The sequence below is a fragment of the Acinetobacter sp. 1125_18A genome (assembly GCF_052824985.1).
Genome location: NZ_VTDG01000002.1, coordinates 519,043 through 560,044, shown reverse-complemented (window position 1 = coordinate 560,044; position 41,002 = coordinate 519,043). Strand labels below are relative to the sequence as shown.

The 41,002-nt window shown below is 37.2% G+C and carries 33 protein-coding genes and 3 pseudogenes (1 of these 36 cut by a window edge); 21 read left to right on the top strand and 15 right to left on the bottom strand.

What is annotated here, in order from left to right:
- Nucleotides 1-109 precede the first annotated feature (109 nt).
- Genes FY049_RS05510 through FY049_RS05500 form a run of 3 tightly spaced genes read left to right on the top strand, consistent with a single transcriptional unit; the run spans nt 110 to nt 6,264 of the window.
- A complete protein-coding gene (locus FY049_RS05510; RefSeq protein ID WP_446083318.1) occupies nt 110-4,981 on the top strand; it encodes a DUF637 domain-containing protein in 4,872 nt (1,623 codons plus the stop codon).
- A 14-nt stretch (nt 4,982-4,995) separates the two neighbouring features.
- Entirely contained in the window at nt 4,996-5,757 is a 762-nt protein-coding gene (locus FY049_RS05505; RefSeq protein WP_446083317.1) for a hypothetical protein, read from the top strand.
- A 48-nt stretch (nt 5,758-5,805) separates the two neighbouring features.
- The gene (locus FY049_RS05500) at nt 5,806-6,264 is read left to right on the top strand and encodes a DUF2846 domain-containing protein (protein WP_446083316.1); all 459 of its coding nucleotides are present in this window, start codon (nt 5,806-5,808) and stop codon (nt 6,262-6,264) included.
- Nucleotides 6,265-6,416: 152 nt separating this feature from the next.
- Here FY049_RS05500 and FY049_RS05495 read toward each other — a convergent pair whose 3' ends face one another.
- On the bottom strand, nt 6,417-6,986 hold the full coding sequence (locus FY049_RS05495; RefSeq protein ID WP_446083315.1) for a hypothetical protein: 570 nt from the start codon (nt 6,984-6,986) through the stop codon (nt 6,417-6,419).
- Nucleotides 6,987-6,997: 11 nt separating this feature from the next.
- A complete protein-coding gene (locus FY049_RS05490) occupies nt 6,998-7,507 on the bottom strand; it encodes a hypothetical protein (protein ID WP_446083314.1) in 510 nt (169 codons plus the stop codon).
- Between the two features lie 109 nt (nt 7,508-7,616).
- Here FY049_RS05490 and FY049_RS05485 point away from each other — a divergent pair.
- Nucleotides 7,617-8,072 (top strand): annotated as a pseudogene (locus FY049_RS05485) (YqaJ viral recombinase family protein); the annotation flags it as partial.
- A 197-nt stretch (nt 8,073-8,269) separates the two neighbouring features.
- Nucleotides 8,270-9,275: pseudogene (locus tag FY049_RS05480) on the top strand (recombination directionality factor).
- 46 nt (nt 9,276-9,321) lie between these two features.
- On the opposite strand, the gene FY049_RS05475 reads toward FY049_RS05480, so the two are convergent.
- Entirely contained in the window at nt 9,322-9,783 is a 462-nt protein-coding gene (locus FY049_RS05475; protein ID WP_446083313.1) for a hypothetical protein, read from the bottom strand.
- A gap of 551 nt (nt 9,784-10,334) precedes the next feature.
- On the opposite strand from FY049_RS05475, the gene FY049_RS05470 reads away from it, so the two are divergent.
- The 5 genes from FY049_RS05470 (at nt 10,335) to FY049_RS05450 (ending at nt 18,501) form a co-directional block, all read left to right on the top strand.
- A complete protein-coding gene (locus FY049_RS05470) occupies nt 10,335-11,264 on the top strand; it encodes a hypothetical protein (RefSeq protein ID WP_446083312.1) in 930 nt (309 codons plus the stop codon).
- Nucleotides 11,265-11,360: 96 nt separating this feature from the next.
- Entirely contained in the window at nt 11,361-14,438 is a 3,078-nt protein-coding gene (locus FY049_RS05465) for a type VI secretion system Vgr family protein (protein WP_446083311.1), read from the top strand.
- On the top strand, nt 14,435-15,949 hold the full coding sequence (locus tag FY049_RS05460; RefSeq protein WP_446083310.1) for a hypothetical protein: 1,515 nt from the start codon (nt 14,435-14,437) through the stop codon (nt 15,947-15,949). The genes FY049_RS05465 and FY049_RS05460 overlap by 4 nt, the downstream gene beginning before the upstream one ends.
- A 5-nt stretch (nt 15,950-15,954) precedes the next feature.
- Nucleotides 15,955-17,022 carry a PoNe immunity protein domain-containing protein gene (locus FY049_RS05455; protein ID WP_446083309.1) on the top strand — a complete coding sequence of 356 codons (1,068 nt, stop codon included), beginning with the start codon at nt 15,955-15,957 and terminating at the stop codon, nt 17,020-17,022.
- 672 nt (nt 17,023-17,694) lie between these two features.
- Nucleotides 17,695-18,501: a TIR domain-containing protein gene (locus FY049_RS05450; RefSeq protein ID WP_446083308.1), complete on the top strand. Its 807-nt coding sequence runs from the start codon at nt 17,695-17,697 to the stop codon at nt 18,499-18,501.
- Between the two features lie 179 nt (nt 18,502-18,680).
- On the opposite strand, the pseudogene FY049_RS05445 reads toward FY049_RS05450, so the two are convergent.
- The 3 genes and pseudogenes from FY049_RS05445 to FY049_RS05435 all read right to left on the bottom strand — a co-directional run.
- Nucleotides 18,681-18,983: pseudogene (locus tag FY049_RS05445) on the bottom strand (transposase domain-containing protein); the annotation flags it as partial.
- A gap of 575 nt (nt 18,984-19,558) precedes the next feature.
- Nucleotides 19,559-19,873, bottom strand: coding sequence for an AzlD family protein (locus tag FY049_RS05440; protein WP_004723188.1), 315 nt, complete (start codon nt 19,871-19,873; stop codon nt 19,559-19,561).
- Nucleotides 19,870-20,580 carry an AzlC family ABC transporter permease gene (locus FY049_RS05435; RefSeq protein WP_056515030.1) on the bottom strand — a complete coding sequence of 237 codons (711 nt, stop codon included), beginning with the start codon at nt 20,578-20,580 and terminating at the stop codon, nt 19,870-19,872. The genes FY049_RS05440 and FY049_RS05435 overlap by 4 nt, the downstream gene beginning before the upstream one ends.
- Nucleotides 20,581-20,754: 174 nt before the next feature.
- Here FY049_RS05435 and FY049_RS05430 point away from each other — a divergent pair, with 174 nt between their 5' ends.
- Entirely contained in the window at nt 20,755-21,624 is an 870-nt protein-coding gene (locus FY049_RS05430; RefSeq protein ID WP_224964734.1) for a LysR family transcriptional regulator, read from the top strand.
- Nucleotides 21,625-21,799: 175 nt separating this feature from the next.
- On the opposite strand, the gene FY049_RS05425 is transcribed toward FY049_RS05430, so the two are convergent.
- Complete coding sequence (locus FY049_RS05425) at nt 21,800-22,522, bottom strand: FadR/GntR family transcriptional regulator (protein ID WP_056515023.1); 723 nt, start codon at nt 22,520-22,522, stop codon at nt 21,800-21,802.
- A gap of 128 nt (nt 22,523-22,650) precedes the next feature.
- Here FY049_RS05425 and FY049_RS05420 point away from each other — a divergent pair, with 128 nt between their 5' ends.
- The 8 genes from FY049_RS05420 to FY049_RS05385 all read left to right on the top strand — a co-directional run bounded on the left by FY049_RS05420 (nt 22,651) and on the right by FY049_RS05385 (nt 30,577).
- Nucleotides 22,651-23,403 (top strand): SDR family oxidoreductase, encoded by a 753-nt coding sequence (locus FY049_RS05420; RefSeq protein WP_056515021.1) that lies wholly within the window; start codon nt 22,651-22,653, stop codon nt 23,401-23,403.
- Nucleotides 23,404-23,429: 26 nt separating this feature from the next.
- Nucleotides 23,430-24,272: a fumarylacetoacetate hydrolase family protein gene (locus FY049_RS05415; RefSeq protein WP_446083307.1), complete on the top strand. Its 843-nt coding sequence runs from the start codon at nt 23,430-23,432 to the stop codon at nt 24,270-24,272.
- Between the two features lie 113 nt (nt 24,273-24,385).
- Nucleotides 24,386-25,663 (top strand): L-fuconate dehydratase, encoded by a 1,278-nt coding sequence (locus tag FY049_RS05410; RefSeq protein WP_056515014.1) that lies wholly within the window; start codon nt 24,386-24,388, stop codon nt 25,661-25,663.
- Nucleotides 25,664-25,906: 243 nt separating this feature from the next.
- Nucleotides 25,907-26,731, top strand: a complete 825-nt coding sequence (locus FY049_RS05405) for an amidohydrolase family protein (protein WP_224964736.1) — start codon at nt 25,907-25,909, stop codon at nt 26,729-26,731.
- 35 nt (nt 26,732-26,766) lie between these two features.
- A complete protein-coding gene (locus tag FY049_RS05400; RefSeq protein ID WP_004818994.1) occupies nt 26,767-27,549 on the top strand; it encodes an SDR family oxidoreductase in 783 nt (260 codons plus the stop codon).
- Nucleotides 27,550-27,578: 29 nt separating this feature from the next.
- On the top strand, nt 27,579-27,914 hold the full coding sequence (locus FY049_RS05395) for an L-rhamnose mutarotase (RefSeq protein WP_056515008.1): 336 nt from the start codon (nt 27,579-27,581) through the stop codon (nt 27,912-27,914).
- A 25-nt stretch (nt 27,915-27,939) separates the two neighbouring features.
- A complete protein-coding gene (gene fucP / locus FY049_RS05390; protein ID WP_004818999.1) occupies nt 27,940-29,169 on the top strand; it encodes an L-fucose:H+ symporter permease in 1,230 nt (409 codons plus the stop codon).
- A gap of 91 nt (nt 29,170-29,260) precedes the next feature.
- On the top strand, nt 29,261-30,577 hold the full coding sequence (locus FY049_RS05385; RefSeq protein WP_446083306.1) for a carbohydrate porin: 1,317 nt from the start codon (nt 29,261-29,263) through the stop codon (nt 30,575-30,577).
- A gap of 166 nt (nt 30,578-30,743) precedes the next feature.
- Here the strand turns inward: FY049_RS05385 and FY049_RS05380 are convergent, their stop codons facing one another.
- Complete coding sequence (locus FY049_RS05380; RefSeq protein ID WP_446083305.1) at nt 30,744-31,316, bottom strand: HD domain-containing protein; 573 nt, start codon at nt 31,314-31,316, stop codon at nt 30,744-30,746.
- Nucleotides 31,317-31,793: 477 nt separating this feature from the next.
- On the opposite strand from FY049_RS05380, the gene FY049_RS05375 reads away from it, so the two are divergent.
- On the top strand, nt 31,794-32,477 hold the full coding sequence (locus tag FY049_RS05375) for a Crp/Fnr family transcriptional regulator (RefSeq protein ID WP_446083304.1): 684 nt from the start codon (nt 31,794-31,796) through the stop codon (nt 32,475-32,477).
- A 166-nt stretch (nt 32,478-32,643) separates the two neighbouring features.
- On the opposite strand, the gene FY049_RS05370 is transcribed toward FY049_RS05375, so the two are convergent.
- From FY049_RS05370 to FY049_RS05340, 7 genes are all read right to left on the bottom strand, one after another.
- Nucleotides 32,644-33,906, bottom strand: coding sequence for a mechanosensitive ion channel family protein (locus tag FY049_RS05370; protein WP_446083303.1), 1,263 nt, complete (start codon nt 33,904-33,906; stop codon nt 32,644-32,646).
- A 257-nt stretch (nt 33,907-34,163) separates the two neighbouring features.
- Nucleotides 34,164-34,511, bottom strand: coding sequence for a hypothetical protein (locus tag FY049_RS05365; protein ID WP_252715973.1), 348 nt, complete (start codon nt 34,509-34,511; stop codon nt 34,164-34,166).
- A 140-nt stretch (nt 34,512-34,651) separates the two neighbouring features.
- Nucleotides 34,652-35,068, bottom strand: coding sequence for a lysozyme inhibitor LprI family protein (locus tag FY049_RS05360; protein WP_105713345.1), 417 nt, complete (start codon nt 35,066-35,068; stop codon nt 34,652-34,654).
- Between the two features lie 501 nt (nt 35,069-35,569).
- Complete coding sequence (locus FY049_RS05355) at nt 35,570-36,760, bottom strand: MFS transporter (protein ID WP_004723176.1); 1,191 nt, start codon at nt 36,758-36,760, stop codon at nt 35,570-35,572.
- A gap of 22 nt (nt 36,761-36,782) precedes the next feature.
- A complete protein-coding gene (locus FY049_RS05350) occupies nt 36,783-37,214 on the bottom strand; it encodes a RidA family protein (RefSeq protein ID WP_004723174.1) in 432 nt (143 codons plus the stop codon).
- A 371-nt stretch (nt 37,215-37,585) separates the two neighbouring features.
- Nucleotides 37,586-38,458, bottom strand: coding sequence for a S66 peptidase family protein (locus FY049_RS05345; RefSeq protein ID WP_224964743.1), 873 nt, complete (start codon nt 38,456-38,458; stop codon nt 37,586-37,588).
- 24 nt (nt 38,459-38,482) lie between these two features.
- Nucleotides 38,483-39,409, bottom strand: a complete 927-nt coding sequence (locus FY049_RS05340; RefSeq protein ID WP_224964744.1) for a DMT family transporter — start codon at nt 39,407-39,409, stop codon at nt 38,483-38,485.
- A 930-nt stretch (nt 39,410-40,339) separates the two neighbouring features.
- On the opposite strand from FY049_RS05340, the gene FY049_RS05335 reads away from it, so the two are divergent.
- On the top strand, nt 40,340-41,002 hold the 5' portion of the coding sequence (locus tag FY049_RS05335; protein ID WP_004723168.1) for a Re/Si-specific NAD(P)(+) transhydrogenase subunit alpha. The gene runs 465 nt beyond the window's last position; only the first 663 of its 1,128 coding nucleotides appear in the window; it begins with the start codon at nt 40,340-40,342; the stop codon falls past the right edge of the window.

The window sequence follows — 41,002 nt, the reverse complement described above, 5'->3', positions numbered from 1 at the left end:
AGATATAAACATAAAAAATAATTTAATTGCAGCACAAAATGCTGGATTGGTTGTTAGTTACGACTTAAATATTGCAGCTGGGAATAAGCAAGAGCTGAAGGGTAGTCTATTGCAGGCAACAGTAGGCACAATCAACTTAAAAGCGGGTTCAAATAATAGCAAAGGATTAATTAATATTCAGGATGGCACAGTCTGGGCAGGTGAAAATCTGAATTTAAACAGTTCAGGCGATATTGCGATAAAGAATATGGGGCTGGTTGCAGATAATGCAGTTAGTAAAGTCAAAAATATTAATGCCTATAGTGATCAAAATTTAACATGGGAACATACTGGCACAGCCTTATCCACATTAGCTGGAAAATTAGATTTACGCTCAACTGGAAAATTAGATATTTCAGGAACTCAATTTATTGCAAATGAAGGAATCAACTTATTCGGTAAAGAGTTGATGGTGAATAGTCAACTCAAAACAAATAAAGATATTAACCTGACAGCATCTGAAAACAATTTAAATTTAAACCAAGGAACAAATCTATCAGCTGGAACGGATATCAATGTCTCGGCTTTGAAAGGAAATATCAATACCAAGAATTTAAAAGCAGTTTCAGAGGCAGGGAAAGGTTCATTTATTGCATATGGTAATACCAATTTACAATCTGATTCAAATAGTATCTCCACCCAAGTTAAAGCAAAAAAAGGGATTACAATTGCCTCAATAGGTATAGGGGATGTCAATATAAAATTAGCCGAGCTTAGTTCTAGTGACGGTGGCGTAAAAGTCCAAAGTGACAAAAAAGTTGATATAAACAATACAAATATTAATGCAAAAGGAAATGTGGAAATATTTGCAAATCATAATTTGGTATTTAGTGGCGTAAATTCGAACTCTAATTCGCATACTGCAATCAATGGGAGTCGAATATTTTTTAATAGTTCCCCTGATGGTCTTGGTGTATCCCCTTTATTTTTAGATAATAGTACAAGTCAATTTAAGTCAGATGGACTTTTATCCGTAACCAGTAAAGATGGGTCTATTTTTGCACAAAACTTGAAACTTATAGGTGGTGCTACACTTATTGAATCTGGCTACTTCGTTGATAAAAAATCAGTTGAACTGAATGCGATTGGAAGTCAATTGCTTAGATCAGATGCAAAATTAAATAGCCTAGATGGTGATTTATCCTTACAGATCGATAATGGACTGAGAATAGATCCCAAAAGCATTAAATTAAATGCAACAGGTGATATTGATCTCATCTCTAAGAATGGGGCCACAACATTAGTGGGATATGGTGGGGCAAATGGTCGGGGTTCTGAGGAAGTCGTGAATCTAACTACAGCGAATGGCGGAATTACTTTAGAAGGCGAGTTTGTAATTTTAGAAGGCGCAAAATTAAACGCAAAAAAAGATATAAAAATCGTTGCAAATAGAGACCAAATCACAATAAACGGAATAAAAAACAAAGTCAGTAATTATGTAAGTACTAAACACATCAATGATGCAAATGCTGAAAAAGCTTTATTACAAGAGTCTATCAAGGCTATTCAGGCTGATTCTGATTATAAGTATGTGCTCAGTAAAAGAGATGTTGTGCTCTTTGTAAAAGATGCTAAAAAATTATTAGAATCACTTAATGATACTAAAGCAAATCTGGAGAAAAAATATCCTATCAAACTTGATATTAAATTAGAGTGGTCTACAGTAAGAACAAGTAAGATAAAAGTACAAGTTAATAATCAATTAGAGCAAAGAGTTGCAGATTTAGATAAGTTAGAGACCTTTTTAAATTCAGGCATCTATGGCGATGAGCATGTCGCAGCAGTTCTGAGCAGTGAAAACGGAAATATCAACTTGACTTCAGCCAGAGGAGTATCGATTAGTGGATCAGAATTGATAGCAAAAACAGGCCTCATCGATATAGAAGCTCAAGGTTTGCTATATGATCCTTATAAAATAACGACACAACAACCTAATGGTAAGTCTCAGCAAATTAACGCAAGTATTGTGATCGATGGTACTGTTGATTTATTTGAAAAAGGCAATCCAAATGATGGAAGATACACCTATGCGTCTAAAGTCAATCCTACAATACTAAATGCCTCAAAAGGGGTGAATATAAGAACTACAGGTAAAGCTAATGGGAACAACTTGGTTTTACAAGGGACGGGTATCACATCACAAAATGGAGATGTTAAGATTGAGTCATTTAAAAATATTTTATTCGATGCTGCACTTGAGCAAAGTTATGACAAATCAGGTTCACAGCAAATAAAAAGATCTTGGTTAGGACTTAAGAAAAAGTATATCAATACAAAAACTGTAAGTGAAAATCTAGCTGCTGCATCCGTTGATATTCAGGCTAAAAATATTTCGATTGAAAGTAAAGAAATTAATAATCCCAACAATAGTATTGATATTTACTCAGGAAAACTTGATGCTACAGGAAAAATTTCAATACGCTCAGGTGGAAATATAAATTTTTATACGGTTAATAGTTCATCCTCAACAATTAGCGATATCACAAAAGAGTCTTCGTTTGCGGGTATCAAATATAACGATTCTAAAACCAACTCAAGTCGTTCACAAATTTCGCAAATACCGGTGACATTAACCGCTGATTATATTGGGGTGAAGTCAGGCTTTGATACACGCTTAGTAGGTACAGAATTTAACTACCTCAGTGGAGCCCAAATAGAATCTGGTGGAAAAACTTTTATAGATCCAGCAATAACAAAAATTGAAGATATTGTTCAAAAGCAAAAGAAATCTATAGTTTGGCAATCAATGCAAGATAAAGGATCAGTTACTGAAACTGGAACATTACCCAGCTTTAATGGACCTACTCCACCTGTTTTTAAAGCAGATGGAGGGATAACTGTACAAATACCCGTAGGTGAGCGTGATCAGAATAAAGTACAAATTAGAGATGAAATATTAAGATTAGCAAACCAACCCGGTAATCAATACCTCAAAGACTTTGTGAACCGCAACGATGTTGATTGGAATAAAATTATTCTTGCTCAAAAGGGATGGGACTATAAGTCTCAAGGTTTAACCGGAGCAGCTGCTGCAATCATTGTGATTATTGTTGCAATTGTTACCTATGGGGCAGGTACTGCAGCCGCAGCAGGAACAGCGGCGGGTGGGACAGCAGCAGGAGGTACAACAGTTGGTTTGGGTGCCAGTATGATAGGTACAGCAGGTATCACAACAACAACAACAGCTGGCGTAACAACTATTGGTGTTTCGACATTAGGAACTATGGCAAATGCTGCTGTGGCTTCGATTGCAACACAAACGAGCATCAGCTTGATTAATAATGGTGGGGATGTCGCTGCAACATTTAAAGAGTTAGGTAGTAAGGAATATATAAAGAGTTTAGCGACTTCTGTTGTTACTGCTGGCGTAATTGATAAGCTTGGTGGCACAAACTTGATGTCTCAGTTAAAAGGTACAGGAATAACTGATCGGGTTGCTACAAATTTAATTAATTCAACAGCATCTGCATTAGTTAATTCGGGAATAAATGGGGGGAGTCTTTCAGATAATCTACAAACAGCCTTATTGACTGGTTTTGCAGATGCAATCCAAGGTTTTACAGCTGAAAATATTTCAGGTCTACAGAAGGGAACAAATTTAGATCTAGACTATGTTGTTCATAAAGTAGCTCATGCAGCAGCTGGTTGCGTGGCAGGAGCTATACAAAAAGACTGTGAGGCTGGAGCATTAGGAGCTTCACTTGGTGAGATTTTTGCACAAGCAATTACAGGAGATAAGTTTACTTATACTGATCAAGAGCTGATTAAAATAAAAAATATTAGTAAAGTTTTTGCTGCATCGGTTGCAGCTGCAGGTGGATATGATGTAAATATTGCTGCAAACTCTGCAGAAAATGCATTAACTAATAATTGGCTCGGAACACAGCAAAAATTTCAAAAAGATTTAGAATATGCTAAGGCTAATAGTTTAGGTGATGTGGCTGTATATGTTAAATATGGCAGTTTAGATAGTGTGCAAGATAAATTAACTAAGGCAGGATTTGCAGCAGGGGTAGTCTATTCTGCTGGTTCTGATGCAAAAGGTGTTGTAGAGGCAATACTCAGTCCAGTTGATACCTTTAATGGATTAAAATCTATAATCACTGATCCAGAAGTTAGGGCTCAGTTAAGTGACTCAGCCTTTGCTAGCTTAAATACAAAAATGCAAAGGATAGATAATAATTTAAAAACTGGCGGTTTATCACAAGCGAGTCAAGTAGGCTATGATTTAGGGACATTAACTTGGGAGGCTGCGGGATTACTTGTACTCGTCAAAGGGACTGCAACTGCAACTGCAAAATTAGGCACTGCTGGTATAAAAATTACACAAACTACAGCAACTGCAGCTAAAAATGCAGCGACTTATAATATGCCAGTCCTGACAGGAATGTCAGCCGTTCAATCACAAAAAATCATTAAAGCCATTCAAGTTCCTATTCTATTTAGAAAGTTCAATGATGTTGTATTAGACCCTAAACTACCAGATCCTGTGGCTGGGTATGATTATAAACCTCCAGTTTTAACTAACGGAACATCAAAAAATCAATATTCTCAAGTAAATGGTTATAAAACAGAATTATACTTAGCAAATGATGTTGCAAACCTACCAAACCAAGTGGTTTTAAAATATGGTGCAAAAGGGCATGGCTCAGACATTATCTCTGTTGATGTTAGTAATGGTAGCGTATACCTTTGGGATGCGAAATATCGAAGTGGAAAAGTAAACTTGAAGGAGGCATCAACTACTTTTACAAGTCCATCAGCTTTTGCTAACGTTAAGAAAGAAGCATTGGACTATATCCAAAAGTCTAACTTATCATCAGATGTAAAAATATTGGCTTTAAATAACATTAATTCAGGGACTTTCACAACTTACACTGTTGCGGCTGGGAACGTTAAAAACTCAGTAATTTATAGGTGTGTAAAAGGTGTGTGTAATTAATTCGGAGATTTTAAATGTTTGATCCAAAAAGAAATAAAGTGGTCTTTTTTGAGTTTACTTTAGGTTACATGCATCATATGACGACAAGTTCTGAGCCATTTCCTCTAGGAAATTCAGCTATTTATTTACTAGATCAAGTTATATCAGGGTACTTAGTTGATATAAAAAAAGATGTTGATATTTATCTACCTACAATACATAGATGGCTTGATATAGCAATTGAAAAAAAAGAGATTTTTGGTCAAGGTGATAGTCTAACATTTTATCACTCTCAATTAATTAAGAACAAAGCATTAGCACTATGGTTATCTAATACAGTTAATGCTGAGGAAGAGTGGGAAAAGTCTTTTCAATTTTGGTCAAAATTTGATGATCCAAATATTAATATTTATCCGAAAAGATCCCTTAAAACAGATTTTTTAGATGATTTTATGCAATTGTGTGTGCAATGTGAGCAATATCAAGCAGGTATAGATCGTTTTGAGCAATATCATGGAAAAAAAGAAATCTCTATTAAGCGTAAATTAACACCTCGAGAGTATGGATATTTATTATGTCTAAATCATTTAGAACCGAAATATACTCCTTTAGAACTTGCTGAGTGTGGTGTAAAAATGCTCAGTCGATATATGGAGGAGCCATGGCTGCGTATGGGACTTTATAGTTATGCTGCTACTTGGCTCAAAATAGTCTATTGGGATCATAAAGTTACGACGAATGCATTTGATACAATTAAAAAAGCCTATGAATGTATGCCAAATACAGAACCACTTTAATTAAATAAGCATTCAAATTATGATTTTTTAACTAAGTAGAGTACAAAAATGAATAAAACGTTATTCACTATATTTGCAACAACATTTCTTTTTACAGGATGTGCGTCTGTACCTGTTGCTAATCAGGAATTAACAGCATCAGCTAAACAATTTAAGCAACCTGACCAAGGAAAATCTGGGTTATATATTTACCGTACTGGTGGATTAGGTGCAGCACTTAAGAAAAATATCAAAATCAACGGTAACTGCATTGGTGAAACGGCGCCAAATGTTTTCTTTCATGAGGAAGTTCCAGGCGATCAGGAGTATACCATTTCAACTGAATCTGAATTTTCACCTAATGACCTTAATATTCAAGCTAAGAGTGGAGAGAATTATTTTATTAAACAGTATATGAGACCTGGTCTGGTGGTCGCTGGAGCAGGGCTAAAATTGGTTGATAATGTTGAAGGTCAGAAAGCTATAAAAAAATTAAATCTAGCCGAAAAGGGAACATGTAGCAAGTAGATTTTTCTCGTGGTGTTAAGTGGTTGATGGAAATTTGTTTACTAGTAACAATTAGATCTCATAGCAGATGTGCTTTTTGGTACTAGGCAGAAAAACTGATTGATTGTAGGTTGAATGCTTAGTATCTATTTAAGGAAAACCAGTAGAAATTTTTAATTATGACCCATTTTATTAATTACACGGATTGGGACAGTATAGCCTTGTCTGACTATTGGACGAGGTTCAATAAAGTTTTTTAATGGTCTAAGTTTTTTTGGATTAGCATACTCACCTGCTTCAATACCTGTGATTAATTCAGTAATAGGTTTTTTTGTTGTTAAATCAGTTATCCAAAATACACAACCCTCTTGTTTATTTGGATTCATTTCATAGCCAATTTGATATGCTTTGTTTGCTTCAAAATTCGCTTTGATTAAATTTGTATACTTAAAGCCACCTCGTCCACACCAAATCTGTATGTCATGTTGACCTGCAGATATTGTAAGTGGATTACTAAGGTTTTCACGCCCGTTCTCCACTTTTTTTTGATCTATAGCAAAAACATAAGCGATTGTGTCTGCAATATATTTACGCTCAAACATATCACCGATTATTGTTGCTGTCTGTTCTGAGGTAGTTGGTTGAGTATAGTATTCTATTGGCGTTGTATTTATAGGTGTGCTTATACAACCGGTAAAGAGTAGAGGGAACGAGAGCAGAAATACTTTTAATGATAAGCGCATATAAAACTCATTTATTTGTTAATGATGACTGGAACATAATTTTGTTGAGGTTCATTTGCTATTGTATGAGCAAATTGCTTTTCTGTTATCACCTCACCCGTTGTTAAATTTTCAATCCAAAACTGAATGCCTTGTTTATGGCTGTTTTTATCCGCTTGATTGGTTTTGATTTGATATTTTTGCCCTGTTTGAGCAGTAAAATTCAGCTCACCTGAAGAAAATAATTGCTGAGCATCAGAGGAGAAGTGAACAGTTGTCTGTGTAGGTAGAATGGAATAGATTTTATTCCAGTCTTTTGATTGGTTTAATGTGGCTTTGCCATTGATTTGATTAATATAAATACGAGCTTTTATGAACTTTAAAGGGGTGCTCGTTTCTTGAAAACCTTCAATTGTTGCGAGTTGTGTTGAATCAATATTTTTAGGCAACTGATAAAGTAATTCTTTAGGAATCTCTGCAAAAGTGAATTGTGTAAAGCATAAAGTGACAATCAATATTGTTTTAAAGAATTTATTATTCATACAAAATTAAGCCTATAACGTTAGAAGCTATCTTTAGAACTTTACTATAAGTATTCATTAGTGAGTATATAACAAATGACATTGGTCCAGCAGACTACATTTATATACTTTTAAAGTAACTTATTCTGAATTGCTAATACAGTATATAATTCATGCAGAATGACATTTTTTGACGTGTATGGAAAAGAGATTCATCTGATGCGAATGCAGCTGAATTCACAACCAAAACTTAGTAAGTGATTTATGCTGAACATATTCCACTGACGACCACAGATTTAACCGAAGATGATCAGGCCAATCAACAATTTGAACAATTGATTCAAGCAAATCATCAAATTGAAAAACATCAGGAGCAATTTGATTTACTTAAACATCAACTGCAGGCCAAGATGCAACGAGCTGAACGGGCGACCTTTAAAATAGGCTCAGTGACGTGTAAAAAGTCTAAAGACTCAATCAGCTTGGACACTAAGGCATTACTCAAACAGCATCCTGAATACCTCATCAATTTCCACATAACAAACAAGGCTCACGGCGTTTCAACATCTATACAGATGATGATTAAAGCCGATTCAAAGCCAACATCAATTTAGGGCATATCTGCAAAAAATCGCAAAAAACACCCCCGTTCTCTGTAAGCACCGAAGTACTTACAGAGAACCAAAATAGGTGAATTTGCGCTGAAAAATAGGCATTTGAAAAATGATTGATTTCTACATATCAACCGAACATCGATAAAAAATAACTGAAAAGGATAACCCTATGATTAAAGGTTTAGCAATTACACCGCCCATACTCGGCAGAATCAGTATCGGTAAGATCGTGGTAAAGAACGGAAAACGCCTACCTGAAAAAGATGATAAATTTGTGTGACGTTAAGTCGTTTGAGTCATTGTTCCAGCGAGGAAACTCAGTAATGAGCCATGCCTACCCGACACCATTACCAGCCAAATCCAAGGAAAAGACGGCTGGATAAAACATCAACTTGATGAGCAACTCCGAGCCAAAGCACCGGATCAAAATCAAAAACTCAGAACAATTCCAGTACGGATGATTTTTAATGATCCTGGACTAAATTTACGTGCTGAGTACACGTTATTTGACCGTCAAACAGGACGGCCTGTTTGTGTGGGGGATCGGCAGACTTGCCAAAGAATCACCAGCCAAGGAATTGAACAACATCCATGTCCATCACCTGATCTATGCCCATTGGCGCAAGGTGGGTTATGTAAGCTTTATGGTCATCTCTATGTGAATCTTGATGAGTCTGATGAGTTTGGTACTTTTTGTTTTTAGAACCACCGGCTTTAACAGTATTCGTACTTTGTCTGCAAGACTGAGTTATTACCATGCAGCATCGAATGGCTTGCTGTCCTGTCTACCATTGCAATTGACCTTGCGGGGAAAGAGCACCACGCAAAGCTATCGAACGCCAGTGTATTATGTCGATTTAACTTTAAGAGATGGTGTCAATTTACAACAAGCAATTCAAATGGCAAAAGAAATTGATCTACAAAGTAAAGCAACTGGATTTAATCAAAGTGCTTTAGATCAAATGGCATGTCAGGGTTATGGCAATGCAAGGTTTGAGGTGAATAGCGAGGAGGGATTGGATTTGGTGGAGGAGTTTTATATGGGTGAGGATAGCGAAATAGAACAAACACAGCCTGAGCCGAAATTTAAGGTTAAAACTAAATCCAATTTGGGTGATTGTTTAGTGCAGGATATACAAAAAGGACTGCAGGGCAGTGTGAGGGCGGTGAATTAGAAAATTGCCTTATATTTAATCGTATAAGGCATTGTAAAAATTGGATTTAAAATCCAAATAATTTGGCTTGTTGTTCTAAATTTCCAATCACTCCAAAAACATAAATTAATACAAAAGAAAATCCAATAAAGAGGATGATGATTGCTTGAAAATAATAAATGACTTTATTTAGCCAATTATTTTTGACCAAGGCTTTTATAATTTGGCTGGTAGATTTCAACTGTTTATCATCTAAGTTGTGTTGAGCATTATTTTTGTCTAAGCAGCGCAGTAAATAGTTCCGATAATCATGATAAAGAACTGTAACGTTACATACAGCCAGATAGAGTGACCAAATAAACATGATAATACCTGAAGAAAATAGCATTAAATATTGATGAGTTTCTAAGCCTACTTTTGTCTCAGCACGATAGGCAATTACAAGCGCGATCCCGCCTATAAATAATAAAGCAGCAATATTGCGCGCAAAAGCCAGTAAACGTTCACACATTTCATTATCAAAAAACATAATTATCATCCTAAAATTTTTGTTTTTATAGAATAGCTTTTTAAGGTTTTTGATAAAATAAGTGGTTATTAAATGTGCGACATTTGTTGTCGTTTTAGTGCGGATATTGGGTGTGGTGAAAATTGCAATTGCGTTAGGTCTTTATTAATTGCAAAGCCAATTGTTCAGCAAACTTTTGACCGATTGTATTTGCTACAAAATACAGATACCCAAGCATTATTTTTTTTTGTGTATTTGATGGTTTTTCCAGTGTAAGAGTCAGTAAATACAAATGTGTCCACATTGGCGGGATGAGCTAGTCCAAACAAAACACCCTCAATACATGTAATTGTACTTTTATCCATAAGAGAAACTACTTTTCATCCATCAAATTGAGCTAAGCAAGCTCGGCTAATTCTATAGGGTTTGCAGTATTGAATATTATTAACATTGTTTAAATACATTCAAAATTATTCAAAAAGCCAATAAATATTTTATTAAAATCACTTCAAATTTTAAGCTGAACTTGATAAAAGAAGAGTTATTGATCAACACAATAAATTTCAGTTGTTATGGCAAAAAAATATAAACTTTACCCGATAAAAACCATCAAAGATTGGGAGGGTGAAGACTGGGATGTTTATGAGGAAATACGTTTGCCGAATGGGTTAATGTTACTAAAAGGTCGAGGTTATGAGCGACTTCATGGGCATTGTGCCGAAATTATCCTGACGCATGAACTGGCTGAATTTATTAAACAAAATCACTCAGTGGAATTGTTCATTTTAGCTGAACAGCTTGGATTCTCTAAAGATGTGTTACTTCGTTTTAGAAAACGTCTTAATATAAGAAGGAAACTAACTGATTATGCATGGGTCATTGCACATCAGGACGAAATACTCTACGAGCGTTGTGATGTGTTATTTGAAAAATATCAATTAAATCAGGGTGACATTGGTCGCTTTGTTCGTTATCTAGTCCATAAAGTTGGCGTTATAAGGACTCGAAAACGAGCAAGAAAAGTTGAAGACGAAATTCAAGCAAAAGTTTTAGCACATAAAGACATTATTATTTCATGTAATAAAATTATTGATTTGGTTGAGGCGATGGATATTGCTGTCTCTACTGCAACAAGAGTTCATAAACAAATGTGTATGGAGCAAAATTTACCGACAACAGCCGAAAAATTAAAACAAAAAAGTACTGAGAGAAAACAATGGTTATTGGACAATCAACACGCTTTATTAAGTCATGATTTGACTATTAAGGAGATTGCTCAAAATTTTAATCTCACACAAGCACAAATCAAATGGGCAAGGATAGATTTAAAAAAGTTACTCAATATCCCCAAAAAACAATTAGCTATTGTTTGGGTTAGAGCGCATCAAGCAGACTTGGAACAGCTAAGCTATGTCGAGTTACAAAACAAATATCAAATGACTCAAGGACAAGTAAGGCATGCTTTAAGAGTGCTCAAAAAGCTGAAACAAAATGAGACATAAATTGTCGTATTAAAAATGATCATAGACAACTCTGTATAGACAGATTATTAAGTTTTTGAGTAAAATAGATCACAATCTAAAATCAAATAATAAACTATGTCTAACAATATTTATGCCGCTTTGGAGCAATTAGGTCTTACTGCAAAAAAGCGTGCGATACATTTACAGTTCAGCAATAGCTCACTGAATAATCAGGTTTTCCTTCAACGTATTGATGGAACACATGAACTTAATGTAGGTCTGAGTTTACAACTCATTTGCCTTTCAACCAGCTCTCAAATTCCATTAAAGCAGTTTATTGGTTCTCAAATCGCAATTGATATCGTCAACGATAAATCAGAACTCAATCGAATTTCAGGTATTGTTACAAAGGCTGATTCTGGCGCAAGCGATGGTTCTCTTACAATTTATCGTCTCACGGTAGAAGACCCGACAGCACTGTGGAAATATCGTAGAAACAGTCGTGTGTTTATGGCAAAGTCTGTCGTGCAAATCGTGGATTTGATCTTTCAGGAGTGGAGAGAAAAAAGCCCGTTGTTTGCTTCAAGTCTAACTTTGGATAAAAGTGGCTTAACCAAAGACTATGATGTAAGACCATTCATTATGCAGAATAATGAATTGGATAGCGAATTCATTCAAAGATTGCTAGCCTCGGAAGGCATTAATACCTTAATTGATGAAGCACAACTTAAAGTTTCCAGTTCAAGCCAACTAATCCAACCTCAAAAGCTACGATTAATTGACAGCAATGATCAATACCAAGCACTGGATCGACGTAACATTCGTTTTCATCGTAGCTCTGCTGTAGAAAAGCAAGATAGCATCACGACATTTACAGGATTACGTTCCATTCAACCCACCGCAGTGCATATCCAACGTTGGCAAGCAGATGCACTCGAAACAGAAGAAGGTGCTGGCTCAGTTCAAAGCAAACATCAACATAGTGAAAATTATGACAATGCCAATTTGGGTTTAGAACAAGCATGGCACTTTAGCCCTGCATGGATACAAGACTTAAATGGTGAAGATGGTGCAACCAAATCAGGCAACAGCCAGATTGAAAAGTTTAACCAAAACCTCAGTAACTACTATGATTCACAAGCCAAACAATTTACAGCTACCTCAACTGTACGAGATGCACATGTTGGGTATTTTTTTGAGCTGAATGAACACCCGACAATCGATCTAAAAGATTCTTCAGATAAGCAGTTCTTGATCATATCTAAGACCTTCTATAACCAGAATAATTTACCAAAAGACCTGACCAACCAAGTTGAAACTTTACTTAAGCAAAGCAATTGGCAAACGACCAATATCACAACAAACAATAGTGATGAACGCCAAGCCAACGAGTTAGTCCTACAGCGACGTAATGTTGCGGTTGCTCCAGAGTACAATCCATTAAAACATCGACCAGTTGCTTCACCACAGCGTGCCAGAGTCGTTGGGCCAAGCGGAGAAGAAATTCATGTCGATGAATGGGGGCGTATAAAAGTCCGTTTCCTATTCACCCGTAATGAAGACAACATCCATGATGGTGGTGCTGGTTCTAATGACAATGATACCGACTCGGCTTGGGTTGATGTTCTAACCCCGTGGGCAGGTGAAGGCTATGGTGCGCGATTCTTACCCCGTATTGGTGAGATTGTCGTAATTGACTTCTTTGATGGCAACCTTGACAGACCATTTGTCGTAGGACGTATTCATGAAGCACAAAGAAGCCCGACCAAGTTTGATGATAAAGGCAAACTGCCTGATACCAAAAAACTTGCAGGAATCAAAAGTAAGGAATATCAAGGCCGTGGCTATAATCAGCTCAGATTTGATGATACGACCAACCAGATCAGCAGTCAGTTACACAGTAGTCATGGGGCCAGCCAACTTAATCTAGGTAATTTAAGTCATCCTAAAGAAACTGATACTAGTGAAGGACGAGGTGAAGGCTTTGAATTGCGTACAGATCAATGGGGAGCACTTAGAGCTAAACAGGGCTTATTGCTTTCCACCTACCAGCAAGATTCAGCAAGCGGTCATCATCTTGATGCCTCTGAAACAAAATCACAATTTGAATCTAGTTTAAATAATTCAAAAGCTTTAAGTGAAGTTGCCAAGAATCAACAGACTGACCCTTTAGAAATGCTAGATGGTCTAAAACAGTTTATTGAGCAAATCGAACAAGAAAGTGAAGCTAAGGCAAAAGCATTTAAACAAGCTTTGATGATTTTGACTTCACCAAATTCTATTGCACTGAGTACGAATGAGGATGTTCACCTTTCAGCAGATGGACAAATCAGCCATAGCGCAGGCGATAGTATTAACCTAAGTACGCAAAAGAACTTGGTAGCTCATGCGCAAAGTAAAATCAGTTTATTTGCAGCACAAGAAGGTGCGAGGTTATTTGCAGGAAAAGGCAAAGTTGAGATACAGGCGCAGGGAGATGGTGCGGATTTAATCGCACGTAAGGGCATTCAAATCATTTCAACTGAAGATACAATCTATATTACGAGTCCTAAAGAGATTAGATTAGTTGCAGATACCTCAGAATTAAAGATCAATGGTTCAGGCGTGTTTGCAACGACTGGTGGTTTGTTTGAGAGTAAGGCGGGACAACATGTGTTCCAAAACGGAGCGAGTATTTCTCCAGATATGCCAGCATTGCCTATGCTTAATTTATTACCAAAAGAACTTGAACTGAAATATGTTTATGAGGATTTAAAGCCTGTTATGCAGGCCCCTTATAAACTCATCTTTGCTGATGGTACTTCTCAAGAGGGGGTTCTGAATACAGATGGATATGCTAAGGTGACTATTCCTGGGGATAAGATCCAACCGAAAGTTTATTACGGTTTTAGTAGTGTAGAGGCTAAACCTGATAAAGAGAAAGTAGATAATCCATTTAAAGATAAAAAAGTGATGAGCGTTACTGAAGCGCAACAATTAATAGAACAATATAACCAACAAGAGTTAGAAGTATTGCTGGATGAATATTTTCCTGATGAAATTGAAGAAATGATAAACGGTACTGACATTGAATATGATGACCATGTTGATGATTATGAAGAGCAATTAATTCCGCAGCAAAATAATGCTGATGACACAATAATTGATGACGTAGAAGAAATATTACTCAGTAATGACTCATCTTCTAAATTGAATGATGGTGGTGAGAAATGAATACAGCAGTAGCAAAAGCAACCACCCCGACTGTAAGAGTGACACAAAAGGCAGAACAATCAGCCGCTCAATGGATCAAAGGGGTGTTGGATGGAAGTGGTTCAAGTCCTGCACAGATTATTGTTGCAGTTGTGATCGGTTGTATCCCTTTTGTTGGTCAAGGTGTAGATGTCGGAAATGTAATTGTTTCGGTGATAAAAATTGCAGAGAAACCGGAAGATAAAGACAATTGGTTTGATTTAGTATTTAACCTTGTAGCTTTTGTTCCTGTAGCGGGCGATGGATTAAAAATTGTTTTTAAGCAACTACGTTCAGGTAAGGCTATGGGTGCTATTTTGGATGCAATTCCAAGTAAAACCATGCGAGGGAATGTTGACAAGTGGTTTAGAAACTTGAACTGGAATGCCTATACTAAGGAGTTACAAAACACCAGTAATAAAATGATTGATGGCTTAATAGATGTTTTTGATAGCTGGATGACACGAGCTGTATTGGGTAATGCAAGATTGAAGGCTTTAGTTATTCAATTAAAGCAAATGAAAAGAGTTGTTAATCAAAAAATTGAGATGGTGATGAAGGAGATGCAAGCGGCACATAAAAAAGCATTAGCAACGCCTTATCCAAATACAACTGCAAAAGCACCAATTGTTACAAAAACGCCTCCATCAATAGTAAAGACTAAAACTCCATCCACTCCTCCATCAAAACCTACAGGAAAGGCAACAACACCAAACGAAAAACCTGCGCCTAAAACTCCTCAAAATGGTAATGTGGCGAAAAATACAGGTGGTAATCGTGTAAGCCCTGGTAAACAAAATACTTCAAATCGCCGAAAACAACTAAAAAAAAGAAAAAGATCAAATAAAGAGTTGGGTTCAGGAGGTGAGCATATTACGGATTACTATTATGTACGACGAATGCATAGTCGCTCTAAAATCAACAATAATGGTGTGCTTTATGAATATCATGACAGTGGACATAATGGGATTGACCATGTTTGGCATAGTGCGAGATTGGGGCATAAGTATCGAGTAACAGACAGTAAAGCGACCAATGCACTCAGTCATAGAACATTGATGACTCCCAAAGCAGCTATGATGGCTTTGAAAATGGGACTAGATGTTTATATGGCTTCAGATCAAGATGATAAGGTGAAGCGCTCTGTCGGTACGACAGTCAGTGATGGTGTACAGATGTCACATTTATGGATTTCTAGGAAAATAAATACTGCACAAATTACAACAACACACAAAGTGAAGTTATTGGATGATATTGCTGCTTGGGAGCGTGTAGAGTTTAAGCCTTCTACAGAAAGAGTTTTTAAAGATGGGAAAGGTCAAACTGTTGCGATTCGATGCCCTTATGATCGAAGTTTAGTAACGATTACGGGAGATAAGTTTGATCACCATGAAAAATGTAAGGGAGTAGATAAACCGAAATGTACACGTACAGTAACGGCACATGGAATAAAATTAGAATTTGTTTTACCGAATGATATGTTACCGGAGTAATGAAATTGAGTAATCAAGTAAATGATTTAGAGATTGATTGGGAACAATGGTTTAATGAAAAAGTAAAAAACAATGAAAGATATAGAGATGATTTATTAGAAGAAGGAATGTATCAGAAGAGATTTGAAACATTTATTAGTGGAGTTTACTCTGTCACTGATGGTTTTCAAAAATATAAAGCAAGTGCTAAAGCCAGTAAAAAAATGGCGGCTGGTAGAAGACGTATTATTGATACATTAGATTTAGCATCTTTACAATATTCTGCTGGTAGTGGTATTGATTTTATTCAACAACTTTATCCATATCTTATAAACTGGACTGAAGAGTATGCTGACATTCATTCTCAATACCATAACAGCTCTGAAGCAGAAGGGCGTTTTGTGTGGCATATTGCTTTAGGTACAGAAGATTACTGGTATATGGCATTGCGTTTGATTTGTTTTGGTTTGCTTACAGGTTATGCAGATCAAATGGCTCGTATCATGCCAATTATTGATTACACTGAGGCAGCGCCTGAAGGGCAAGAAAAAGATGGTTTAATTGAACGTTTGGTTGCTCCATTTGTTGCAAATAGAGGTATCCCACCCAATGAAGCAAGACGTCATTTACCGTATCGAAAATTGATTAAAGTATTTGATGCAGAACCGCAAAAACGATCCGAGTTGATGTTACAGTATTTAGAAGACTGGTACGAAGCAAGTCGCCGAGAGCCTTATTATAATCAGCATCCTCAAACTGATATTGACGAAGGTTATTTGTATTATGGTTATTGGTCTTGGGAAGCCGCTGCGGTTACATGGCTATTAGATATTGATGATACAATTTATCGAGAACATCAGTTCTACCCAAAAGACTTGGTTGATTTTGCTAAATTACAGGCTAAAGAATTAAAAAACGAAAGTCCTGTTGAGCGGATTAAAGTCAAAGGTGGTGAAAAATGTTTAAAAACAGGTTATTGGATTACACCTGCTCAACCTGATACACGCCCTTATTTTACTGAAGGTGAAATTTTACCAACGTTATCACAATCAGATTGGGGGGATGTATATTGGTATTTTGATGGAGAAAATTAAACGCTTAAATTGTATTAAATTTAACAGGCCATCCTTCATAAGGATGGCTTATGAATATTTTAAATTTTGAATAATAATCAAAAGTTATTGACTTAAAATATAAAAAAGGAAAAACAAAAAAATAGATTAGAGGAATGAGTTATGATTTTTATCATTAGAAGACGTCAGCGATTTTTAACGGAAGGTTCAAATCAAAAACTAAAGCAGGTGATATTGAATCCATCAATTTATTTAGCAACTAACCTTCTGGGATTAGTGACACTTTAGAAAATAGATGGTTGTACTCAAAATTTATTGTTGCAAATAATACCTATAATTTATTGTTACTTTCTTACACAGTAGGTGAACTGATAGATCAACTACGATATGCCTTAGAAAATGTAGTTTTTTCTTATGAAAATTATTTAAAAGCTTTTGTAGAACAGATAGGTCACTCTAATGAAATGGTATTTCCAACAAGATCATTTGATGGATACCCTTATATCGACAGCGTTTTATTCATCAGCCTTTTAGAGTTGACTTGGCTCGATCTACTTTAGTCGAGTGGAGAGGTCAATTTATGTTGTCATATTCTAATATAAAATATTTACATTAAAGACTTACCTAACAATTATTTATGATAATATTTCTAATACTCTTGATAATTTATTAATACTATCGGTCATTATGAAGATGAAAAAAGATCAACTTTTAAGTATATTGCAAAAGTTAAAAGAGAGATTGGATAGCGATGTTAGACAAGCATACTATCGTGATGATGGTACAGGCGAGGAAAGATTAACTTCATGGATGAAGTTCGCCAAGAAACAGCTAGATCCCTTTTCAACTGAAATTTATGAAATATTACAAGATAAACCAAGTTATAGGGTGGCATGGTCACTTGATGGTTCTTATCATGAAGGTCATGATTTCGATCAATTTAAACGAACGCCCATATTGGCTTATTTAGACTCTTTGATTCTAGATGTGGAAAATGATGAATTTGATTTTGCTGAAAACAAAATTCATGAAGTTATGGATGTAAAACAAATACCGTTACTAAGAAAAGTGTTTATTGTCCATGGGCATGATGATACTGCTAAACTTGGAACTGCACGACTATTAGAAAAATTAGGTTTTGAAGCTATTATTTTGCATGAACAAGCAAGTAAAGGGAAAACCATTATTGAAAAGCTTGAAGAATATACAGATGTTGGTTTTGGTATCATCTTATACACACCAGATGATGTAGGTGAAACAAAAACTAAAAAGAATGACCTACGACCTCGTGCTAGACAAAATGTTGTATTTGAGCATGGTTTACTTATTGGTAAATTAGGTCGTGAGCGAGTATTCCCTTTAGTTACAGATAATAGCATTGAGCTACCTAATGATATTAGTGGGGTGGTATATATGTCTGAACGAAATTGGGAAATTGACTTAGCTAAAGAGATCAGAATGTTAGGCTATGAGATTGATATAAATAAGTTAATTTCCTAGTTTATTTATATAGATATAGAGTAACAGGCTCTTGAATTTTTGAAAATTATCATTTAATCAGTTAGCAAGTGTTATTATTGGGATGATTTATTAATAGTAACATAAGTATCTAGTGAACACACCTCACACAACACTCCTATAAACCTTAAATTAGTCCCCCATCTAAAAATAAGTGGGGGCTAAGTTTTTGAATCAAGAACGTAAGCAGGCTTCCATTTATACGGTAGCAATTCTGCGATATCTTTCATTTTGTAAGTTAGTAATTTTTTCAGCACATCACTTAGATAAGCATACGGATCTAGTCCATTATGTTTGACTTACAGAATTAATGTAAAAATATTGGTCGCTCGTTGACCACTCCGTAGTAAACCTGTAAATAACCAGTTTTTTCTGCTTAGTGCCTACTGGCGTATTTAGTTCTCCACCCAATTATTATAGTTCGGCATATGACTATCATCCAAATAACGGCTTAAGGTAGTCCAGTATTGAGATATTTCTTTATATCAAGATGTGAAGAATGCAATTGAATTAGAAATTATTCTAGATACTAAAGTTCAAACTAGAATTTAAAATTCTAGTTTGAACTTTTAATTACACCTTTTTTGTACCAGATAAATAATTTTATTACTCAAGTCTTTGATATATATTATTAAATAAATTTAACGTGTCCAATCCATCATCGGAGCGACCGAAATACGAGGCGTTAAAGATTGGAGCTCAGACATACAGTCAACCTGAAAAAGATAGAAAAAAAGCAAGTGCGGATTATACGTGCTTTATTTTAAAATCAATAGCCATACTCAAAAGATAGAATTTGTAACGCTAATTAAAATTTTGATTCTGATGGTGATTTTTAAATGTGACAAAGTGAGATTTATAGGGCTTCATTAAAGCGTTATCAGTTTGGTGAAAACGCTTAAAAATAAAATTAGTGCATTGGTAGAACATGTTGGTTGAACAAAATACGGTGTTGCTCATCTTGGATTAAAACTTAGCACTACGAGTACACAACAACATGAGCTGTAAATTCCCTAAATCTCTTGAGCTACCTATCATTTCATACAAAATACTGACGGAATAAGGCTGCTGCCAATATTCCTGCTGCAATCGCCAACAGTGGTTTTTTAAGCAGTAGCATAACGATCAATGTCGTCAGTAATGCTAAACGAGCGCCATGATCACCTTCAACCGCAATAGGGGCCAAAAGTGCAACCAGTACAGATCCCGACATTGCATTAATGAATCGTTGCACTCGATCGCTAATAGGTACATAAGACATAATCAAAACACCACCCCAGCGAGTGGCTAATGTCACAATGGCCATAATAAAAATAATAATTAATGGATAAGTGGTGCTAATCTCTAGGTTCATAGCTGTTTCTCTTTCCAGAAAATTCCGACAATTCCGCCAAATAAGGCACCCACAACGACATGACTATTTTCTGGTAAGTACCAATAAGCCAATAATGAGCTACAGGCTGCGATTGTCCAGATGATGAGTATTCTGAGGTTTTTTTGTCCACCAACAACCATCGCCAGTAGAAAACAAGCCATGACCATATCTAATCCCAGCAATGCAGGATGATGAATAACATTACCAAAATAGAACCCCAGTCCTGTGCCTAAAACCCACGCGAGCCAAAGCGCAATGCCTCCTCCAAACAATAAGCCCATCCCTGATTCACCACGATTAAATGCTTGTAGTGAGAGTGCCCAATTGGCATCAGAAATAACCAGCAAGATACTGTATCGTTTGATGGGAGGCAGGTGGCGTAACCAAGGATAAAGAGATGCGCCCATTAAAAGGTGCCGAGCATTGATAAAGAAAACTGTGACTATTAAGGGAATCAGTGATATTTGCGCGCCCCATAGTTCTAAAGTCGCAAATTGAGATGCTCCTGCAAAAACAAAGCTACTCATTAACATAATAGAACTATTGTCTAGTCCTGTTTGCGTTGCAGCTAAGCCGAAAGCAGCCCCAAAAATCACCACGAAAGATGAAATTGGAAGAAGGCTTTTAAAGCCTGACCAAACTTGGGAATAACTTAAACTGTAAATATCTGGGTCAACATTCGACAAAATAATTTCCTTATCTTTTTAAATTTTCTAGTGAGCTATATACCTAATGATTGCTGATGAAAATTAGGGGGAAATTTCCTTCTTTTCTTAATAAATTATGGACTTAGAAAGTTAGAATGAAAAGCGCATAATTCTTGCATATACTATTCGTAAATCGAATAATTTGGGATGATCATGAATCTACAAAATCTACAGATTGATTGGTTAAAATGTTTTGTCGCAGTTGTTGATACAGGTTCTCTTTCAAATGCAGCACCTGAGCTATACCGTTCACAGTCCGCTGTCAGTATGCAGTTAAAAAAATTGGAAGGCGCTTTAAAATGCCAACTTTTAATTCGAACGCATAGACAAATTCAACTTACTTCTGAAGGGCAACTTCTTTTAGGTTATGCAAGACGGATACTTGATCTACATCATGAAACACAAATGGCTTTTAATGGAGAAGAGTTAACCGGTCGGATTAGACTTGGCGTACCCGATGATTATGCTGCTAAATATTTAACGCCAGTGCTTAAGCGTTTTGCACCACGTTATAGCGGCGTTGAAATAGAATTTATTTGTGAACAATCGACTTCATTGATCCCACGTATAGAAAATGGCGAGATTGATTTAGCATTGATTTCAAGGGATAACCCCCGTCAAGGCACTTTATTGTTTCATGAGCCAATGGTGTGGGTAGGTTCTCCCCAATTTGAATTATGGCGTGAAGATCCGATACCTATTGCTGTTTATGAAAGTACCAGTTTAGCCAAAAAAAGTGCGATCAATTCGCTTGCATTGCAAGGTCGTCGCTATCGTGTAGTTTATAATAGTTCTAGTTTAATCGGGCAAATTGCAGCAGTTGAAAGTGGTTTGGCCGTCGCAGTTTTTACACAATGTAGCGCGCCTCCGCATTTAGAAATTTTGGGAGCGGAGCATGGACTAGGCCCATTAGCACCCATGGAAGCATCTGTATATAGAAGTAGAGCCTCGCTTAATTCAAAAGCGGTCGATCATTTATATGAGCTTTTAATTAAGACATTAAGGCAATCCATTACCTATTAAAAAGATTTTTATTCGGTACCTCATCTTCTTATGTATCAATATGATGTCTTAGGATGAGATGAGTTGTGCTTTTTATTTAAACATAAACTAAATCTGAAAAAGTTAGAAAAGCACAAAGCGAATTAAATGTGCTTTATTTTAAAATCAAAAGTTGCTCATCCTAAATAACCCAAATCTATACTTTTCTTGAAAAGATATTAATGACATTCTGCAAATGCTTCTGCATGGCTTTATATGCCGCAGCGCCATCTTGGCTTTGGATCGCTGCCATAATTTCCTGATGTTCATGCTGAGATCTTAAAGGCATATCTTCAGGGGTGTATAAACTACGCATACGACTGAACAGCTCGGTATATTGTTTCCCGAGCAAGTATTTCAGAAAAAAAGAAAAAGCACTGTTTTGGCTGGCTTCGGCAATGCGAATATGAAATAAACGATCTCCAATATGCTCACTGGAATGTTCCAGATTATCTCGGACATTCATAAAAAACGCTTCTTTAATCTCTTCTAATTGTTCATCTGTACGATGTTTTGCGGCAAGTTCAGCGAGATACGGTTCAATTTGCAAACGTGCTTCTAAAACTTCAAATGGCGTAACCGCGGAATCCTCTTTTAAATGAGGAATTAACAAAGGATGAATATTGGTATTAAAACCTGTTTGTTCTGAGTGATCATCTTGCTGATCTTTAATGACATACACGCCACTGCCAAGTTTAACTTCGACAACCCCATTGACTTCAAGCGCGATTATTGCCTCACGTACAGAAGTACGACTCACACCTAACTGCTGGGCAAGATCGCGCTCAGGCGGTAACTTTGAACCTAACTGATAAATTCCATTCTTTATATCATCTTGAATCTTATTAAAGATATTTTGATAGAGACGAGTTTGAGTCATAAATTTCAACTTTTACAAAAATTGGTCTTGCCAAAACACTTTTGATCAATTAAATTGACTAGACCAATTAATTGGTCTAGTCAATTTAGCATTTACCATAGTATAAAGTAAAAAGCAGGGACGAAGGAATGAGATTGATAAATAAAACGTGTGTGATTACCGCAGCAGCTCAGGGAATTGGTAGAGCCACTGCATTAAGCTTTGCAGAACAAGGTGCAAAAGTAATCGCAACAGACATTAATTTGGAGCTGCTTGAACAACTCAAAAGCTATTCAGAAAATATTCAAGTGGAATATTTGGATATTACAAATCATCAGCAAATTATTGAATTTTCTAAAAAATATCAGAAGGTCGATGTGTTGTTCAATTGTGCTGGCTGGGTTCCTGCAGGTTCAATCTTAGAATGTGATGAAACACAGTGGCAGCGTGCTTTTACGATGAATGTAGATTCGATGTACCACATGGTTCAGGCTTTTTTACCAGCAATGTTGAAAAGTGCCAACGGCTCAATCATCAATATGTCTTCAGCGGCATCAAGTATCAAAGGTGTGCCGAACCGCTTTTCATACAGTGTCACTAAAGCGGCAGTTATTGGTATGACCAAATCCATAGCAGCGGATTTTATCGGTCAAGGGATCCGTTGCAATGCGATTTGTCCGGGAACTGTGGATTCTCCTTCACTGCATGATCGTATTGAAGCTCAAGCGAAAGAACAAAACAAAACCATTGATGAAGTCTATGCCCAATTCGTTGCTCGCCAACCTATGGGACGAGTCGGTAAAGCAGAAGAAATAGCAGCACTCGCACTCTATCTTGCAAGTGATGAATCCTCATTTACAACTGGAACCATCAATATGATCGATGGTGGTTGGTCAAATTAATTTTCAAGCAGATCTAGGATAGAACAATGAAATTATTAAGATATGGTGTAAAAGGACAAGAAAAGCCAGGGGTCTTAGACCCACAGGGACAAATTCGGGATTTGTCCTCAGTGATTCAAGACATCAATGGTCAGGTGCTTGCCGTCGAGTTAGATCAAATTCGAAATCTGGATTTATCGAGTCTGCCTTTGGTTGCTGAGGGTGTGCGCCTTGGTGCATGTGTGGGTAATATCGGTAAATTTATCTGCATTGGTTTGAATTATTCTGACCATGCCGCAGAAACAGGTGCAGAAGTTCCCGCTGAACCAGTGGTTTTCAATAAATGGACCAGTGCAGTGGTTGGACCAAATGATAATGTGGAAATTCCAAAGAATTCATTCAAGACAGACTGGGAAGTTGAATTGGGTGTCGTCATTGGTAAAGATGGTCGTTACATTAGTAGAGAACAGGCAATGGACTATGTTGCAGGTTATTGCGTGATTAACGATGTTTCTGAACGCACATTTCAGCTTGAAGGCACAGGAACTTGGGATAAAGGAAAAGGCTGCGATACTTTTGGTCCAACCGGTCCATGGTTAGTCACCAAAGATGAAATTGAAAATCCACATAATTTGAAAATTTGGTTAGAGGTCGATGGTCATCGTTATCAGGATGGCAATACCAATACCATGATTTTTGATGTACCAACCATTGTGAGCTATTTAAGTCAGTTTATGAGTCTACAGGCAGGTGATGTAATTTCTACAGGCACACCGCCAGGTGTAGGACTTGGGCAAAAACCACCTGTGTATTTAAAAGCAGGGCAAGTGATGCGGTTAGGTATTGAGGGATTAGGCGAACAACAACAGAAAGTTGTTGATGCTGAATAAGCCAGATTTATCTCAATAGATTTAATTTTTAACTAATACAAAAGAGACATTCAAATTCGATGTCTTAGGAAGACTTGTCTTTAAAAAAGCTCAGAATTTAAAAAGGAATAGGAATGTTAAAAATAACGGATTTAGAAGTATTGGATATTCGTTTCCCTACTTCACAGCAGTTGGATGGTTCAGATGCAATGAATCCAGATCCAGATTATTCAGCTGCTTATGTCATCTTAAAAACGGATCATCCAGCGCTGACAGGACATGGTCTGACATTTACCATTGGTCGTGGTAATGAAATTTGCTGTGCAGCAATTGAGGCGATGCGTCATCTTGTTGTTGGTCTAGATATCGATGAGATTAAGAAAAATCCTGCTTTGATGTGGCGACATTTAACTTCGGATAGTCAATTGCGCTGGATTGGTCCAGACAAAGGCGCAATGCATTTAGCGACAGGTGCAGTGGTCAATGCAATTTGGGATTTATGGGCGAAAAGTGAAGCTAAACCGGTTTGGAAACTGGTTGCAGATATGACTCCTGAACAATTAGTGAACTGTATTGATTTTCGTTATTTAACCGACTGTATTACGCCTGATGAAGCTTTGGATTTATTGAAATCTAATGAGATCGGTAAAGCACAACGTGAGAAAATCCTGCGTGTAGAAGGCTATCCTTGTTATACAACTTCAGCCGGTTGGTTAGGTTATAGCGATGAAAAACTTGCACGACTTTGTCAGGAAGCTGTTGATGAAGGCTTTAATTATATCAAATTAAAAGTGGGGCGCGATATTGAAGAAGATAAGCGCCGTGTCAAGATTGCGCGTGACATTATTGGTGCTGACCGTCATTTAATGATTGACGCCAATCAGATTTGGGAACGTGAACAAGCCATCGACTGGGTTAAACAGTTGGCATTTTCAAACCCATGGTTTATTGAAGAACCCACATCACCTGATGATGTCGAAGCGCATCGTGCTATTCGATTTGCGATTCAGCCGATTCAAGTGGCTACAGGTGAAATGTGCCAGAATCGCATCATGTTTAAACAATTTATTATGCGTGAAGCAATTGATATTGTTCAGATTGATGCTTGTCGAATGGGAGGAATTAACGAGGTATTAGCTGTATTACTGATGGCCGCAAAATATCAGCTTAAAGTTTGTCCGCATGCAGGTGGCGTAGGCTTATGTGAATATGTTCAGCATCTTTCTATGATTGATTATTTATGGTTCTCCACTTCTAAAGAAGGTCGTGTCACAGAATACGTTGACCATTTACATGAGCACTTTATCGATCCTTGTGTGATTCAAAATGCAGCTTATATGCCTCCAACACTCGCGGGTTTTTCAATTGAAATGAAACAGGCATCCATAGAGAAATATCGATTTAAGGGTTGATTGACTGAGTTATTGATGGTCAAGCTCATGCATGCCAAAGGGAAGTGGTGTGTAAGTACTGTTGGATCAGTCTGATATGCAATACATGGTTGAAATATCAACAGATTCTAGTATTACAGGGCATGATTCACAAAGTAAATCTAACTGATTTGTGGTTTTATCGTGGATGAGTTTTAAGGGTGATTTTAAAGCTCATCCAATCTGGAAAGAGTGAAAGTGCATAAAGCCACAAGGAGTATATAAGTGATTGATAGTCATATTCATTTTTGGAAATACAATCCAGTTGAATTCCCGTGGATGACGGGTGATTTAAGTGTCATTGCACAAGATATGTCGCCTGAAGATTTGTTGGCACAATTACCTGCCAGAATAGAGGGTTTAATTGCTGTTCAGGCACGACCTTCTTGGCAAGAAAATGAATATTTGAATGGACTGGCAGAGCAACATTCGATTATCAAAGGCATTGTGGCATGGTTTGATTTTAAAAAAGACGCTGAAATGCAGTTGGAAAAATTCAAACAAAATAAGCGGATAAAAGGCTTTCGTCACATGCTTCAAGATGAGCCTGATCCTACAGCCTATATGTTGAACAACCCTCAATTTAATCTGGGCGTAGAAAAAATCCAACAAGCTGAGTTGCTTTATGGCGTTTTGATCCACCAGAAAGATTTGGATGCAGCCGTAAAATTTTCCCAACGGCATGATCAATACGAGTTGGTAATAGATCATTTAGCAAAACCTCAGATGTATTCCAGTGAAGGTTTTACTGTGTGGAAAAAGAGCATGAAAGAATTAGCCGCTTTAGCGCATGTAAATTGCAAAATTTCAGGTTTGGTGACAGAGGCGGGCGCACACTGCAAAGCACAGGATTTTCAAGCCCACCTCGATATTGCTTTAGAACTTTTTGGTCCTGAACGCTTGCTTTGGGGTTCTGATTGGCCTGTGTCTTTTGCGACCCATCGTTATGAAACATTATTGGCATTTTGGGATGAATGGACATGCAACTGGAGTGCCTCAGAACGTCAACAAGTCGAAATAGATACACCTAAACGCTTATATAAGCTATGAAATTTAAAAGATTTTAAAGATAGGAGATAGGAAAGATGGATTTACACCTCAAAAATAAAGTCTTTATCGTTACGGGTGGTGGTGCAGGAATTGGTGGCGCAATTTCATTATTGCTCGCACAAGAAGGTGCAACGGTTGCTATTTTTGGTCGTTCAGACCTGAGTTCCGAATTTGAAATATCTTTACAGGGAACAGCAGCCAACTACTCCTTTCATCAACTGGACTTGACTGATGAAAAAGCCTGCCAAGAAAAAGTTCAGAATGTCATTGACCTATATGGACGTCTGGATGGTTTAGTCAACAATGCAGGAATAAATGACAATGTTGGACTTGAAGACAGTATTGATGCGTTTAGACAGTCTTTAGATAAAAACCTGATTCATTATTTTACAATGGCTCACTTTTGCATACCGCATCTCAAACAAAGCAAAGGCAGCATTGTCAATATTGGTTCTAAAGTCGCAGTCACAGGGCAGGGACATACCAGTGGATATGCTGCTGCAAATGGTGGCCGATTGGCTTTAACACGCGAGTGGGCAGCGCAATTTAAAGATGATGGTGTCAGAGTCAATGCGGTTTTACCTGCTGAAGTCATGACACCACTTTATCAACGCTGGGTAGATAGCTTTGATAACCCAACCCAAAAGTTAGCACAAATTACCCAAAATATTCCGTTTGGTCATCGTATGACGACGACCAATGAAATTGCAGATACCACGGTATTTTTACTGTCTGATCGTTCTTCGCATACCACTGGACAGCTTTTATATGTCGATGGTGGTTATACCCATTTAGATCGTGCCTTAGATCAAGACTAAGAGTGAAATGCCGCAAAGTGGAGCGAAAAATGAAACGCTATTGTTTGGCTTTAGACCTAGTGGATGATGCTGAAAAGATTCAACAATATCAACAGTATCATCAAAAAGTATGGCCCGAAATCATCACCAATATTCACAATCGTGGTGTGCTGGATATGCAGATTTGGCAAGTCGAAAATCGTCTTTTTATGATTATGGAAACCACTGACGATTATGACCCTGACCTAGCACAAAGTGTTGCAGTTTCAGAACCGAAAAATCTTGAGTGGGAAAGTTTGATGTCGCAGTACCAGCAAGTACTGCCTAGTGCAAAACGTGGTGAAAAATGGATCGAAATGGAAAAAATATTTGATCTAAAACAATAATCCGAATGATATAAGGAATTCAGCCATGAAGGCAAAAATTACAGAGCCCCAATTTAGGATGGGGTTGATATTGGTCACGACACTCTTCTTTATGTGGGGATTGTCGTATGGTTTGGTCGATGTTTTAAATAAACATTTTCAGGAAGCTTTGCACATTTCTAAAGCACAATCGGGGCTGATTCAGGCTGCGTATTTTGGTGCCTATTTTGTGATTGCATTACCTGCGGGTTTATTTATCGAAAAAAAAGGCTACAAAGCTGGGATTATTCTCGGTCTTTCCCTTTATGCAATCGGGGCACTGCTCTTTGTCCCTGCCGCAAATATGATGACATTTAGTTTTTTCTTATTTGCATTATTTGTACTTGCCTTGGGATTAGGTTGTTTAGAAACAGCTGCAAATCCTTACTCATCTGCATTGGGACATCCGTCAACTGCTGAACAGCGGCTCAATTTATCTCAGTCTTTTAATGGTCTAGGGCAATTCTTTGGTCCACTGATTGGCGGTTTGTTTTTCTTTAACTCGGTAGAGGGTGACAGTGCTGCAAGTTTTGATGCTGTGACCTATACCTATGTCGGTATTGCTGCAATTGTCATTGTTTTGATTGTATTTTTTGCTAAAGCAAAACTTCCTGATCTGCGTGAAAATGAGGCGAAACTGGATGCAGCCAATCTTCAAAATAACAATGCATCGATGTGGTCACACGCAGAATTTAAATTTGGCGTCATCACCCTGTTTTTCTATGTCGCCGCGCAGGTGGGGGTAGGTGCATTTTTCATTAACTTGGTGGTAGAAACTTGGCCACAGAGTTCCAGCCAACAAGGCGCATATTTCTTATCTATTGCCATGCTGGCTTTTCTGATTGGGCGGTTTGTCAGTACAGGCATCATGTCAAAAATATCTGCCAACCATTTGTTGCTGATTTATGCTGTGATTAACAGTGTGCTGTGTATCGTGATTTTATCTGGCGCTGAGTATATTTCAGTGATCGCAGCGATTGGTATTTTCTTCTTTATGTCGATTATGTTCCCAACCATTTTTGCGATGGGAGTAAAGAATCTAGGATCTAAAACAAAAATTGGTAGCTCATTTATGATCATGGCGATTGTAGGCGGTGCAATCATGCCTTTTTTCATGGGGAAATTGGCTGATCATTATGGAACTCATATTTCCTATCTATTGCCATTGATCTGCTTTGTGATCGTATTTTTCTATGCGAAGAGCTATCAAAAAATCGCATTGGCACAGATCAATTAATATCCCGATTTTATCGCAGTGAGTGCGATAAGCGTGATAACACCGCCATTTAATAATAAAAGGCGAAAATTATAGGATTAAGGACAATACAATGAAAATTCAAAATGGAAGCCGTAGAAAAGTACACTTCGCAATCCTTGCTTTATCAAGTGGTTTAACGATGAGCTCTGCCATGGCAGCAGATGCTTTTCGTGTAGATAGCCCATGGATGTTTGGAGATTGGAATGGTAAAAGAACTGAGTTAAAGGACCAAGGCTATGACTTTAATATCGGTTATACAGGTGAGTTTGCAGGTGTCATCAATGCAGATCGTGATGGTAAGGGCAATGCTTATGCTGATCAGTGGGCTTTTGGTGCAAACTTTGATTTAAATAAGATATTGGGTTGGCGTGATACAGAAGCAAAAATTGTCATTACCCATCGTGGTGGAAAAGCCCTGAATACTGAAGCGGATGTCATGGCACCTCAATTTAACCAAACGCAAGAAGTCTATGGTCGAGGACAAACTTGGCGTTTAACAGACTTATGGATTAAGAAGAAATTTGTAGATCAGCGATTGGATGCAAAACTAGGGCGTTTTGGTATTGGTGAAGACTTTGCAGGTTTTGATTGTGAATTTCAAAACCTTGCTTTATGTGGTGGACAGGTTGCCAATTGGGCTGGAGATCAATGGTATAACGGTCCTGTCAGCCAATGGGCAGGAAGAGTTAAATACAATATTCACCCAGAATTGGCCGTTCAAATGGGAATTTATGAACGTAATACGGTCAACGCCAATGCGACTACTGCCAGTGATGGTTTTAACTTAAGTACAGATGGCTCAGATGGTGCAGTGATTCCATTGGAAATTGTCTGGCAACCAAAAAAAACCAGTAACAATTTGAGTTTACCAGGAGAGTACCGACTTGGATATTTTGCAAGTACGGTGGATACGCAGAATGTTCAGGTGGATTATTCTGCTCCGGGAATCTCCCAAAAATTTGATGCTGATCATCATAAATGGGCTGCATGGCTTTCAGCAAAGCAACAATTGACTCGCCATCATGGTGATGAATCTCGTGGTTTGACCCTGATGGGACAAGCCACTTTTTATGATGATAAAACCAGTGCATATAGCGATGCGCAAAATATTGCACTGGTCTACAAGGGATTATTTGATGCTCGCCCAAGCGATGAAATTGGAATCGGATTAGCACGGATTGGGGTAAATACCGATGCGATCAAATTTAATGGCAAAGTCGAGAATGAAAAGTTTGATGATGAATTGGATACAGAAATTTATTATGGCTTAAAAGCGACTCGTTGGTTGACAGTACGCCCAAATATTCAATATGTAAAAAATATTGGTGCCAATAAAGCCTATGGTGATGCATGGGTCGGTGGGGTGAAATTTAATATGAATTTCTAAATATTGAATACGCTTAAATATTAAAACTGAGTTGACTTCTAGACTCAGTTTTAATTTGTCAATTATCTGACACAATAAAATCTGTCGCTATTAAAGGTGTGAATTTATAAATGATATAGTTTTTTATAGCAAGCAAGCCCATGGTTAGAGCATGGGCTTTTTATCTCTATTTACTGTTATTAATTTTTTGCATTGTTTCTGTATCCATGAGGGCACGGATACTTTTAAATAATGGATGTTTATCTGTATATTTTTCACCATAGCTAAGATTAAACTCATAATCAAAGTCATCAGGATTAATTCCTTGATTATGCTGTAAAATTGTTTCTAGCTTATCCAAAGCCTTTACTGCAACAGCTTCTTGCGTTAGACCAGCTTCATATTCTTCCCATAATCCAAGTATGGTGTTTCTTAGGGGAGTATCTAAGGATTGAGTAAGTAATAATAGATCGTTACGTTCTTGAACGTCTTTATCTGGATGGTTTTTCTTTTCAGTCGCTGGAACATCACCATTGATTGTCTCGCCTAAATCATGAACAAGACACATCTTTAAAACCCTTGAAAAGTCTAGATATTTTAATTCATCTTCAAATACAAGAGCTAACAGGGCAAGCCTCCAGGTATGCTCGGCTGTACTTTCAATTCTGCCTTTAGAGGTATGAGAGGAACGCATTATATTTTTCAGGTTTTCAGCCTCTTTCAAAAAGAGTAGACGACCTTTAATAATGTCAGTATTCATTTCGGTTTCTTATTCCTATCAAAATTATAGATTTTTACTTTTAATAAGCTTAATAAATGCTTTTTAAAGTAATCTGTTTTGATTTTGGTTACTACGAGAGCAGCTACAGGCTTATGTATTAAATAGAAGCAATCAATAACATAATGTCCAGATGACTTTTTGCTAACATCTTCAATTCAGGCATATGCGTTGATCGCTGCATTGTAAATTCATTATCCGAAGCATTGTATATGGATCAGTAAGGGGCACATCGTGACACAACCTTGGCTATTGGAGTGGTCTACAGCTTATGCTTCAAGATAAATTAAAAAAAGGACAGATGACCTTTTTTTATATTGATCGTAAAATACCTTATCTCAAGAAGATAACTTGGGTCTATGTCACTGTTTATTACCTATTATCTAGGCCTAGTATAGGTTTCAAATATTGATAAAGACTTTGTAAATATAGATAGTTTTGAATGAAGAGTCGTAAAAGATGAGGACTAGTAGTAATGATGAATTAATACAGAATTATATCGATAAGTTTTCTTTATCGCGTTATTTTTGTCCAATATTGTTAGAAAATTTCTTATTAAAACAAATAGAAGCAGATGAGTTTCTGCTTGCACAAGGAAGCTCGCTAAGTAGCCTCTATTTACTTGTGAATGGAAAATTACAAGTAGAACATTACCAAAAAGATGGGAGTTGTGCCGTATTCTCTATTGAAAGGGCTTTTTCCGTGATTGGTGATTTAGAGCTTTTTTTAGATAGTGATATAGGTACAGTAAGTACAGTGACTGCGATTTCAAAAGCGGATATTCTCGAGATATCCTTAAGCAAAATTGAGCAATATGCGTTTAACGATCCAGCTTTTCTACGTTTTATCTGCTCTCATCTCAGTCAAAAATTATATGCTTCAACTCAACTGCTAACAAATGCAACGCTTCCAGCATTTATAAAAGTACGTAAATATTTAGCAATTAGGGCGGAAATGGAGGGGAGTATGATTCACTTGGAAAAACGTGATTCTATTGCTGCTATGTTAGGAATTTCGACCAGACAGCTAAATCGGATTTTAAAAGATTTATCAGACTTAAACATCATTCAGTTTAAAAATAAAACGTTAAAAGTTTTGGATAATGACTATCTCGCTGAAATAGAACCGATAGACTTTTTATAATTTGACAGCGGTGAAATAAAAATAGAATTATGTTCAAGATATTTGGTAAGGATTACAGTAGTCAGTTTATGCTTTGAATTGATTATAGAGGGCGCTACAAACCTTCTTCTTTTATTGCAAGCAAGCCCATGGTTAACGCATGGGCTTTTTAATGTAAATGAACAACTCAGGACAGAAGTTCAGAGCTGCTTTCAGCATGTTTTGACAATGAGCGTAAATCTGAACTAGAAGGAGCCTGATAAATCTTTAGTCCAAATTCAGGAATAATTGCCATCAGATGGTCAAATATATCAGACTGGATTGCCTCATAATCATTCCATACCGTTGTATTGGCAAATGCATAGATTTCCAGCGGTAATCCCTCACTCGTTGGTTGTAACTGACGGATAATTAGGGATTGGTTTTTAGCAATACCAGCGTGTTGTTTTAAGTAGAACTCGACATAAGCCCGAAATGTTCCAATATTGGTTAGGCGGCGCTGGTTATAGACTGACTGATCTTCAAATTGTTGATTAAAGCTGTCCAATTCAGATTGTTTATTATCCAGATATTGATCCAGTAACAGGAAAGCTTTTAATTTCTGTTGTTCTTCATGGGTAATAAAATGAATGCTGGTTTGATCAATAAAGATTGAGCGCTTGATGCGTCTCGCCCCCAACAATTTCATCCCACGCCAGTTTTTAAAGGTGTCAGTGACCAACTTATTGGTGGGAATTGTGGTAAAGGTTTTATCAAAATTCTGTACGGTAATGGTATGTAAGGACATATCAATAACATCACCATCTGCATTTAATGTTGGCATTTCAATCCAGTCACCGATACGAACCATATCGTAGGAAGAGATTTGCACCGATGCCACCAAGGACAGAATCGTATTTTGAAAAACCAGTAACAATACTGCTGCCATCGCACCAAAACCAGCAAGCAGGGTAAAAACATCTTTCTTTAAGAAGGTACCCAAGATCAGCAGACCACAAACGATAAACAAAATCAGTTTGATCAGTTGAAGATAGCCTTTGATGGGCTTATTCAGTGATTTTGGATTACGTTGATAAAGCAGATTAAAGACATTTAAAAGTTCGCTGATGGCCAGTGCAATAGTCAGGAAGATAAACGCCTGTGCAGCCATTTGTATCAGGCCAACCGCTTTTAAGGACAAATGTGGAACTGTGGTAATACCATTTAAAATAACAATGGCAGGAACAATATTCGCCACTCTGCGGATAACACTATGCTGGGAAAAAATTTCACTGTGTGCAAACTTCATTTTTGAAATAAGTTTACGTATCCCACGAACAACGACTTGTTTTGCAATATAATTTGCGACAAAGGCGAAAAAAATTAGAATGGATAATGATGTTAGCATCTCTAGCCATGGATACTGATCAGACCATTCCTGAATATTCTTTAAGAAGGCAAATTTATCCAAAAGTACAACCTCAAAATAGCAGATACGCTATTGTATTGATTGTGAATGACAATAATTTATAAAAATACTTTTTAGCTACATTCGGGCATCAATTACTTACTCAACAAGATTGACAGACTCTCAGAAAGTCCAAGTGAGTATGTGAAGATAAGCATGCAACCGTCGGGGATAGATAAGCCCAGTTTCACGGATCACAATATGCCAATCAATAGTACTTTATTGAATACGATGGGATGCTAAGTTTTAATTTTTAAGACTCAATAGTGGCTGATTTTATCCGCAAGATTAGCAATACGGTTCAGACGGCAAGACTGTGCATCTAACATTTGTCCTTGCCCTTCGGTTTTCGGATCCCAATTACAATACTTGTCGGTGTTTTCCCACCATGCTGCAATCTCATCCATCTGCCGGTCTTTTTTCACACTGTCTGGACGACTGATGATTTTGGCAAAGGCCTGTTGAACGCGGTTCTTATGTTGAGCATATTCTTGGTCCATACAGCTTTGCATTTCAAATGTTACTGCACCACTTTGCTTGATACATTGGCCATAACTGCTGCTTAATTTGGCATGAATATAAGAATCATCTGGAAGGGGACGAGGCATTTCATCATCGGCAAAAGCTGCAAAAGGAAGAAGAGAGATGAACAACAATGTAGTAGTTTTAAATTTTTTCATATATTTGACCTTTAGTTTTATCTTGATCTCGGTATGTGTTCTTGAATATCTTTATGCTTTGATTCGCATTATTGAAGTAAATTCAGGTAGCGTTGCAATTGTGCAGTACGGCCTGCGATACGCTGTATATCATTAAGTTCAGTTTGCAAGTTGTCTGGCTGTGATTGACCATACAGCGTTGTTTCAAGTTCAGCATCACTTTGACGTGATTGTAGCCAAATGCGTTGTGATGCAACCAGTTTTGTTTTCTGGGTAGCATTCAAATGTGATTGTAATTTTTTATAGGTACTATTCAATCGTACATCTTGACGTTCAGCCTCATCTTTTAGACAAGTTGCCTGTTCAATAATACCTTGGGCACTGTTGTCACAGTTTATAAAAGCTTGGCTTAATAAGTTTTCATTTCCTATTGGTGCAGCGAAGACCAAGCTTGAAAAACTACATAAAAAACTAATCGGTAAGCATGCTAATCGTATTTTTTTCATAAGGGATAAACTCTTGATTGATCTATCAGGATGAATGTTGGCTGTTGTGTGAGCTGAGTAAAACCTTGCTTGAGTATCGTCAATCACGCTTTAGCAAAGACAAACAGGGATATCATTTTGACCAAAGTGTATCAATTTTAAACTTGAATAATCATGGATATTTGAATGTTTTTTCCAAAAACATAGATTGTCCTGTACGAATTTCTTTAAAGCTCTGAGATTTATCTTCCGTATAATTACTGCTCCTCAACTGTTTATTCATATAGATTTAAGATAGTAACCCGCATATTCATTTAAATTGAAATTGTGTACATCGCATTTTTTTGGAATTTTATCGCAGACTATTGATGTGAATATATTATGACCGGTTTTTTCACACAATAGTTACAGTGAATATTATTCAAATAGAATGATTTGGGTATCCGTATTTTTATTAAAATAATCAGTCTCTTGAAAAATCAAAATCCCTCAAATTTTGAAGGATTTTGATTTTAGAATGCTTTAAATGGTCTGTGCTCTATTGAGATATAGACGATCTAGCAGAGAAAATAGTGCAGAACCCATAACCAAACATACACCGACAAGACAAGTCATGGTCCAACCTCCATGATGCCATGCATAAACCCCTAAAGCAGAACCACATGCACCACCTGTGAAATAGGCTGTCATATAGATAGAGTTAATCCGAGATTTCGCATCTGGGCGTAAACGGAAAATGATATTTTGATTGCTGGTATGAACCACAGCGAGTCCAAAGCTAATCAGGCCATACCCTAAAATATAACTGGTGAGGTACTTTCCACCGAAATAAAGCAGCGCCCAACTGACGATCATCAACGCTACCCCAATCCATGTCAGGATACTGGTATGTCCACGGTCTGCAATTTTACCAATTTTTGCAGTGGCTAAAGCACCAAATACTCCAATGATCGTTGCAACACCAACCAAAACATCAGGTAATTTAAACGGTTCAGAAGTCAGTAAAACAGCAATCGTTGAAAATAAAATACTCATGGCTGCAAATGCAAAGCCACCAATTATTGCACGATAGACTAAACGACGTTCTTCTTTTAACAACACACCCATCGAGTAGAAAATTTTGCCATAACTCATTTTAAATACAGGTACATGCGGCAGACGTTTTTTCAATAAATAAGCAAGTATTAACATCAATACCGCACTGACAAAGTAAATCAGTTTCCAGTTAAACAGGTTAGATAACAAACCGGCAAGGCTGGTGGAAAGCAATAACCCGACTAAAAGCCCACTCATTAAAAAGCCAACAACTTCACCTGTTTTTTCAGGTTTAACTGCCATCGTTGCAAGAGGGATTAAAACCTGAGCCGCAACTGAAAATAGACCTGTAATAATTGTGCCAACCCAAAGCATGGGTAAATTGACAGCAAAAGCACACATCAATAAACCAATCGCGGCACAAAACATTAACCAAGGAATAAATTTGATTTTATTGACAATATCACCCATGGGCACAATGAATAAAAGACCAAGCGCATAAGACACTTGGGCAAAAGTCACTGTAAGTGCCACTTGTGATTCTGGCATGTTGAAATAGAGTTGAATCGAGTGAATCAGCGGCTGACTATAATAGTTTGCTCCTGCGCATAAACCGCAGGCAATCGCCATCAGCCAAAGTAATGCTTTATTTTGGCTAATATCGAGTTGAGCATTCATAAAAATATCCTAGTTCTTGGAGTTACATACAATAGGCAGTTGCTTCAATTTCAATGAGCATTCCTTGTAAAGCAAGACACGGGACAGGAATCAGTGTACACGCAGGGAAAGGTTGATCTTTCCAAAGTTGTTGCATTTCCTGAATTAAAAACTGATGTTTTTTAGTACTGTGATCGACCACAAGCACTCTTAAAACAGCAATATCCAATAATGATGCATCAGCCGCTTGTAGGGCATGTTGCAGATTGACAAAAGCTTGATGAACTTGTTGTGCAAAATCTTGGGATAATTGTCCTTGTTGGTTTTCACCACCTTGTCCAGATATATGCAAAATACGCAAATAATGGCGTACTTCAGCCACATGACTATACGCAAATGCTGTTGGATTATAAAGTGTATTTGGGTTAATCATTTGGAACGATTTGATCTGCGCGGATTCTGATCTGGAATTCATGGATGACTCTTTTGATTGACTGGAAATTTCCGTCAGTATCAAAGCTTAAGTTAACTTAAGGTCAAGTGAAAATGCCAAGAAAAAACCGAAGTAACTGATCGTATTTATGAATGAATAATCAAGGGGCTGCTAAACAAGGAAACCGTTATATAGAAAAGTGATCAGAAGAAGCACGATGCAAGTGAAGTATTGCTCAGGATTAAAAGTATATAGGTTGGTTATCTTTGTTTTGATACTCTTAGGAAATCCCAGTAAGCACTGACTAGGATTTCGTAGAGGCCTCTCTTAAGCAAGTTATTGGCTATTTTTTATATTCAATGAGCTGAAATAGCGCTGTACTAAAATAACCCAGTCATTAAATAACCTAATCGTTAAATAATGAGTTGTGAATCTACAATTTTGCCCGTTTTCCCTAACCAAAATGGACGGTTGACTTCACCATGACCAAACCAGTCACATTGGTAAAGAGGGATGTGCAGTGGATCGAGATGTTCTTTCACAATCTCAACAATACTTTGCGGGACATTTTTTTGTGGGCATTGATAAAAATCACCCAAGACCAAAGCCTTTAAGTTTGAAGTATCAATACTTTGTAGGAGCTGAGTCAATGAACGTTCAATTCGATAATACGGTTCGCCTACATCTTCAATCAGTAAAACACTCGGCTGATTCAGTTTTAAGGCAGACGGTGTGCCTTGTAAAGTACACAGTACAGTAAGATTTCCGCCTAAGATTTTAACATCTTCAATGTGCTGATCTTGAGCAAAACCATTTGCGCTGGATAAGGGATAATGACCATGTTGGTTTATATCCGCGGATAACAGGCTGATGGTTTTTAAAGCATCATATGACAGGGGGCTATTGTCTAAATTTTTAACGGCAATTTCCTGAAATACAGGCGCATGTAAAGATTGTCCATGATGCATCGCGATATAGTTTAATAACACGGTGGTATCTGAATAACCAATAATGGGTTTATTTAAAATCCACTCATCTAAAAATGGCAATAACATTGCAGCGCCAGTACCACCACGGCCACACCAAATTGCATCAATGTTTGGATCTAAACATGCCTGTTTTAAATCTTGAATACGTTGTTCAACTGTACCTGCCAAATAGCGATGTTGTGAAAATACATGTTCACCCAAACTGACTGTATGACCTAACTGTTCCAAATGCGACTGTGCCAACTGGATATTTTCAACATCTACACAGGCACTCGGCGATACAATTTTAAAATGCATATTCCTTCCAAGTTTCTGCACAATTTAGTGTGCAAGTTTCTTTTTAGACAAAGTAATCATCATGACACCGATGATATTCAGTAAACAACCAAACCATTGTATCGCATTCATATGCTCACCGAGCAAAGCCACAGCCAAAATAATGGTTAGGATCGGGCCAATCGAACCAATCATAGCTGCTTGTGCAGCACCTAAACGAGAAATACTTTGCGCGACCAAAATCGTCGGTAAAACCGTCACCAATAAGCCTAAGGCGATACCATACCAAATGACTTGTGTCGGAAGTTGAGTAAGCAGTTGAATCGGCTGGGGTGTTGCAATGATAAAATGGGTTAGCGTACCAAAACATGCAATGCTTAATGCCAAACCAGTGTAATTCCATGAACCAAATTTTTGAATTAAACGTGGGGTCATGAGTAAGTACGTCGCAAAACAGACCGCACTGGCAAAGACTAAACTCACGCCTAGCCAGAAATTTCCTTCATGCGGTACTGTGCTTTGCTCTTGTAGCATCACAATCACTGTACCACCATAGCTTAATGCAATCGCTAGTATGGTTCTAAAGTTGAGTTTTTGCTTATAAATAAAGCTTGTGGCAATTACTGTCAGTGTTGGATAGAGAAATAAAATAATACGTTCTAACGAAGCACTGATATACATCAGACCAGCGAAGTCGAGCCAACTTGAAAGGTAATAGCCCATCAAACCTGCAGCAACCAATAAGGCCCAGTCTTTTCCTGTCATATTTTTATTATGATGGCGATTGAACCAACACAGTAAAAGGAAAAAAGGCAGGGCACTTGCCATTCGCAATGTCATAAGTACGGTGCTGTCAACCAATGGCGATAATGCGTAAGCCTGTTTAATAAAAATAGCTTTGGTACTAAATAAGAAAGCCGCACCAAGTGCGAAAATCGAACCGAGTTGGGTACTGGATAAAGAAAGTTTCATGAATTTGACTGCATTGACGATGTCGCTATACGACATGTAAATTTGAACAAGCAGTATAAATGTTGTTTTCAATCAGTGGAAATACAAAAAAAGAATGAATTGGCGCAATAAAAGGAATATAAAACACACTTGCTTACTTCTTTTTGTGTGGATTTAAGTAGCATTTAAATAGATTGAAATAAAAATTGTATAAAAATCAACCTTGAAATCCTTGTTTATAAACTGCTCAAATTCAATATGCTATTTTTTGCACAAAAAAGGTGCAACATCGTAATGGCTGGTTCAAGCTGTTCGAGTATTATTAACTGACAAAATGGCAAATAAAAAAAAACTAAAAATTTTTGTAATTGCTTTAGACTCAGTTCTAGGGTAATTCTAATGGTTATTCCAAGTACTTTTTTTTATTAATGAAATTAAAAAATGTAATAAAAACCGACTTACATTTTTGACGGAAAAAATGATAGAAAAGGCCAATATAAGCTGATAAAAAAACCATGTAATTTGTCAGAAAGGTCAATAGGGATGTTAGTTTTTGTGCTAAATCTATTGTTTTATGGACTATTTAAACAGCAAGCTGGAATGCTTAAAAGTGAATCATACTGCTGTAAATGCCAATCAGTAGGGTAGGGTAAGCAGCTTAAAATATCCAAATAAGCTTAAAAAAACATCATTTTTAAAAATTGGAGACAGGATATGTCAAAAAAACTGAGCAGGATAATACGAGAAAAATACAATAAATTGAATATAGGGTATGTCGCACAATTATATTTATGAATCATCAGTTCAAAATATGGGTATTTATTAAATAAATATTGGGTGGTATTTTAAAAAAGTTCAATTAGAATCCAAAAATTCATAACAACGCATCTGGGGGAAACATCGGGTTATTTACGATGTTTACTTGAAGAAAAATTAGCTTGAGGAACGCTCATGCAGATTGGAATCCCAAAAGAATCTGTCGTCGGTGAAAACCGCGTAGCCGCTACGCCAGAGACAGTAAAAAAGTTGATTAGTGCTGGTCATAGTATTGTCATTGAACGAGGCGCTGGTAAAAAAGCGGCTTATATTGACAGTGCTTATGAACAAGTCGGCGCTAAAATTACAGATGATGCCTATACAGGTAGTCAAATTATTTTGAAAGTCCGTGCACCACAAGGTGAGGAAATTCAAAAGCTTGCCGCAGGAACAGCTGTGGTAGCTATGTTTGACCCATACCGTAATACTGAACTTGACCAATTTGCGTCACAACAAGTGTCTGCATTTGCGTTAGAGCTTTTGCCACGAACACTTTCTCGTGCGCAAAATATGGATGTATTGTCTTCTCAAGCCAACCTTGCAGGTTATAAGTCGGTGTTATTGGCCGCTGCGGAATATCAACGTATGTTCCCAATGCTGATGACTGCTGCAGGTACTGTGAAACCCGCTCGTATCGTGATTATGGGTGTGGGTGTCGCAGGTCTTCAAGCCATTGCAACTGCAAAACGCTTAGGCGCAGTTGTTGAAGCAACAGATTTACGTCCAACTGCACGTGACCAAGTCGAATCGCTTGGTGGTAAGTGGTTAGATGTACCGATGTCTGATGAAGAAAAACAA

What these genes read in the sequence shown, in the direction of transcription:
- FY049_RS05380 (WP_446083305.1), bottom strand. Translation starts at nt 31,316, where the DNA reads ATGAATACTGACATTATTAAAGGTCGTCTACTCTTTTTGAAAGAGGCT.
- FY049_RS05345 (WP_224964743.1), bottom strand. Translation starts at nt 38,458, where the DNA reads ATGCATTTTAAAATTGTATCGCCGAGTGCCTGTGTAGATGTTGAAAAT.
- FY049_RS05420 (WP_056515021.1), top strand. Translation starts at nt 22,651, where the DNA reads ATGAGATTGATAAATAAAACGTGTGTGATTACCGCAGCAGCTCAGGGA.
- FY049_RS05395 (WP_056515008.1), top strand. Translation starts at nt 27,579, where the DNA reads ATGAAACGCTATTGTTTGGCTTTAGACCTAGTGGATGATGCTGAAAAG.
- FY049_RS05365 (WP_252715973.1), bottom strand. Translation starts at nt 34,511, where the DNA reads ATGCCTCGTCCCCTTCCAGATGATTCTTATATTCATGCCAAATTAAGC.
- FY049_RS05440 (WP_004723188.1), bottom strand. Translation starts at nt 19,873, where the DNA reads ATGAACCTAGAGATTAGCACCACTTATCCATTAATTATTATTTTTATT.
- FY049_RS05500 (WP_446083316.1), top strand. Translation starts at nt 5,806, where the DNA reads ATGAATAAAACGTTATTCACTATATTTGCAACAACATTTCTTTTTACA.
- FY049_RS05430 (WP_224964734.1), top strand. Translation starts at nt 20,755, where the DNA reads ATGAATCTACAAAATCTACAGATTGATTGGTTAAAATGTTTTGTCGCA.
- FY049_RS05470 (WP_446083312.1), top strand. Translation starts at nt 10,335, where the DNA reads ATGGCAAAAAAATATAAACTTTACCCGATAAAAACCATCAAAGATTGG.
- FY049_RS05490 (WP_446083314.1), bottom strand. Translation starts at nt 7,507, where the DNA reads ATGAATAATAAATTCTTTAAAACAATATTGATTGTCACTTTATGCTTT.
- FY049_RS05475 (WP_446083313.1), bottom strand. Translation starts at nt 9,783, where the DNA reads ATGTTTTTTGATAATGAAATGTGTGAACGTTTACTGGCTTTTGCGCGC.
- FY049_RS05465 (WP_446083311.1), top strand. Translation starts at nt 11,361, where the DNA reads ATGTCTAACAATATTTATGCCGCTTTGGAGCAATTAGGTCTTACTGCA.
- FY049_RS05400 (WP_004818994.1), top strand. Translation starts at nt 26,767, where the DNA reads ATGGATTTACACCTCAAAAATAAAGTCTTTATCGTTACGGGTGGTGGT.
- FY049_RS05340 (WP_224964744.1), bottom strand. Translation starts at nt 39,409, where the DNA reads ATGAAACTTTCTTTATCCAGTACCCAACTCGGTTCGATTTTCGCACTT.
- FY049_RS05360 (WP_105713345.1), bottom strand. Translation starts at nt 35,068, where the DNA reads ATGAAAAAAATACGATTAGCATGCTTACCGATTAGTTTTTTATGTAGT.
- FY049_RS05460 (WP_446083310.1), top strand. Translation starts at nt 14,435, where the DNA reads ATGAATACAGCAGTAGCAAAAGCAACCACCCCGACTGTAAGAGTGACA.
- FY049_RS05375 (WP_446083304.1), top strand. Translation starts at nt 31,794, where the DNA reads ATGAGGACTAGTAGTAATGATGAATTAATACAGAATTATATCGATAAG.
- FY049_RS05410 (WP_056515014.1), top strand. Translation starts at nt 24,386, where the DNA reads ATGTTAAAAATAACGGATTTAGAAGTATTGGATATTCGTTTCCCTACT.
- FY049_RS05450 (WP_446083308.1), top strand. Translation starts at nt 17,695, where the DNA reads ATGAAAAAAGATCAACTTTTAAGTATATTGCAAAAGTTAAAAGAGAGA.
- FY049_RS05355 (WP_004723176.1), bottom strand. Translation starts at nt 36,760, where the DNA reads ATGAATGCTCAACTCGATATTAGCCAAAATAAAGCATTACTTTGGCTG.
- FY049_RS05350 (WP_004723174.1), bottom strand. Translation starts at nt 37,214, where the DNA reads ATGAATTCCAGATCAGAATCCGCGCAGATCAAATCGTTCCAAATGATT.
- FY049_RS05425 (WP_056515023.1), bottom strand. Translation starts at nt 22,522, where the DNA reads ATGACTCAAACTCGTCTCTATCAAAATATCTTTAATAAGATTCAAGAT.
- FY049_RS05505 (WP_446083317.1), top strand. Translation starts at nt 4,996, where the DNA reads ATGTTTGATCCAAAAAGAAATAAAGTGGTCTTTTTTGAGTTTACTTTA.
- FY049_RS05415 (WP_446083307.1), top strand. Translation starts at nt 23,430, where the DNA reads ATGAAATTATTAAGATATGGTGTAAAAGGACAAGAAAAGCCAGGGGTC.
- fucP (WP_004818999.1), top strand. Translation starts at nt 27,940, where the DNA reads ATGAAGGCAAAAATTACAGAGCCCCAATTTAGGATGGGGTTGATATTG.
- FY049_RS05385 (WP_446083306.1), top strand. Translation starts at nt 29,261, where the DNA reads ATGAAAATTCAAAATGGAAGCCGTAGAAAAGTACACTTCGCAATCCTT.
- FY049_RS05495 (WP_446083315.1), bottom strand. Translation starts at nt 6,986, where the DNA reads ATGCGCTTATCATTAAAAGTATTTCTGCTCTCGTTCCCTCTACTCTTT.